We start from the raw sequence: 57,671 nt of genomic DNA, 5'->3' as shown, positions 1-57,671 counted from the left end.
TGATGTTACCTGGCTGGCCGACGCCAACTATGCCAATACCAGCGGCGCCTATACCCCCGGCAAGATGAGTTGGCAAAACGCCGTGGCCTGGGTGGATGGGCTGACTTACGCGGATAGCGTGCGCGGCACCACCTACGACGACTGGCGTTTGCCGACTTTCCAAGACTTGGGCGCGGCGGGCTGCGACTACGGCTACAGCGGCACCGACTGCGGTTTCAACGTCGCCTTAACCAGCTCGGAACTGGCCCATTTGTTCTACGGCGATTTTGGGAATAAGGGCTTTTCTGATTCGCGCGGCTTGCCCCAGCCCGGCTACGGTCTGGTCGACGATCCGGCCACGCCCGACGACGAAAGCCTGTTCAGTAATCTTCAGTCCTTCAGTTATTGGCTGGGCACCAGTTACAGCGGCGACAGCAACAAAGCCTGGTATCTGAGCACCTCGACCGGTATGCAAAACTACATCGGCAAAGGTAGCCAATTTTACGTCCTGGCCGTGCGCGACGGCGATGTCACCGCAGTACCGAACCCGGAAAGCTACATCCTGTTTTTATCCGGCCTGGGCCTGATGGCCGGGCGGATCGGCCGACGTCGCAGCGGCGCCAGTCCGATTGAATCGATCCATTTGCGAGGAAAAATCCTATGAATTGTAAACGCACCTTATTGGCGGTCGCGATGGCTGCCACGATCAACTTGACTGACGCCCAAGCGGCGCTGCTGGACCGCGGCGGCGGCATGCTGTACGACACCGTCCTGAACGTGACCTGGTTGCAGGACGCCAATTACGCCAAGACCAGCGGCTACGACGCCGACGGCAAGATGAATTGGTACGAGGCGATGGCGTGGGCGGAACAACTGGAGTTCGGCGGCTTCGGCGATTGGCGGCTGGCCAGCATCAAACCGGTCAACGGCATTGCCTACAACGAGAACTATTCCGCCGACGGTTCGACCGATTACTCCTGGAACGTCACCAGTCCGAATTCCGAGTTGGGGTATATGTACTTCGTTAACCTGGGGTTAACTGCCTATCAGTTTCCAGATGGTAGCGACAACCCAAATTTCGGGATTTTCCGCGACGGCCGCACCGGCGGCCAAACCGATGTCGGCTTGGTCAAAAATCTGCAATCGGATAATTACTGGTCCGGCAACGAGGTACCTAGCCGTACCGACGAAGCCTGGTTTTTCCCGACCACGATAGGCATGCAACAAACTTGGTACAAAAACAATCTCGCCTCAAGCATGTATGCCTGGGCAGTCCGCGACGGCGACGTTGCGGCGGTACCGCTCCCCGCTGCGGTCTGGCTGTTCGGCGCCGGTTTGGCCGGACTGTTGGGCAGCGGCAGACGGCGCCTGACAGACTGAATAGCACGCTTCAATTAAGAAAATTCAACCAGGAAATCCAATGACGAATCAAAAAATTTGGCTGTATGCCGGTTTGTTTTTAACGCTTGGCGGCTGCGCGGCCTGGGCCGTGACCCAAGACGCGTTGGTGGATCGCACCGCCCACGCCTTGGGACTGGAAAAGAACCAGTTCAAAATCGAGAACCGGGTGGATGACGGCGTCACCACCCGCTATTCGGTGAAGACGGACAGCGGCCAGCAATACAATTGCTACGTCGGCGGCTCGATCTCGGTGCTGGGGCGGATGGTTTCGGAAGCGATCTGCAGCAAAAAAGGCGAGCCGGCCAGAAATCCGTTATTGGGCCAATGACGCGATTTCTGCAATGTGGGCTAGCCGTTCAGGCGGTATCGAACCGGGATCGCCGCGGCGGCGATGCCGTCCCTGCAACTTCGGTTGATCGATTGCATCCCCGGCGATGAAGCTAGCGCTTTCGACCGCGGCCATGCTGCCCTTGTTGGCCGGCCTGCTGAACGGCTGTGGCGGGAACCTTCCCCAGGTGGCGACGACCAATGTCGCCGGCCGCCAAGTGGAATTTGCCTTGAGCCGGCACGATACCTTGCCGGTGGTGTTCGAAACCGGGCTGGGCGGACACTTCACTTGGTGGGAGGAGGTCTATCCGCCAATCGCCGAGTCGGCAACGGCCTTGGTTTACAACCGCGCCGGTATCGGCAACAGCGATGCAGTCGCATCGCCGCGCGACGGCCGCCATGTGGTGCAAGAGCTGCGCGAATTGCTGATTAGCCAGAAACTGGCGCCGCCCTATGTTCTGGTCGGCCATTCGCTGGGCGGTTTGTACCTGCAATGGTATGCCCGTTACTATCCGCAGGAAGTTGCGGCTTTGATTCTGGTGGATTCCACCCATCCAGCGCAACTGAAAGGCCAGGGGGCTGTGGAACATTGGCCGTTTTGGTGGCGTTGGCTGTTCGAAGTATCGTTGTCGGCCGCGGCCGAAGGCGAGTTCGCCGAAATCGATCGGACCGGCGATGAAGTACTCGCGGCGCCGGTATTTGGCGCCGTGCCGGTGATTGTGCTGAGCGCGGCGCAACCGTTGGCCGATACGTCGTCACTGGCCGTCGATAGCAATCGCAAACGAATGGAGCTGGCCCGGCTCTATCCGGGCGCAATTCAAATTTGGGTGGACAGCGGCCACGCCATGCCGCTGGAACGACCGGAGCCTATCATTTCGGCGATTCGCGAGGTGCTGGCCGCGGTACAGCCCAAGTCCGAACCGGTAACGACGCGGTCGGCGCAAACGCCGGCAGGCGCCGACGCTTCGCGCTAAGCTGCTAGCCGGCCTGCGCCAGCAGCCTGGGCAACAACTCCTCGCGTTGGCCGATATCCAGTTTGGTGTAGATTTTGCCGATGTGGTCTTTGACCGTGGTCAGTTTGATGTGCAGGCGTTTGGCAATGTGATCGTACGACAAGCCTTCGGCAACGCATTGCGCGACTTCCTGTTGCATCGGCGACAGCGGCAAGTCCTGCATCGCCCGCAGAATTTTCAAGGCCACCGGTTCCTGGTGTTCGATGGTGACGCCGATCAGTTGGGAGCCTTGGTCCTGGCAATCGAACAGGCGGTAAGCGCGGAACCAAAATCGCCCGTACGGGTTGAGGTGGCAGAACTGCGGCGGCGGTACGTTTTGGCCGCGATAAACGGCGGTGAGATTGGCGCAAAGTTGCGAGAGACGGCTCAACAAACGGTCTTCGCGGCGGCCGTCGACCAACAGGCGGGGTAATCTGGCCATACTTAATAACTGTTCGGCTTCCCGGCTCTGGCTCAGCAGTTCGCCCTTGCTGTTCATGATCATCATGCCGGTACGGCCGTTCTCGCTGTATTGCGGTTCGGCATGGGCGTTATTGCCCAAGGCGTAGACGATGTATTGCTGCACGTGTCCGAGCAGCATTTGTTCCTTGGTGCCGAACGGAGCCTGGTTTTTGCTGCGGTATAAACCCAGCACGCCGACCGGCCGCCCGTTCTGTGCTACCGGCATCCATAACACGTGGTGCATATCGAACGGCCGGTAAACCAAGTTGTACATGTCGCTACGGTAAAATTCGGGGTCGACGGTGCGAGCGTCGGCGATTGCCGGGTGGTCTTTAAACCAGGCAATCGCCCGTTGCTGCCTTTCCTGAGTGTGGAATTGGGCGACGATGGCCGGAATGGTGTCACGCATCCCGGCCAAATCGAAACCGGCGATGTGGTACTGCGGGTAGAGTCTGGCGTCGGTACCCGAAAACGTATTGTGGTGCGATTGAATCAGAGCCGGCAATGCCCGCAAGAACTCGGCAATCACAATCTCCTTACTCAAACCCGAACAGCACAGCCGGCGCAGATAGGCGATTGCGTTAGATTGTTTCATGGCTTATTTCCCCCACTGGTTATTGTTTTGGGCCGGTCGCCAAACGCTGGCGCTTGCCGGCCTTGCAGTTTCGGGAAAAAGTATGCTGGTATTCGGTAGCCCTAGAAAATATGGCTGACAGCCTATGCCTTTCGGGGTAATCGGCTTTTATGTTAGGGCTTTGTCTGTCTCGATCTTAGCGATAGGCGGGCTTGCAATCTCGGGCCTTGCGCGCCGTTTGCGGCCGGCAGCCGGCCGAGCGCGCTAAGAGGCTAGTCCGAAAGAGATAGGCCGTCGTATCGATTGCAGGGCAGCCACTCAGCCATTATCCTGCAGCCAGCGAAAATGCTCTCCCGATCAAGCTCAGCAGGATCAGCCATGAATAACTCGGACCGGAATCTCGAAGCGCAAATTGAAGTGGAACGGCTATGGGTGACGACCCGGCAGGGCAAATATGTGTTTTTTGTGATGCTGCCGTTTACGATCTTGATTGTGGTCGGCTTGTGGCAGACCGCCGCCCATGGCCTGCTGTTGCTTTGGGCTTTGGTTTTGACGGGTATCAACCTGTTTCGCTGGGTTGTCCTGCACTATTACCACGTGCATAAAACGGCGTTGGTCGACAACGTGCCGAAATTCAAACGCCTGATTATGCTGGGTGCCGCGCTCAACGGTTTTTGGTGGGTCATGTGCCAGGTGTTTTTTTTGGACGCCAACGATCCGGTCAACGTGCTGGTGATTACCGTGCCGACGATCACCCAGGTTGTCGGGGTCATGTTGACCTGGTTTACCTATTTTCCGGCAGTGTTGGTCGTCAACATTCCGGCGACGATTGCGATCGACTATTTCCTGTTAAGCGAAGGCGGCGGCAACTACATCGTACCGGCCATCATTTTTTCGGTGCTGCCGATTATCAGCATTCCCAGCTCGCTAAGGCTGGCCGGGATGCTGAACCATGCCCTCCGCCTGAATTTCGAAAATGCCGCCTTACGCCGCGAGTCCGAGGAAAAATCCCTGTTGCTGGAAACGGCGCTGGAAAATATGGGGCAGGGCATCACGATGTCGGATACGGACGATCTGCTGCGCATGTGGAACCGCCAATTTACCGCCTTGCTGGGCGACGGAGCTGGCACTGTGGACAGCCATGCCAGGCTTTCAGAGTTATTGGCGGCCGCCAACCCGCCGATTGCGATCAGCGCGGAAGGCTCGAGCAATTATCGCGGTCCTGACGGCAAGGTCTACGAAATCCGCCAATCCGGGTTGGCGCACGGCGGCCGAGTTGTCACTTACACCGACATCAGCGATTTAATCAAACGCGAACAAGCTTTGGAAAAAGCCAAGCGCGAGGCCGAACAGGCCAATGCTGCCAAAACCCGGTTTCTGGCTTCGGCCAGCCACGATTTGCGTCAGCCGATACACGCACTGGGCCTGTTCTTCGCCGAATTGTCCGACCGGGTGGCGGCGCCGGAAACCCAGGGTTTGCTGGCCCAGATTGACGATTCGATCGCCGCGATCAATTCGATGCTGAATGCTTTACTGGACGTATCGAAATTGGATGCCGGCGTGGTCAAGCCGGCGATCGAGCCGTTCGCGCTGGATGACTTATTCCAACGCCTGCAAAGCGAATTTCAGCCGATCGCCGCGGAAAACCGCAACCAGCTCAAGATTCGCCACGCCCCATTGCTGGTCAACACCGACCCGGCCATGCTGGAGCGGATGTTGCGCAATCTGATCGGGAACGCGTTACGCCATACCGGGCATGGTCGGGTATTGGTCGCTGCCCGCCGGCGTTGCGGCAGTGCCGAAATCCAGGTCATCGATACCGGCCCCGGTATTCCGGACAATCAGCTCGACGAGATCTTCGTCGAATTTCATCAACTGCATAATCCGGCCCGCGACCGCCGGCAAGGGTTGGGGTTGGGCTTGGCTATCGTCAAGCGTCTGGCGAAACTGCTGAACCATAAGATTCGAGTCAAATCCCGCTTGGGCCACGGCTCTTGTTTCTGTTTGACCTTGCCGTTGGTGGCGGAAGCCGCGATCACCTTGCCCGGTCCCGAGCCGCAAAATGCAGTGTCGCCGTTACATTTGCTGGAGGATAGACGGTTGTTGGTGATCGACGACGATGTCGCGGTGCGGGACGGCATGCGCGGCCTGCTGAGCCGTTGGGGCTGCCGCGTGTTTGCCGCGGCCGACCTGTACCAGGCTTTGGCCGAGATCGACGATCATCAATTGCGGCCCGAATTGGCGATCGTCGATTACCGCTTGCCGGGCGATTTGTCGGGGATCGAGGTGGCGCGGGAACTGCGCCGCCGGTTGGCATATCCGCTGCCGATACTGATCGTCACCGGCGATACCGGGCCGGAACGTTTGCGCGAAGCCGATGCCAGCGGTTTTCCGTTACTGCACAAACCGGTGCAACCGGCCAAGCTGCGCAGTACCTTGCAGTATATGCTCAGCAAAACCGGCCGGGACTGAGCTCGGCGGAATCAGAGTCCTGTGGCCAGCGGCAACAGGCCGAGCCGAGCCGCCGCGGTGACGGCTTGGGTGCGATTGCCGGCATCCAGCGCGCGTAAGATCGCTGCGACATGCAGTTTCACGGTGCCTTCGGCCAGATTCAAGCGGCGGGCGATCGATTTATTCGGCAAGCCTTGCGCCATCAGTTCCAGTACCTCGATCTGGCGTGCGGTCAACGGGTGTTGGCCGGCATCGGTCTCGACTTTCAGCGTTGGCGCAACGTCGAGCTTGCCGAGCAGGCGCGGCGGAACGTAAATATCGCCCTGCAACACGATGCGCAAGGCAGTCAACATCTCGTGCCCGCTGCAAGATTTCGGAATGTAGCCGACCGCACCGGATTCCAGGGCGGCGTTGACGTGTTGCGAGCTTTCCGAGCCGGACAAAACCACGATAGGCACGGTCGGCGCCTGCTCCCGCATGCCCGGTAGGGCGCTGAGGCCGTCTTGCCCCGGCAAATCGATGTCGAGCAACACCAAATCCAGATTGCGGCGGTGGCTGAGCAGATTCGAGGCTTCGCCGGTATTGGCCGCTTCGTGGACCAGCACGTTGCCGTCCAGTTGCTTTAACACATGCAACAGCGCTTCCCGAAACAAGGTGTGGTCGTCGACGATTAATATTTGCATGGTTGGGACAAGTCCTGAAAGGTAACTGGTGGCCACCGTCGGCGAGACATTCAGTCGAGGGTTGCGACTTAGGTTAGCCCGATACCGCTCGCGTCGCCAATATTCCGTGAGGGTGCGGCCTAAGCCCTCAGTGCCAGCAACTTCGGCAATACCTCGTCGCGCTGGCGGACGTCGAGTTTGCCGTAGATTTTTCCGACATGGTCCTTAACCGTAGCCGGTTTGATGTGCAGCGATTGGCCGATTTGCTCGAACGAAATGCCTTGCGTCAATAGCATTGCCACTTCCTTTTGCGTCGGCGACAACGCCGAATGCTGTAGCGAGCGCAGCAGTTTCAGCTTCAGCGGCTCGCGGTGTTCGGCGCTGATGCCGATCAGGCTGCCGCTTTCGCCGCTTTGGCTTTCCAGCCAGTAGGCCCGGAACAGAAATTCTCCGGCCGCACCGGTGTGGCGGTAACAGGGCGGGGCGGCGCTGTGGCCGCGGGAAACTGCTTGTAATTTCGCGCAGAGGCGGGCCAGTTCCATCATTAACAAGGCTTTTCCCCGGTCGTGATTGGCGTCGAGCGCCGGGGTACAGGCGGCGTGTAGTAACTTTCTCGCCTCCGGGCTTTGAAATAAGATGTTGCCTTGCGGGTCCATGACGATCACTCCGCAAGTCGCCTCGCGTTCGTAGCGGAACTGGGCGTCGTTGGCCGCTTTTATCGCGTGGGCCAGATAGGGGAGCAATTGGCCGGCCAGTGCTTGATCCTCGCGGCCGAAGGGTTTTTGGGTTCTCGGCCGGTACAGGCGCAGCACGCCATTCGGTTTGCCGTTGTCGATGGTAGGCAGCCACAGTACATGGTGCATGTCGAAGCGGCGGTAGACGACGTTGTAGATATCGCTTTGGTAAAAGCGGTCGTCCAGCAGCAAGGGGTTGGTGATGGCCGGATGGCGTTTCAGCCATGCCGCGGCCCGGCTTAAGCGTTCCGGCGTATAAAACGCCGATACCACCTCGACCATCGTACCGGCCATTTCGCTCATGTCGAAATCGGCAATACAGTAAGTCGGCCTGAGCTGCGCATCGACGCCGGAAAAGACGTTGCTGGTGGAAGGTATCAGGATGGGCAAGGTGCGCAGAAATTCGTTGATCACCAATTCCTTGCTCAGTCCGGAACAGCAAAGTTGGCGCAGATAAGCCATTGCGTGATTTTTTTTCATCGAAACCGCTCCGTTTCGGCCGGGTAGAGTTGTTCGCTAGAGCTTGCGGAGGCCGCCAGCAGCTTAGGCAGTAATTCTTCCCGCTGGTGAATATTGAGTTTGGTGTAGATTTTGCCGATGTGGTCCCTGACGGTGGTCATTTTGATATGCAGGCGTTGGCCAATCTTTTCGAACGGTTCGCCCTGGGCCAATAGCAGCGCCACTTCGCGCTGGGCGGGCGACAGCGGTTGGTCGCGGAGAGCTCTGAGCAGTTTCAGCGTCAAAGGTTGGCGATATTCTACCGTCACGCCGATCAGGCGCTCCGGCTGATCGCCGCAACCGTTCAGCCAATAGGCTTTGAACAGATATTGGCCGGTGGCGGCATGGTGGCTGAATGACGGTGGCGGCGCATCTTCGCCGCGGTAGATGCCGAGCAGATTGCGGCATAGTTCGGCGAGTTTGGCCAGCAGGCGGTCCTGCCCGCGCATGTCGCGCAGTAACCTGGGGTAGCGGGCGAGCTCCAAGAGCCGCGTCGCCTCCGGGCTTTGGAATACGGTCTTGCCTTGAGTGTCCATCACCAACATTCCGGAGCCGCAAGGCGGGCCGAGCTGGAAATTGCTGTCGTTACCGGCACGGAAGGCATGGGCCAGATAGGGCAATAAACTCAGCACCCGGGTCTGGTCGCGGCCGTCGAAGGGTTTCTGATGCTGCGGCCGGTAAAGCCCAAGTACTCCGGCTGCGCCGCCGTCCAACTGGAGCGGCAGCCACAGCACATGATGCATATCGAATCTGCGGTAGATCAGGTGGTAGAGATCGGTGGCATAGAATCCTTGTTCCATCACCCTGGGATCGCCGATGCAGGGATGAGAGGCGAACCAGACGTTGGCGCGTCGTTGGCGCTCGGGCGTATGGTAGGCGGCGATAATTTCCGGAGCCGTGGCCGCCATGTCGGCCAATTCGAATCCGGCTATGTGGTAGACCGGTCTCAATTGGCTGTCGCCGACCGAAAAGGTATTGCTGTTCGACGGCACTACCAGCGGCAAGGTTTTGAGAAATTCGCCGATCGCGAGCTCACGGCTCAAGCCTGAGCAACAGATTTGGCGCAAATAAGCTAAAGCGTGGCTTTGTTTCATACCTGAGCCTTTGGGAGGGCTGGAGCGCCAGCTGGCGGACGGATTCACTATTGGAACATATTCTGCGCAGCCAAACATCCTCTCTATGGAGGGTGTTTGCGACGAAAGTCGGTGGATTTGCTGTGGCTGGCTTTTTTGCCGGCCGATTGCAGTCTATCGCCGAGGGCCTTGGGATGCAGTTAAAAAATTCACTTGGCCAAGTGGGGGAGATGGGCAGAGTCGGCCGCAAAACGTCAAACTGGCGTTTTGCGGCGGCTCCCGCTAGGGCTGTGCCGGCAAACGCCAGCGGTGTTGACTGGTTTGGCTTACTTGCGCAACCGTTTGTAAGCGTTGATCAGGCCGTTGGTGGAGCTGTCGTGGTCGGTCACCGTTTCGTCGTTTTTCAATTGCGGCAAAATGGCCTTGGCTAGCACTTTGCCCAATTCCACACCCATCTGGTCGAAGGAATTGATGTTCCAGATCACGCCCTGGACGAAGATTTTATGTTCGTAAAACGCGATTAGCATGCCCAGCGTGCGCGGCGTCAGTTTTTTGAACAGGAAGGCGTTCGACGGCTTGTTGCCTTCGAATATCTTCGAAGCGATCAAGGCGTCGTCCAGGTTGGGCTCGTGGCTTAAATCGTGGCGCACTTCGGCTTCGGTTTTGCCGCGCATCAGGGCTTCGGCCTGGGCCAGAAAGTTGGAGATCAAGATATCGTGGTGGTCGGGCAGGTCGTAATGGCTCTGCGCCGCCGCCAGAAAATCGCCGGGGATCAGTTTGGTACCTTGGTGGATCAACTGGAAAAAGGCGTGCTGGCCGTTAGTGCCGGGTTGGCCCCAGATGATCGGGCCGGTGTTGTAATCCACTTTTTCGCCCTTGATCGTCGCGCTTTTGCCGTTGCTTTCCATGTCGCCTTGCTGGAAATAGTCGGCGAAGTATTTCAAGGATTGCGCATACGGCAGAATCGCGTAGGTTTCGGCTTCGAAGAAGTTGTTGTACCAGATGCCGAGCAGGCCCATGATCACCGGGATGTTTTGCTCGAACGGCGCGCTACGGAAGTGTTCGTCGGCCAGATGAGCGCCCATTAGCAGTTCTTCGAAATTATCCATGCCGATGTACAGCGCGATCGACATGCCGATCACCGACCATAACGAGTAACGGCCACCGACCCAGTCCCAGAACTCGTACATGTTTTCCAGGTCGATGCCGAATTCCTTGACTTTGGCCTCGTTGGTCGAAATCGCGACAAAGTGTTTGGACATGTGTCCCTGCTCTTGCGCCGCTCTCAGGAACCAGTCGCGGGCTGAGCGGGCGTTGGTCATGGTCTCCTGGGTGGTGAAGGTTTTCGAGGAAATCAAAAACAGCGTGGTTTCCGGGTTCAGCGGTTTTAAGGTTTCGACGATGTCGGTCTGGTCGACATTGGATACGAAATGGGCCTTCAAACCCTCTTTGCCGTAAGGCGCCAAGGCAGTATCGACCATTTTCGGGCCGAGGTCGGAGCCGCCGATGCCGATGTTGACGATGTCGGTGATGGTTTTGCCGGTATAGCCGGTCCAGGCGCCGGAACGGACTTGTTCGGTAAACACTCGCATTCTGGCCAGCACCTGGTTGATTTCAGGCATGACGTCCTGGCCGCGGAAATAAATCGGCTTGTTGCTGCGGTTGCGTAATGCGGTATGCAACACGGCGCGTTTTTCCGTGGTATTAATGATGGAACCGGAAAACATGGCTTCGGTCTTTTCCGAGAGCTGGGCGCGGTTGGCCAATTCGATCAACAGCGGCAGAGTCCGATCGGTGATCAGATTTTTTGAGTAGTCGAATAACAGATCGTTGAAGGTTATCGAAAACTTGTCGAATCGCTTGGGATCTTTGTCGAAGGCATCCTTCATGCAAAATTTGCCGGCAATCTCGCGGTGGTGTTGCTTGACGGCGTTCCATTCGGCAGAGTCTACTAATTTGGACATATGATTTGGTTGTTAATTGACCAGAGAGGTTAATTCGGTGGAAAAGATCGGGCGGAGGCTTTTCGAGGAACGGATCATAACCCCATTATAAGGATTGTCTTTGACTGCTGACAAAAAAAATTAAGCAACGAATAGTGCCCGCCAAGTATGGAACGCCAACCTTTCTTTGCCTAGGGCGATGTGCTAGAGTTAGCCATTGTTTCGATCCAAATCAGGCATTTAGATTCGCCGGCGACGAAAACAGGTTTCATGCATAACCACATGAAAGATAATAAAAATTAAAGCATTTACTAATACAGGAAGGGGATTTATGAAAAGCTCTCGCATGATAAAAAACGGTTTCCTGGGCTTGCTGGGCCTGGTTTTTTCTGCGTCGGTTTGGGCGCACGGCGGTGCGGCCGGTACCGATACCGACCAATGTAAGTTCGAACTGGAAAAAGACCACTGGATCCACTATACGGCTTATCAGCCCAAAGCTTATCCGGCCGAAGAATTTTGCGGCAACATTCCCGACACCGGTTCGCTGACCCAATTGGTCTTCGATTACCAAGACCAACGTTACCGCGGTATGGCCGTCGAATTCGAAGTCACCAAAGAGCCGGAAGGCAAACGCGTATTCTTCCAGGCTGCCGAAAAACACAAATCCGGTACCGTGGTATTGAATCTGCCTGAGGGCGTGCCCGAAGTCGGCAAATACCTGATCCACATCACTCTGTTGCAAGATAGCGGCGAACGTTTGGATGCCCACATGAGCTTCAAAGCGGGTGGCGGCCAACCGACCAGCAAAGGCAGCTATGGCCTGTATGCATTGGTTCTGTTTGCCGGTCTTTACATCTTTTATCTGTCCAATGCCGGTTTCAAACGCAAAGTTGACGGCATGCTCGGTAAAGCCAAAGAATTTTAAATATTGACCCGCCCTTTGTCGGCCGAGCCGGTAGAGGGCGGATGCAGTAGTCCACTAGTAAAACCCGCGGTTTGCGGTAGATTCTTGATTCACCAACGCCTCACAGGTACTCGCGCCATGGTCAAATTTCTTTCACTAGCTTCTTTAGTCTGCGCTCTGTCGGTCTCGACTGTGTCTGCAAAGGAGGTTCAGGATCATAATCAGATGATGAACCACGGCGACGGGCATTTGATGGATATGGACGGCGCGATGGTGATGGGTCAAAACACCGACACCCTGCCGGGCGGTTGTGAAAAAATCGCCGCCACCAAGGAAATCACCGTGCGGGCCGGACACAAGTATTCGGAAAAATTTCCCGGCACCATGTTCGCGTTCGACCAGCAGGAATATCAGTTCGAGCCTTGCACCAAGCTGACCGTGCATTTCATCAACGAAGACGAAATACGCCACCAATGGATGATGCATGGCCTGCCCAAGTATTTATACCCAAAAGGCATGTTCCATCTGGAAGTCAGCGGACCGGGTAAAGTGTCCGGCACCCTGATCTTGCCGCCGGGCGATAAAACCTATTTGGTTCACTGCGATATCGCTCAGCACATGGAAAAAGGCATGAAAGGCCAGTTAAAGGTCGGTAAAGGCGGTGAAGATTTGCCGAGCATTCCGGGCGTCACCGCAAGCATTTTTCCAGACGATTACAGCGGTAAGCCTTACGATCCAAAGGTCGACGCTCCAGTAACTCCAGCGCCGGTTGCGGCGCAACCGGCGGCGGCCAAAGCCGTTTCGGCTCCGGTTCAGCCTGACGATTCAATCGTTTCCGGCGTTACCGTGATTGGCCTGGCCATCGGCTTGATTGCTGCGCCGTGGTTGGCAAAGCGCTTTGCCGGGATGAGTGCTGGGGAAATCGTCGCGACGATTCTGGAGCAAGCGGCGCATCTGGTTGGCTTGGTTGTGCAACTGATCAGTAAACTGGTGAAAATGGTTTCCGGTAAAAACGCTATCGCTCTGCCGGACAAATAAGCCACATGAGCAAAAGCCCCTGAAGCTTTGCGGTTTCAGGGGCTTTTTTATGGGACACGGAAATGCAATTCGAATCCTGGGGCCTGTTGGGCTTGTTCGCCAGCGCGTTTATTTCGTCGACGGTCGCGCCTGGCGGCTCCGAAGCGGTGTTGGCTTACTTGGTCAGCCAGCAGCAAATTCCGCTGGTATCGCTGGTGGCCGTCGCCACAGTAGGCAATACCCTGGGGGCGCTGACCACCTGGTGGCTTGGATTGTGGGCGGCCGGCAAATATCCAGCCGAGACTGTGTTGGCGAGCGAGCGGCAGCGTTCGTTGCGCGCCGTGCGCCGCTGGGGCAGTTGGGCTTTGTTGTTCTCCTGGTTGCCGCTGGTCGGCGACGGCTTGTGTTTCGCGGCGGGATGGTTGCGTTTGTCCTGGTTTTCTTCGCTGCTGGCGATCTTTTTCGGTAAAGTGTTACGTTACCTCGCCGTGGTTTATGCCTTTATTTGATCCGCTATGAGTTTTTTTTCGCTACCCCATTTTCCACCAGTCGATAGCTCAGCCGAGCACCGCCGCCGCGATTACCAAATCGCCGGATTCACTTTTGTGACGACGACGATTTGTTTGACCATGGATGGCTTCGCGCCGCAGTTCATGCAATACGTGTTGGCTGTGTTCGGCTGGCTGTTTTTGTTCGCCTGGCTACGCGGCGAGTGCAAATACGTTCGCACTCAGGTTGCGGTGGCGGTGACGTTTGCGTTAATCGGCGAATATTTTGCGTCGGTCTACATGAAGGGATACATCTACCGCTTCGGCAACGTACCGGCCTATGTGCCGGCCGGCCACGGTTTAGTCTATTTGACTGCCGTCGCTTTGGGTCGCTCCGGCCTGTTCCAGCGCTACGCGCGGCCTATCGCTGTTTTCGTCGTCGCGGCTTGCGGCAGTTGGGCGGCCTGGGGCTTGAGCGGTTACACTCGGCTCGATGTGATCGGCGCGGTACTGTTTATCGTGTTTTTGGGCTACCTGTTCAAAGGCCGTTCGCCGATGGTTTATCTGGGGGCGTTTTTCATTACCTCGTGGTTGGAAATTGTCGGCACCAGCGCCGGGACTTGGGCTTGGGCCGAGATCGATCCCGCCTCGCATCTGCCGCAAGGCAATCCGCCCAGCGGCGTGGCCGCTTGGTATTGTCTGGTCGACGCGGTGGCGATTGCCGGCGCCGGCCCGCTGCTGCAAGTATTAAGTAAAACGGCGCTGGTGCTGCAACGGCAACGGGCTTGATCAATCCGGGCGGGCGGTTTTTCCGGGCAGCGTTCTGACTGCGTGCAAACTGACGCGGTCGCCGATTCGGATCACGCCGCCGGCTACGATTGCCGCAGTCATGCCGCCGTGGCCGCGCAAGGCGTTGTAACTGCCGGCACCTAATTCTGCCGCCATTTTCGAGCACGGGTCGCAAGGTCCGGTGATTCGAATCCTGACTTCGTCGCCGATAACCCATTCCAGTTGCGTATCCGGAAACGGCGAGCGCATGCCGACCAGATTCAAGCCGGAGATTAGCAAATTACGCCGTAGCCGGAGCGGGTCCAGGTAGTCGAGTCCGCACCAACCGGCGACTAGCGGCAGATGTTCGGCTTGAAATAGCGTGATCTCGCGTTTCGACGATTGTCGTCCGGATTGTTTGGTGGCCGAGCGGCGGTCGCCGAGCAAGCCGCGGCCGGGTTCGGCGACGGCCTCTCTGACCGAAACCGCCGGTTCGCCGCGCGCCGGACGCAGGATGATGGCTTCGATCCGGCCAGGCGTGGCAAAGCTTTGGCAGATTTGCCGCAGATCCATGGTTCGGCTAACCGAATGCCGCAAAATAGCGATTGCTTCGGGCAAGCAAGTCTTTCATTTCGAAGGCGACTGGTTTTTGTAGCGCCAGGTCAAATACCCCATCAGCGCGCCCCAGACCAGCATGTAAATACCGTGCAAAATGATCTCGAAGTTGAGCCGATAGGCTTCGACGTAATAATCGTACAGATAGTCGAGAACGACCGCGGCCAGAGTCAACTGGACAGCGTGTTTGAATGTCAATTGTTTGAAGTAAAAACAAACGACGCCGAGTACGAAAAAACCCACCAAAAATCGAGTGCCGGCGTGGATGCTCCACTCCACACTAGGAATTGCCGACTTCAGCATCGCCATGTTCATTAGGTAGAGCAGAGCGAGACCGGTGGTAAATGTGAACAGCAATAGTTTCATGGTGGTTCCCCTGTGTGCGTTTTAGTTATTTTAATGTTGCCGGCAGCAACCTTTGGGACGGTCACACCGCCATCCGCCGCTTGTCGGCCGTATTCGCCGGGTTGGCAGAGGGCGAGAAAAAATTGCTCCATGCAGTAGGGTGACCCTGTTCGGCGCGCTTGGTTCGATGTGGCGTGCCGAATTGTAAGGCTGAAATTCGGTTTTCGCCGAACCCGCTCAGCTCTGAACCGGCCACATTCCTTGGCGATAGTCGCTTCGCAGTTGCCGGGACTAGGGTCGGGGCGACCGGTTCCTCGCCGTCGCGAGCCGATCTGCTTCCAGCCTACTTGCAACGCCGGCCGAAGCGGAAGCGCAAATCGCATATTTATTGACTGGGATCAAATTCGCCGGCAATCCCGATTTAGACAGCGCGGCGGGAGGCATACGATCCGTGGTAAAGCCGGAGAATCCACCCGGCTAAGACTCCCGGCAACGTAACGTACTATCGAGGAGGTTGTTATGCCAGTCACCCGAGTCATTGTTACGGACAGCAGCAGAGCGCGTTTTTTCAACTTAACCAGTCGCATCGAGCCGATGCTCGAATTGGACGGTTTGACCCATGCCGAAGGCGAAGGCCGGATGCCCGGCCAGGACGAGGTCAGCGACCGTCAGGGCGGCATTGCCGGCGGACACGGCGAAGGCGACCATACCTTCGAGGCTCCTACCGATTTGAAACACCACGAAGCCGAGGTTTTCGCCAGGCAAATCGCCGACAGGTTGGAACAAGGGCGGGTCGGGCGCGAGTTCGACAAGTTGGTTCTGGTCGCGCCGCCTGAATTTTAGGTGCGCTTCGCCACGTACTCAACGGCCATTTGCAAAGTCTGGTGGATCATTCGCTGGATAAAAATCTGGTTGCCGCCGATGAAGCGGCTATCCGCGAGCATATCTTGTAAAGTGTCGCCGATCCTTCATTCAGCGCACGGCCGCGTTCAGCCGCGGCCTTTGCTTTCGCTAAATACTTGCAAATCCACCGAAAATCTAGCCGGGTAAAGTTTTACAGGTAAAATATCCGCTCGTATAAACGCAAGCCTTTCCAACACAAAACATGGACAAAACCTATTCCCCGCACGCTATCGAACAACGCTGGTATCAACTCTGGGAAGAGAGTGGTTATTTCGCCGCCAACCGCGAAGGCCCATCTTACTGCATCATGATTCCGCCGCCCAACGTCACCGGCAGCCTGCACATGGGACATGCGTTTCAGGACACTATCATGGATGCCTTGACCCGCTATCACCGCATGAAAGGCCATAACGCCTTGTGGCAACCCGGCACCGACCACGCCGGCATCGCCACCCAGATGGTGGTCGAGCGCATCATCAATGCCGACGGCAAAACCCGCCACGATTACGGCCGCGACGCCTTCATCGAAAAAGTCTGGGAATGGAAAGAACAATCCGGCGGCACCATCACCCGCCAGTTGCGCCGCATGGGTTCGTCGCTGGATTGGGACAAGGAACGCTTCACGATGGACGACGGCATGTCTGCTGCGGTGCAGGAAGTATTCATCAAATTGTACGAAGAGGGCCTGATTTACCGCGGCAAACGTTTGGTGAACTGGGACCCGGTGTTGCACACTGCGGTGTCCGACCTGGAAGTGTTGTCGGAAGAAGAAAACGGCTCGATGTGGCACATGCGCTATCCGCTGTCCAATGGCACCGGCCACTTGATCGTCGCGACCACCCGCCCGGAAACGATGCTCGGCGACGCGGCGGTGGCGGTGCATCCGGATGACGAACGCTACAAACACCTGATCGGCGAACTGGTCGAACTGCCGTTGACCGGCCGCTTGATTCCGATCATCGCCGACGACTACGTCGATCCGGAATTCGGCACCGGCTGCGTCAAGATCACCCCGGCCCACGATTTCAACGACTACGAAGTCTGGTCGCGCCACAAACACAGCAACGTCATTGCCGACCAACCTCATAACGGCTTGATCAATATCTTCACCGTCGATGCCGCCGTGCGTGGCAATGACGACGGCTTCAGCTTGATCCCGGAAGCTTACATTGGCCTGGACCGCTTCGAAGCCCGCAAACGCATCGTCGCCGATCTGGACGCCCAAGGCTTGCTGGAAAAAATCGCCGATCACAAATTGATGGTGCCGCGCGGCGACCGCACCGGCGCGGTGATCGAACCGTTCCTGACCAACCAGTGGTACGTCAAAATCGCGCCGTTGGCGAAACCGGCCATCGAAGCCGTCGAAACCGGCGCCATCAAATTCGTGCCGGACAACTGGAAAAATACCTATTTCGAATGGATGCGCAACATCCAGGACTGGTGCATCTCCCGGCAAATCTGGTGGGGCCACCGCATTCCGGCTTGGTACGACGATAAGGGCAATACCTACGTCGGCCATTCCGAATCTGAAATTCGCGCCAAGCACGGCTTGGCCGCCGATTATCCGCTGCAACAGGATGAAGACGTGCTGGACACCTGGTTCTCGTCGGCGCTGTGGCCGTTTTCGACCCTGGGCTGGCCGGACCAAACCCCTGAATTGGCCGCGCATTACCCGACCAGCGTGCTGGTCACCGGTTTCGACATCATTTTCTTCTGGGTGGCCAGAATGATCATGATGGGCCTGAAATTCATGGGCGACGTGCCGTTCAAGGAAGTCTACATTCACGGCTTGGTGCGAGACGCCGAAGGCCAGAAGATGTCCAAATCCAAAGGCAACGTGCTCGATCCGATCGACATCATCGACGGCATCGAGCTGGATGCGTTGGTGGAAAAACGCGTGTCCGGCATGATGCAGCCGCATTTGGCCAAGAAAATCGAGCAAGCCACCCGCAAGCAGTTTCCGGACGGTATCCCGTCCTACGGTACCGATGCGCTGCGCTTTACTTTCGCCTCGCTGGCTTCGACCGGCCGCGACATCCGCTTCGATTTGCAGCGTACCGAGGGCTACCGCAACTTCTGCAACAAATTGTGGAACGCGGCGCGCTATGTGTTGATGAACACCGAAGGCCAGGACAACGGCGTCGATTGCGCCGAGTGCCGCTACAGCCCGGCCGACCAGTGGATTTTGTCCCGACTGAACCGCACCATCGCCGACACCCTTAGCGCCATCGACAGCTACCGCTTCGACTTGGCGGCACAGGCGATTTACGAATTTACCTGGAACGAGTACTGCGACTGGTATCTGGAGCTGGCGAAAATCTCGCTGCAAAGCGACGATGCACTGCTGCAACGCGGCACCCGCCAAACCTTGTTGCGAGTCCTGGAAACCGTGCTGCGCCTGGCGCATCCGATCATGCCGTTCATCACCGAGGAAATCTGGCAACGGGTCGGGCCATTGGCCGGCGTCACAGCGGCGACCATCATGTTGCAGCCCTATCCGGACAGCGATGCCGCCGCCATCGACACCGCTGCCGAAACCCAGGTGCAATGGGCGATGGATTTCATCCTCGGTATCCGCCGCATCCGCGGCGAGATGAACATCGCGCCGGGCAAGCCGTTGAATGTGTTGTTGCAAAACGGCTCGGCGACCGACCAAACCAATCTTAAAGAATTGGAAAGCTATCTTTTAAAGCTTGGCCGACTGGAAGGCATCGTTTGGTTGAACGCCGGCGACAACGCGCCGGAATCGGCGATTGCGCTGGTCGGCGACATGAAAATCCTGATTCCGATGGCCGGCCTGATCGACAAAGGCGCCGAACTGGCAAGGCTGGACAAGGAAATTCAGCGCATCGAAAAAGAATTGCCGCGCATCGAAGGCAAACTCGGCAACGCCGCGTTTGTCGACAAGGCGCCGCCTGAAGTCATTGCCAAGGAGCGCGAGAAACTGGCCGGTTTGCAATCCTCGTTGACCAATCTGAAGGAACAGTACGCCAAAATCAAAGCCTTGTAAGCCGATGGGCGGACCACAAAAAGCGCCGGCAAACCTGGAAGACTGGACGGAGCTGTTGCGCGGCCAGGAAATGCCGATTTTCTCCAACACCGCGCACAATATTTATGCGGCGTTGGATGATCGCAAGAAAGGGGCAATGGAGTTGGCGACGGTGATTCTGCAAGATCCCAACCTGACTGCCAAGGTGCTGAAAGTCGGCAGCAGCCCGTACTACAATCCGTCCAAGCAGAAGATGAGCACCGTGTCGCGGGCTATTGTCGTGTTGGGTGCCGAAATCATCCGCGAATTGACGCTGGCATGTTCGTTCTTCGAAGCGATTTTGTCGACCAGCGATAAAAATCGGGCCAACCGGGAGATCGCCAAGGCTCTGCATGCGGCGGTCCAGGCCAAGAATCTTGCGGTCGCCGTGGGCGATATTTCGCCGGAGGAGGTGTTTGTTGCGGCCCTGCTGCACAATCTTGGCCACGTCGCGTTTTGGTGTTCCAGCGATCCGCATTCCAAGCAGGCGCACGCGAAACTCGAAAAATGCGGTTTGAGCGGCGCGGAAGCCGAGAAAAAAATCCTCGGCTTTTCGTTGCGAGATCTCGGCAAAAAGCTCAGCAAGTCCTGGAGCCTGGGCGGATTGATCGAAGAAGCGATCGCCAAACCCGATTCTGCGGACAAACGGGTGCAGATGGTCAAGTTGGGTCACGATATCTGCCAAGCGTTGCAGGCCGGCCCCGATTCGCCGCTAATGACCGCTTGTCTGACTAAGTTCAGCGAGCTCACCCGGCTGCCGCTGCCGGAAATACGTGCCAGAATCGAGAAAAATACCCAAGAGGCGGCGCTGATCGCCCGCCAATTCGGTGCGGACGATGCGTCGCGCTTTATCAAAGTCGATGCGGTGGCCGACGAAGCGTCGGCCGAAGAACCGTTCGACAAGAAGCAATTGCAGTTTCAGATCCTGCAGGATATCAGCAGCCATATCAGCGGCCAAATCAACCTGAACCAGTTATTCGAGATGGTGCTGGAAGGCATTCATCGCGGGGTGGAAATGGATAGGACCTTATTCATGCTGCTAAGTCCGGATAAACAGGCGCTGAACGAAAAATTTTCCTTGGGTTGGCGCAAACCGGTTCCGGAACAGAAGCTGCGGATTCTGAATTCGGAAAATTCCACCAATTTGTTTTTCAACGCCCTGCGCCAAACCGAAGGCGCCTGGCAATTTCCGGAGCAGCATCCCGGCCTTTATACCCCCCAAATCGTGCAGCATATCGGCCGCCACGAATGTTTTGTCTTTCCGATTCGGGCCGAGAACAAGATGGTCGGTCTGATCTATTGCGACCACTCCATTCATGGGCTACCTTTAACCCGCGAAGATTTTATCGCCGCCAACCATTTCGCCAAGCAAGCTCATATCGGCTTGACTCTCTACTGTATGAAGGGCCATTAATCCATGACCGATCCCGAGCTGTCGAATCTCCAAGTGTTTCTGGTGGAGCCGTCCCACACCCAACAGCTCATCATCATCCAATATTTACAGGGTTTCGGGATCAGCGACATCATTTGCGTCGCCAGCGGCCGGGAGTTGTTTCAGGGTTTGCAGCATAGCCGGCCCGATTTGGTGGTCAGTGCGATGTATTTGCCGGACATGACCGGTGTGGAATTGGTTCACGCCTTGCGCGAGGACAGTGCCTCCTACGAAATGGCCTTTTTGTTGATTTCCAGCGAGACCAATATCAAATACCTGGAGCCGATACGCCAAGCCGGTGCGATTGCGATTCTGCCCAAGCCGTTCGGTCGAGAAGCCTTGCGTACGGCCTTGCAGTCCACGCTCGAATACGTGCATCCGGAAAAGCTCGGGCTGGAGCATATCGATATCGAAGACTTGCGGGTGCTGCTGGTCGACGACAGCGATTTTTCTTTGAAATATCTGACCAAGGTGTTTAACAACATCGGCGTTGACCAATTGACCGTTGCCCATGACGGCAAACAAGGCTTACAGCTTTTCAGCCAGCACTATTTCGATCTGATTGTCACGGATTACAACATGCCGGAAATGGACGGCTTGCAATTGGTCGAACATATCCGTAACCATCCGGAGCGAGGCTCCACGCCGGTCCTGATGGTGACCAGCGAACAGAACCAAAGCCGGCTGGCCGCTATCGAAAAATCGGATGTGTCTGCCATTCTCGACAAGCCGTTCGAACCGGCGTCGATCAAGCGGTTGTTGATTAATCTGCTGAATTGACCCTGTCCCGCAGGCGTGCGGATATTTCACGACGCACACGGCAAAAGCGGCATTAGCGTACCCCCAAAAACCGGAAATTCAGCTAGATTTAGTAATGTTATTTCCTGAACGGTGCGCCCATGAAACCCGGAATTACTCCCAACAATCATGAAAAAAAACTGGGCGACGAGGATTTTATCGTCTCCAAAACCGACGCTGCCGGGCGAATTACCTACGCCAACCGGATTTTCATGGAGATTGCCGGCTATCCGGAACACGAACTGCTAGGCATACAGCACAACATCATTCGCCATCCCGACATGCCGCGCGGTGTATTCCGATTTATGTGGAATACCTTGAAAGCCGGCGACGAGTTTTTCGGATTCGCTAAAAACCTGTGTGCCGACGGCGGTTATTATTGGGTGTTCGCCAACATCACGCCCGACTACGACCGTAACGGCAAGTTGCAAGGCTACTATTCGGTGCGGCGCAATCCGCCGCGCTCGGCGTTGGAGGTGCTGATTCCGATTTACCGGGAAATGCTCGCCATCGAAAAGCGCAGCTCCGCCAAGGATGCCCCGGACTTATCCCTGGCGTACCTTCTGGATCAGGTCAAGCAAACCGGGGCTAAGCATTACAACAGTTTAGTGCTCAACCTGTACAAGCCCAACGGAGTTTAAGCGATGAGTTCCAATGCCAACATTCCGTTTTTAAGAACCAAGCTGAATTATGCGGTAGCGGCGATACTGGTCTCGGCGCTGGGTGCCTTGGTTTACTCCGTGATCATGTTCGGTTTTTCCTGGATCATGTTGCTGCTGTTATTGCCGTTGCCGCTGGTGGCTCTGATCGCCTGGCAGACCGGCAGACAAAGTCTGCTGGTGTTGGAGCGGATGGAGCAAGTGCTGAAGCATACCAATGACGGAGAGCTCTACCATCGGGTCACCAAAACCCGCGGCATGGGCGAAATCGGCAAGGTGGCCTGGGAGTTGAACGAGACACTGGACATCATGGAATGTTATTTCAAGGAAATCAGTACCTGTTTCAGTCATGCCTCGCAAGGTAACCATGAACGCTATGCTCTGGTCGACGGTTTGCCGGGTTTGCTGAAGCAGTCGGCCAAAAACATGAATGCGGCGATCAAGTTGATGGACGAAAACGACCAGCTAATGATCAAAAACCGCTTGTCGGCCGGCTTGCACGCGCTGAATACCTCCAATTTGCTGACTAATCTGAAAGGCAACCAAAACGATCTGATCAATATCACCGAGCAGATGCAAAAGGTGGAGAGCATCGCCACCGAAACCGGACGCAACGCCGACGATAGTTTGGCCACTGTAGAAACGATCAGCCACTCGTTGGCCGATATCAACTCCAACGTGCATTCGGTGTCCGACGTGATCGGAGCCTTGATCAGCGACAGTAAAAAAATTACCGAATCCTTATCGATGATCACCGGGATTGCCGACCAAACCAACCTGTTGGCATTGAACGCGTCGATCGAAGCGGCCCGGGCCGGGGAACACGGTCGTGGCTTTGCGGTGGTGGCGGACGAGGTGAAAAACTTGTCCGAGCATACCAAGGACGCGGCAATGGAAGTCTCGAAGACGCTGAGGGCCTTTAACTCGCGCGTCGAACAAATGCATGGAGAAGCCGAAACTTCAGCGGCCATTTCGCAGGAGATCATGGCCCAAGTCAGCTCGTTCCGGCAACAGTTTTCCAACCTGTCGCAATCCGCCAAAGCTTCGCTGGGCTTTATCGCCTACGCCAAGGACAAATCCTTCGGTTTGCTGACCAAGTTGGACCATATCATCTACAAGCAGAACGGCTATATTTCGATAGAAACGCCTAGCGATTGTCCGCAACGTCAGGCCATTATGGTCGACAACCATAATTGCCGATTGGGCAAGTGGTATTACGAAGGACTGGGCTACGAATCTTTTCGGCATACCGCGGCTTACGCCAAACTGAACCAACCGCATGCCGACGTCCACACCACAACCCAGCGCGCATACCAAATCTCACGCGGCAAGTGGCAGGAAGATCAAGCCATGCTGAACGAAATCATCCATCAGATGCAGTTGGCCGAAAACGCCAGCGCCGACGTTATGCTGATGATCGACGCCATGGTCGAAGAAAAGCATAAAGGTAGCTGATGTCATGCCGGTCAGGTTTTGGCTGATTTGCGCCAAATCTCTCCCGCCGCGAAACAGGCCCAGCCCCAACGCAACCATTTCAACATAGCCGCCGCCAGCCACAGCGCCCAAGCCAGCATCAGGCCGCGGAACGCTGCCAGCGGCAGGCTGAGTACCGTGGCGCTGGGCAACTGCGGGTCGTTGCGGTCCTGGTACCAATTCAGTTGGTAAGCCGTCGAATGGTTACCGGCGATTTGCATCTCCGGGCTACCGAGCAGGCCTTGTTCCACCGCCCAGGCCAATACCAGCAAAGCCAATACGCTGCCGCTTGCCAGGCCGATTTGTAACAGGTTGAAGCGGTGTACTCCGGCAGGCGGCTGTCTGGCGCGCCATTGCAACGCAAACAGCCAGCCGGCGATGAAAATGCCGGCGGCAACGTGCAATTGGCTCAGGCCGGTCAGCAGTAAAAACCATTCCCAGTGCTTCAGCGGCGTGGCTCCTGTTTTGCTCAGACCGAAGCCGATCAGAGCCAGTACCAACAACAAGCCCCAGATTAACGCAGCCGGGCCGAACGAGGGGCCTGCGGTCCACAGCAGCCAGCGGTTTTGCGGCATGATCAACCGAATGCGGCTATTGACGCTGGCGCTGCCGAGATTGGCACTGGGCGTGGAGGTCGTGAAACCGAGCGGCAGCGGGGTCTGCCACTTTAACACCGCTTGCTGGTGACCGGGCCGCAACGGCAGGCTGACACTGGTGCCTTGCTGGCGTATCGGCTGGTTGACGCCGTCGATCGCCACTTCCTGCAGTTGGGCGGTGTCCGGCAAAATGATCGTGTGTCGGCCGCCTTTCGAACTGCGGATAGCCAGCGTGAGTTCGGCAGTCTGATTACGTGCGCCGGGCTGGACCAACAATTCGCTGCTGTCTATCGTCAGCGTGGCCCCGGCGACCGCCGCCGGGCGTTCTACTTTCAACGACACGCGCTCGCCGGGCCAGGGATGCCACTCCGGCAGCCAGGGGCCTTGCGGATTTTCCCGGTAAATCGGAGCCGGGCCGTCGCTATGCAGGCGCCAAACCGGGCTTACCTCGACCTGCCAGACTTCGTGCCATTGGCCGCCGGCATCGGCCAGCAAGTCGATTTGGCCCGATTTTTCCAACACCGACTCCCATTCTGCGCTGCCTTCGCTGGCGGCAATATTCACCAATACCTTGCCGTCCTTGACCCGGACTAGCGGTGTGGTTACCGCCTCGCCTTTTAGCAACGGTAGTTCGAACATGATCGGATTGCCGGATTCGGCCAGTGATTCGACTCGGGTGTTGATGCGCCAATCCAGGCCCAGGTGCAGAGTGCGGCTGACGCGGACGAACGCCGGCAGCGCCGTTTGCGGCAGGACTTTACCGGCCGGTGTTTCGGTTTGCAGCCGGCTGAATTCCAGTTGCGGACCGACTTTGCCGTCTTCGTAGCCGCCGTCGATACGCCAGCCGTCGGCGGCGAGGCTGACATGTTGCGGGATCAGCGGCAACGGCAGTGTGAACTTGACCGGTTCCCGGTACCGGCCTTGCATCGCCACACTGTGTACGCCGCGCGGCAACGCCAGCCAGACGTCGCCGGAGGCATTGCGGAACAGGGCCTGCCCCGGTGTGCCGTCGACCTCAACCGTTTCCGGCAGCCATTGGTCGGCCTGTGCCGGCAGCGGCACCGCCAGCGCTTGCTGGGCGTGGATTTGCAATTGCAGGCGCAGCAGGTCCGGTTTGGCTTGCACTTGCATTTCCGCGATCTGAGCACAGTCGGGCAAGCAAGCGGGAGCTTGCAGCAGCCGGGCTTTCAGCTCGGCCAGCAATTGCGGATCGGGCAAATCCGCATATGCCGGTCGGCTCGGCATAGCCAGCAGCGGCGCCAGCACCACACAGGCAGCAGTGGGCGCCATCCGGCGCCAGCAGCCACCAATCGAGACGTCGGTCAGCCTTAGAAGCAGCGCCAGGGTTATCCCGGCCTGCAAAAAATGCAGCAACATCATGGCCCAAGGCGGCAGGTACCACAGCTGCACTTGCTGTTGGCTATCCACCCCGCCGTTCCAGGCCAGATGGACGCTACGCCAATGCCAGTTCGGCAGACCGGGGCCGGTTTGCAGATTGGCGTCGGGATCGGTCCGCTCCAGGTCGGCGGAGCTGCTGGCTCCGCCGCTGGCTTCGGATTTCGTCGAGTAACTGCGTTTGAATACTCTTGCCTCGGGCAGCGCGTCAGCCAGTTCTGCCGGCGCCGCATCGCTTTGCAACGCTTCGGGTGCGGCGGGCGCGCTGGTGTAGGCGGCGCTCGGCTCGGTCTGTTCCGGCTGCTCCAGTTGCGGATAAGTGCCGATCCGGATTTGATCCACTACGAATGGAACCGCCAACGCAACCAGCGTCAGCCAACATAAATTGCGGCAAGCGGCCAACCAGTGCCGGGCTTTGCCTTCCGGCAATACCCGCAGCAAGGCCAGCGTTGCCAGAGTCAGCAGCCAAATCAGGCGCGGTGCATCGGGTTCGTGCCAGATCAGACTCAAGCCGAGCAGGGCCGCGCCGCCCCATGGCCAAGACCACAGGCGTCCGGCCGCCAGGCCGCCGAGCAACACCAGAAACAAATCCAGCAAGGTCCAGCGGTTCAGCCAGGTGTCCGGGGCGTTGTCGACCCCGGTCACCGCCAGTAAGCGCCAGCCGGGCGGTGTTTTCAGTTCAGCCCGGACCTGCTGAAAGCGTTGCTGCCAGCCGCTGGCGGACAAACTCGAGATATCGGTCTCGATCCGGCTGTCGGCATTCAGTTGCAGATTGCCGCTACGAATTTCCACGCCTTGGCTATGGTCGGGCAATTGAGTGACCAGCTGGTTTTGACCGTTCAGTTGTACTTGGCCGAGATGTAACTCCGGCTCCGCGTTCAGCCGCCAGTCGCGGCGCATGCTGCCGCTAATCCGGTCGTTGACCGTGTAACCGGTGCCGGAAAAATCCAGCCACAGGGTGCGGGTCAGGGCTAGCTGGTTGGGTTCGGGTTCGGGATCGCCGCGGCGGATCACGTTGAAAATCATGCTGTCGCCTTGGTGCAAACGGTAGGTCGGCAAATGCCGCCAGTCGTCAGGCAGGTTGGTCTGGCTGCCGTCGATCGCCGCAGGTTGGGTGATTTTGGTCAACCGCAGGGAGGGTAAGGCTTGAAACGTCCATAATTCTTCCTGCGGCCAGCCGGCATCGTCGATTGCCAGCTCCAGTTGCGTCAAATACTGCGGATGGCGGCTGTGGATATCGATGATCCAGTGACCGGGGCGGACTTGGGCGAATAAGCGGCCGTTTCCGTCCAGCCGGGCCGGCAGCGGGCTGTTGACATTGATCGGAATAAAGCCCGGTAACAAGGCATGGCCAAATTCAAGCTCGCGCGCGGCGCCGGAGACTTCCAGGTCCAGCCGGGTGATCATTTGCAGCGGGGATTCGTCGATAACTTGGCGAAAAACGTGCAGTTCCAGGCGGTTCTCCCGATTGCCGGCGTCGGCTGCGGCCCGCTCCGCCAGCCAGACCGCACCCTGTTCGATCCGCGGATAATCCACCGGCCGGCCGTCGATACTAAGCCGAAGTAAGCCGGAGGCCTCCGGGATGGCCAGTTGTTCCGGAAGCTGGTCCCAAACGAATTGGCCGCTGATCCGGTAATGTCCTGCCGGTAATTCCAGGGCCGGCCTGCCATCCTTGATCGCGACCGGAGCGGCTTGTTGGTCTACCGTCACGGCTTGCGGCCAGTGGCGTTCGTCGCCGGGTAGCGTGATCCAACTTTTGCGGTAAAGTGTCCACTCGGACTCGAAATTGCCGCGGTTGGGTTGCAGGTTTAGCACGAATCGACCGGGCCAGGCGCATTGCTTGTTTTGGAGGTCGTTGAACCAGAACGGGCAGCCGTGTTGCGGTTGGTCGTGCAGCACCCAGCCGATCCAGGGTTTTAAGGGTTCCGGGGTATCCTGAAGTTCCCAAGCGTTAGCCGGCTGCCGCATGCCTTGCCAGGCCAAAAGAATAACCAACCATATCCAGCGCTCCATCTTGTCCTCCCCGGAATCAACCCGGTTTCAGTGAATTGGAAAACCCCTGTTATCGAGGTCTTTTTGTAAACAATCCCGATCTTAAGCTGTGTTTATTCGCTAATTGCAATAGAATAAGTCGCGTACCCCGTCTAAAACGCTCGTTATTACCGGAGAAATTTGACATGACTGATCAAAAAGTGACGTTAAAACACTATGGCCAGGAACAGGCCGTCGAATTGCCGGTTACTGCTGGCACCATGGGGCCGTCGGTCATCGACATTCGCTCGCTGTACGCGCAAACCGGTTGTTTCACTTACGACCCCGGTTTTACTTCCACTGCCAGTTGTACCTCGAAAATCACCTTTATCGACGGCGACGCCGGTGTGTTGCTGTACCGCGGCTATCCTATCGAACAATTGGCCGAGAAATGCGACTTTCTGGAAGTCTGTTACCTGTTATTGAACGGCGATCTGCCCAACGGCGCGGAAATGAAGGGCTTCGTCACGACCATCAGTCAGCATGTCATGGTCCACGAGCAGTTGATCAAATTCTATAGCGGATTCCGCCGCGATGCCCACCCGATGGCGGTATTGGTCGGCGTCGTCGGTGCGCTGTCGGCGTTCTACCACGACGTGATGGATATTACCTGCAAAGAAGATCGTTACATGTCCGCGATTCGGTTGATCGCAAAAATGCCGACCATGGTGGCGATGTGCTACAAATACAGCATCGGCATGCCGTTCATTTATCCGAAGCGCAAACTGGGCTACGCCGAAAACTTCATGCGCATGATGCACGGCGATCCGGGCGAGGATTATCTGGCCAATCCGGTACTGATGCGGGCGCTGGACCGGATTCTGATCCTGCATGCCGATCACGAGCAAAATGCTTCGACCTCGACGGTACGTCTGGCCGGTTCCAGCGGCGCCAATCCTTACGCCTGCGTCGCCGCCGGTATCGCCTGTCTGTGGGGTGCAGCGCATGGCGGTGCCAACGAAGCGGTATTGAATATGCTGGAAGAAATCGGCGACGTGTCGCGAATCGGCGAATATGTGGCCAAGGCCAAGGATAAAAACGATCCGTTCCGGTTGATGGGCTTCGGTCACCGGGTATACAAAAACTACGATCCGCGCGCCAAGCTGATGCGGCAAACCTGCCATGAAGTGCTGGACGAGCTGAATCTGAACGACGACCGTTTGTTCAAGCTGGCGATGGAATTGGAGCGGATTGCGCTGGAAGATCCGTATTTCGTTGAGAAAAAACTGTATCCGAACGTGGATTTCTATTCCGGTATCGTGTTGCGGGCTCTGGGGATTCCGACCGAAATGTTCACCGCGATTTTTGCGTTGGCGCGCTCGGTGGGCTGGATCGCGCAATGGGACGAAATGATCTCCGATCCGGAACTGAAAATCGGCCGGCCGCGCCAGTTGTACAAAGGCGTGACCACCCGCGATGTGAAACCGATCTCCGCCCGTTAAGCCCTTTGGCAACACGGCGTTCGCGCGAGGCGGATCGCCGTGTTGCCAAAAAATGCCGCCGCGGCAGCGGTAGTTTTAGTATCCTAGCCGACCCACTTGTTCCGGTCGCCCATCATGACGCAATACCCTCTTTACGCTACTGCGCCCAAGGCGCTGGAAGGCATCCTCGCTAACGAAATCCGCAGCCTCGGCGGCCAAAACGTCAAGGAAAAACTGGCCGGGGTGGCCTTCGACGGCGATTTGGCGCTGGCCTACCGAGTGTGTTTGTGGTCCAGGGTCGCCAACCGGATCTTTCTGCCGCTGAGCAGTTTCGAGGTCAAATCCCAGCAGGACTTGTACGACGGCGTCAAACGCATCAATTGGTTCGAGCATATGAAGCCGGACGACAGTCTGGCGGTGTCGTTCAGCAGCAAGAACAGTCCTGCTATCAACAACACCCATTTCGGCGCACAAAAGGTCAAGGACGCCATCGTCGACCAGATGCGCGCCAAATTCAACAAACGGCCCAGTGTCGAGACCGAACGGCCCTCGCTGCGGGTCAATGTTTATCTGCACAACGACTTGGCCCAGCTCAGCCTGGATTTGTCCGGCGAGAGTTTGCACAAGCGCGGTTTTCGCGACGTCAGCATTGCCGCGCCGATCAAGGAAAACCTGGCAGCGGCGATTTTGCTGCGCGCCGGCTGGCCGAAGATTGCCGAACAAGGCGGCACGTTGCTGGATCCGATGTGTGGTTCCGGGACGATGCTGCTGGAAGGCGCCTTGATTGCCGCCGATATCGCGCCGGGTTTGCAGCGCGATTATTTTGGTTTTCTGGGCTGGAAGAAACACGATGCCGAGTTGTGGCAAGGCTTGCTCGACGAAGCACGGCAACGCCGCGAGGCCGGGCTGGCAAAACTGCCTACCATCGTCGGTTTCGACCAGGACCGGCGTACCGTCGCCACTGCGGTTCAGCACGTCGAAAACGCCGGCTTGTCCGGCAAGATTCATATCGAAAAACGCGACATCGGCGATGCGGCCGCGGCGGAAAGCTGGCCCAAAGGTTTGATCGCCTGTAATCCGCCCTACGGCGAACGCTTGGGCGACGAAGCGGAAACCGCCGCGCTTTACCGCCGCTTCGGCGAGGTGTTGAAACAGCGCTTCGCCGGCTGGCAGGCGGCGATGATTATCAGCGACCCGGAGTTGGGCTTTAGGCTGGGCATCCGCTCGCAGAAGCCGATCACGTTGTTCAACGGGGCGCTGGAATGCAAGTTGTTGCGTTTTAACATTGAGGAAAGAGCGTTCTTCGAGCCCAAGGCCAAGTCGCAACAGGAGCGCGCCGAATCCATCTGGCGCCGCGCCCAAGCCGAACAGGTCGATCCGCAAGCGGACATGTTCGGCAACCGTTTGCGCAAGAATCTGAAAAAGCTGGCGAAATGGGCCAAGCAGAATAACGTGCATTGCTATCGCTTGTACGATGCCGATTTGCCGGAATACGCCGTGGCGGTGGATGTGTACCAGGGCGAACAAATCTGGGTCAACGTCCAGGAATACGAATCGCCGAAAACCATCGATCCAGCCAAGGCCAACCAGCGTCTGGCTGGGGCGATGGCCGAGATTCCCAAGGTGCTGGAAATCCCGGCCAACCAGGTGTTTTTGAAAATCCGCCGTAAGCAAAAAGCGACCGACCAATACGAAAAGCAAGGCGATTCCGGCCGCTTCCTTGTGGTCCAGGAAGGCGGTTGCCAATTCTGGGTCAACTTCGAGGATTATCTGGATACCGGCCTGTTTCTGGATCACCGGCCGATGCGTTTGCGGATTCAACAGGAAGCCAAGGGCAAACGGTTTTTGAATCTGTTCGCCTACACCGGTAGCGCCACGGTGCATGCGGCGGTTGGTGGTGCGGTGGCGTCGGTCACGGTCGATATGTCCAACACCTATCTGGACTGGGCCAAGCGTAATTTCGAATTGAACGGCATCCGCGGCGACCATAAACTGGTGCGGGCGGATTGCCCAAAATGGCTGGCCGAGCAAGCGGCGTTAAAAAACCGGCCGCAATTCGACCTGATTTTTCTCGATCCGCCGACCTTTTCCAACTCCAAGAAAATGGACGAGGCCTTCGATATCCAAAGCGATCATGTCGCGTTGCTGAAAAACGCCGCGGCCTTACTGGCGCCCAGCGGGGTTTTGTATTTCTCGACCAACTTCCGCCGTTTCAAATTGGACCGCGAGGCTTTGGCCGGTCTGCACTTCGAAGATATAACTGCGGCCACGATCCCGGACGATTTCGCCCGCGACCAAAAAATTCATTATTGCTGGAGGATCAGCCGATGACGGATTGTGTGCATATCATCGTTAAAGGCCGGGTGCAGGGCGTCTATTTTCGGGCCTATACCCAGAAGCAGGCGGTAAAGCTCAATCTATCCGGCTTCGTTCGCAACTTGGCTGACGGTTCCGTGGAAATTGTCGCCAGCGGTCATTCGGAAGAATTGCAAAAATTGGTGGCCTGGTGCCATCGAGGGCCGCTGTTGGCCAAAGTCGGAGAGGTGACGGTGACGCAGCATCACAGCGATGAACATTTTGCGGGTTTCGAAATTCGTTGAGCTTGGTGACGGTATCGGTCGGCTGTTTTTCAAAAGCTATGGCTCAAGATCAATGCGAGCGATGCCAACAGAAAAATCGCCGCCAGCGCGGCCTGACGAATGTTAGGCGGTTCGGCACTGAGGCCGGTCGCCAAGGCGGCGAACGACAACAAAGCCGTCGGATACGCCAACAGGTCTGAAATGCCGAATGCCTCGCGGCCAGTGTCAGCCTCCGCCGCGGCGTAGTAGGTAAAGCAGCCAATGCTGGGTATAGCGGCAATCAGGCCGACGATTGCTAGCAGGCGTATGGATCGTTTCATGCGGGCTACTCGTCCGATTTGTCAGGTTAAAGATAGAGCGATCTTCGTTTTTTCCAAGCGCTGGCAGATGGTTTGTCGACCTCGGTTAGGCTTCGCATAGGGCATTTCGGTCATTTTGACGGACTAGGCTCACATTCGAGATATGCGGTTGGAGACTGGGCTTGCGGATTTTGACGTAACGGCTAAGCTTGGCGGGCCAAATCACTTGGAAAGTTCGCTGTGGCAAGCGGTCGAGTTGTTGTGGCTTACATGGATTGAGATGGTGAATCTGCCAATACGGCCAATTATGGCGTTAGATCATTTGCTCGGCGGAATTCGCCGATTCTTCGAGGATACCGGAGAGCATGAAACATTTGGAACCGATAAAGCCGTCACGCAATGAGCAGGAGTCGAGGCGGGTCAGAAGCGGCCAAGCTTCGCCGCTTAAGTTACTTTTGATCAGTGCCTTGCTGGTTGCCGGGCTGGGTTACGCTATTGATGATGCATGGATTTCCGGTGCTGTCGATAAGGTTTCCAGTACCCACCAAGCCGAATTGGAGACCACGTTCGCCAAGATCCAATCAGTCGAGTTAGTGCCGGTGTCAGATAGCGATACGGAAGCCGCTTTGGCTACGATGCGACTCCCGCCTGAACAGCGGCAACAATTGATGTCGGAATTGTCCAAGCGCGTTGATTTGGCTCCAGACGCTAATCCGGCGGCAAGCGGATTGAGGTTGGTGTGGGTCACGTTGTGGGATTTTGCTGCCGCAGATGGCGATGTGGTCAACGTGGCTTCGGCCGGCTATCAGAGCGATGTGGTTTTACAAAAAAAACCAACCCGGATCGCGGTGCCGCTTGACGGGACTAAGTCTGTGAAAATAACCGGAGTTCATGACGGTGGCGGAGGTATCACGCTTGGCGTTGAGAGCGGAGGTAACCCGCTTGCGCTGCCGCTGTTAAAACCGGGCGTCAGTTTGGTTTTACCGGCCTCTTGATTGGGCGGTTGACGGATGATTAGTGCCTTTGGCCGTTGGATGCCTGTGCTGTTTGCGGTGACCGCGTTCGTCAGTTTGTTTCAGTTTGCTGAGGATCACTGGCCGAAGGCGCCAGTCGTGCCAAGCATCATTTCCGGATTGCGTAGCAACATCGCCTATATAGCCGGCTTTGCTCTAGTCGGATGGCTGTTGTTAGCGCTAGGATGGCTCTACGAGCGCTCCCGGCTTCCCACTTTTTTACACAAGGGGCTACTTATGGATATTCTCGACCGCCTGACCAATAGACAGGCTATAGAAGACGGGTTGGCCGAAGCGGAGAATGCTACATTTATCGACGCCGAAAGTCTCTCCAAGGCGATGAAACAGCGGGTAGTCGGGCAGGACGGCGTTTGCGACGACATATCTGCCCAAATTAGGCGGCGCTTGGCCTTATCTCAGCGCGGCAAGCCTGTCGGCGTATTTTTGTTCGCCGGGCCACCGGGTACCGGCAAAACCTATCTGGCCAAAGTGCTGGCCGACGAACTTGAACGTCCGTTGCTGCATTTTGACATGACGCAATTTGCATCCGGTAGTTATTCTTTGTCGCAATTGTTCGGTATGACCAAGGGATATGTCGGTTCCGACAGTTATGGAAAGTTGACGGCCGGTCTGCGGGACACGCCGGATGCGGTGGTGCTGTTGGACGAAATCGAGAAAGCGCATCCGGATGTGCTGAAAGCCTTTTTGACCGCTTGGAATGATGGATTTGTAACGGAGCGCTCCGATAGCCGCCACATTGCCACGACCTCGGCGATTTTTGTTTTGACTAGTAATGCAGCGACTGACCGCCTGACGGAATTGGCCGAGACTTTCGCTGGCGAGCCAGACATGATGAGGTCGAGCGCGGTCGAAGCGCTCCGCGAGAGTCTATTTGCCCCCGAAGTTTTGAATCGGCTGGATCGAATATTCGTGTTTCGAGCGCTGCAAGGTTTGGATGTTGCCAGAGTCGCTGCTTTGGAAATCGAGGACATGATTCGTAGTTACGGCTTGGAAGTCGTCAATCAAGGTATCGACCCCCAAATTATCCTGACGTTAATGGCGCGTTTCAAGAAGCTCGGGAAGAGTAGTTCCTCTAGGGATCTGGTGCGTGTCATTGAAGAGCGTTTGGCGGATTCACTGATAGAAGCGAAGAAATGTGGCGTTAAAGCCATCGAATTGAGTTTTGACGGTGAGCAACGAGTTGTGGCTCGAGCGCGAGGTTAAAGTTTCAAAGTGAACTCGATGGAGCGCGAAGGGTTATGGGTTCGATCGGCAACGTGGCGCTGGACTGTGGTTTTGACCTGCCTGTCTTCCGCGTTGGTGGTGTGGTTGGGACCTTGGCAGCAGATGATTACATCCAGACCCAGTGCTGCCAGTTACCGAGCGAGTGCGGCGAATTCGGTGCAGCAGGTGGCGGCCAACACCACACAAGTTCAGCTATCAACCGGATCAGCCGGACACGACGAGTCCTTTGACGTCAGCCTGGCACCTCAGGCTAATGTTTTGCCGCCCGGTACCGAATTGCATGTCGTCGGTGTGTATAGTGGGGGCGCTGCCGATGGACCTAAATCCCAGCCGTGGTGGGCAAAGTGTCCCAACCGAAAGGATTCTCAAGCGATGCTGAATTGTCATCAGCAATATGCCGTACAGCACACTCAGAATATCGTGACCGTGACAGTCCCATCTTCCCCGATACCCAAAGTACTCGCGCTGATGTCTTACGAGCCGGTTAAATGGGTATTGGTTGGAGCAAAGGCCGGGAACGTCCGGCGAATTATTCTCGGTGGGTATCACGGTCAGGATTTTCAGGGGGTCACCGAGGATATCCCGGTGGACGTTTATACCTATGATTCCTCTCCTTGCGTGAACTGTTCACGCCATTCCGATCACTTTTACGCTTATCGCAAGGACTCTGCGGAATACTCGCAAGCGCTGGATAAGCTTCGCAGCATAACGGGCCTTAGTCCGGTCTCGTTCCAGGGACTTCCCAAAAGCGACCGTTTTACCATTGTATCTTCGCCCGCGGTGAGCGTGGCGTCCGCAGGTAAAACTGAAAACCGGGCTGATTCCGTTTCCGGGCGTCGCTTTATTGATGAGGTTGTGATCGGCGATGTGGCGATACCGCTGCCGGAGGGAGACTGGCAGGGGTTGGCACACATCCAGAATCCGTCCAGTCGGGGCAGCGATGAATTGGCGGTGTTGGCCAAAATTGAGCAAGACAAATTACAGGAAATGGTTGTACTACGCTTACAGTTTGTCGTTGATGGTAAAGGTTTCGCTCGGCACTCGGCTTGCGATGCTGCCGGCGCACAAGCCGCTAAAACGGCGGAAAACCAGGATTTCGGCAAGCAGATGTGTTTTTGGGTCGGACACGATACCGCACCGTGGGGGCAGCCGATTTTTAATTTGGCCGCAAACAGGCTAGTCGCTAAAAACGTCGCATTGCCGGATGTCTTGATCAACAGTGTGTTTCATCGTGCGGACAAGAACTCGGCGCTGACTGTTGTTTATGCTAACAACCCCGAGATAAGGGGATTGTCCAGTCCCAAAACTACCTGGGAAGCTAGTTCATGGCACCCGAAGTTTATACAGCGATTTCCAGATAAATTGACTTATATGCAAGACCGAATGCAATGGGCTGCAACTTGGTTCCAGATTTTTAGAGCGAAACTCCCTGCCTCCGCTGGCTGATTTCCGGTCACTACACTCATTCCAGTTTTAGTTTGTTGTCGGTAGTTTTACAGGCACAGTGCCGGAACCACGCAATCGGCGACGCTAGGATAACTTCCCCCCACCTTTCCCGGAGAATCGGATTACAATAGCCGCCATTTATTCTCAACTCAGGGTGCGGGTGGTTCCCGCCCGAATCGGCAGGAGCTATTTTGGCTGACAGAATCATTCGAATCGCCACCCGGCAAAGTCCGCTGGCTTTGTGGCAGGCCGAGCACGTCGCCGAGCGCTTGCGTCAGGCTTTTCCGGGCTTGCAGACCGAACTGGTGAAGATGGTGACTCGCGGCGACAAAATCCTGGATGCGCCGTTGGCGAAAGTCGGCGGCAAGGGTTTGTTCGTCAAGGAACTGGAACAGGGCATGCTGGAAGGGGCGGCCGATATTGCCGTGCACTCGATGAAAGACGTGCCGGTCGAATTTCCGGATGGCTTGCATCTGGCGGTGATTCTGGAACGCGAAGATCCTACCGACGCCTTCGTCTCCAACCGTTACCGGGCTTTGGCCGAGCTGCCGGCGGATGCCCGAATCGGCACCTCTAGTTTGCGTCGTCAATGCCAAATTAAGGAAAAATTCCCGAATGCCGAAATTTTGAGCCTGCGCGGTAATGTCAATACCCGCCTGGCCAAGCTCGATGCCGGCGAATACGACGCGATTATTCTGGCCTCGGCCGGACTGAAACGGTTGGATTTGGCGGAACGCATCACCGCCCGCTTGCTGCCGGAGGAGTCCTTGCCGGCCATGGGCCAAGGCGCGATCGGCATCGAATGCCGGATCGACGATGCCGAGATTCATCAGTACCTAAAGGTATTGCACGACGAAGAGACCAGCATCCGCGTCGGCGCGGAACGGGCTATGAACGCCAGACTAAATGGCGGTTGCCAGGTGCCGATCGCCGGTTTTGCCGAAGTCAAAGGCCAGCGCTTGTTCATGCGTGGTTTAGTCGGTAGTCCCGACGGTTCCGTTTTGTACCGTGCCGAGGCAGAGAGCAGTTTGGCGCAGGCTGAGGCATTGGGCCGGGCGGTAGCGGACGATTTATTGGCGCAAGGGGCCGATCAGATACTCCGCGAGCTTTACCAGTGATGCCCGGTTTGAACGGCGCGCGCGTTTTAGTAACCCGGCCTGCCGGTCAAGCCGAGCATTTGTGCGAATTAATCGAAAGCCGTGGCGGGATTCCGGTGCGGTTTCCGACCTTGCTGATCGTTGCGCATCAGCCTGAGGCACAAGCTCTGGCTGATGCCGCAGCCAGCGATTGGCTGATTTTTACCAGTAGTAACGCTGTGGATTTTGCTATACCGGCGTTCGGTGGCAAAATGCCGGGTTGGCGTGGAGCCAGACTGGGGGCTGTCGGCGCCGCAACCGCGGAAGCGTTGCGGCAGGCTGGCTGCGAGGTGGCGTGTGTGCCGGCCAGCGAATTCAGTAGCGACGGTTTGCTAGCCGAGCCGGCACTGCTGCAGGTTGCTGGCTTGCGCTGCACTATTGTGCGCGGCTGCGGCGGCCGGGAAAAATTGGCGGATGGGCTACGTGGCCGCGGTGCCGAAGTGAAGTATTTGGAAGTCTACAGCCGGAGCCGGCCGGAGGCTGATGCCGCTGGATTGCGGGCCGATCTGCAAGGAAACCGGCTGGCAGCGGTGACGGTGACCAGCGTTGAGGCGCTGCAAAATTTGTTGGCAATGCTGGACAGCGAGTCGGTTGAACGATTGCGGCAAATCGGATTGGTGGTGGTGAGCGAGCGTATCGGCCAAACTGCGCTACAGCTAGGATTTAAACGGGTGGCAGTCAGCTCGCAAGCGACGGATGCGGCGATATTAGAGACCTTGACGACGTTATTGAACGGGGAAAACAGTGGCGGAAGTAATTGAAGAAAAACAAGAAGCTCCAGCTCAGGTGGTAGTGGTTAAGAAGTCGCACGCCGGTCTTTGGATAGGCATACTTTCCATCGCCCTGGTTGTGGCGGTGGCGGCGGCGGGTTTTTATTATTTGCAGCAATTACGAGCCAGCCAAGACACCGAGAATAGTCAGGACAATCAGAAAATCATCGAACTGGACCGGGAGTTGAACGGCTTGCGCGATCAGTTGGCCGGGGTGCAATCCCAGATCGCCAACGTCAATGCCGAAATGACCGGCAAGGACAACCATTTCAACCAAACCTTGGCCGAATTCTCCCAGTTGCACGAAGAGCGTTTGACTACAGCCCGCAAGGAATTGGAGAACTCGATATTGGTGGTGCAGCGCCAATTGGGTAAAACACGCGGCGATTGGCTGCTGGCGGATGCCGAATACTTGTTGACAGTCGCGAATCAGCGGTTGCAGCTGGTCGGCGACGTCAATACCACGCGTCAGGCGCTGGAAGCGGCCGACCAACGGCTGCGCGAAAGTGGAGATGCGGCGGTATTCAAGGTCAGAGAGCAGATTGCCAAAGAACTGTCGTTGTTGAACAGTGCCATCGTACCGGATATCGTCGGCCTTTACGCGCAAATCCAACAATTGCAGGATTCGGTAGAAAGCTTGGCGGTGTTTCTGCCACATGCCGGCAAAGCCTTGGAAAAACCGGAAGCGGCCAATCAGGATTTGTCCGAACACGGTCATGAAATCCTGCAACAGGTTGCCAAGCAATTGGAGGGCTATGTGGTATTGCGCCATACCGACCAGCCGGTCAATGCCGTGCTGACCCCGGAAGAAGCTCACTTTATCAAACAGCAATTGAAAGTTCGGTTGGAAATGATCCAGATTGCCTTGGTGCAACAGAATGATGCCTTGTTTTCCAGCAGCGTTGCCGACGCCAAACAATGGCTGAAGAAGAATTTTGCCGAAAACCAACAGACCGATAACTTTGCCGTTGAGCTGGATAAACTGGCCGGGGTTCAGATTCGTAGCCAGTACCCGGACGTCAGCGGTTCTCTAAAGCTACTGAAGGACATCAGCAAGCTGCGGATCGAGACCGATAAGGCCGTGTTCAACAATCCGCCGGCGCCGGCCGAAGCCGCAACGGCCGGCCAGTAATCAGCGGTGGCGCCATGAAGAATCTTGTTTATTTCCTCGGCTCGCTGCTTTGTGCGGTTGTTGCGGCGTATTGGCTGCACAGCTGGTTGGCCGAGTATAACGATCCGGGCTATGTCTTGATCGGTTTCGGCCATTGGTCGTTGGAAACCTCGCTGACGGTATTTGCCGTGGCGTCGGTGATCGGTTTTTTTGCGTTGTATAACTTCTTCCGGTTACTGGGCGTATTGCTCAGACTGCCGGGGCAGCTATCCAAACGCCGGCGCAACATCAAATTCAACCGTTCCCAGGAAGCGTTGATCGCCGGTCTGTTCGATGCCGCCGACGGCAACTGGGAGCGGGCCGAGAAAATTCTGGTCAAGCACGCCGCGAATAGCGGCGCGCCGCTGCTGCACTATTTGACCGCGGCGAGGGCGGCGCAATCGCGGGGGGCGCTGGACAAACGTGACGAGTATCTGCAAAAAGCCGCGGCGCAATCGTCCGATACCAGTATCACGGTTGGCTTGACTCAAGCGGAGTTGCACCTTTCCGAACAACAATTCGAGCAGGCGTTGGAGACTTTGGGCAAATTGCATTCAATCAACCCCGGCCATGCCAGGGTGTTGAAAATGATGCATCAGGCTTACCAGCACCTGGGCGATTGGGAAGGCCTGAGCAAGCTGTTACCCTCCTTGCAGCAACATAAAGTGCTGATGGAAGCCGACGTCAAGTTGCTGGAAACCGAGACCTTCAGCCGGTTGTTGAAACAAGCGGCCGAGCAGAACGACGCCCAAGCCGTTCAAGCTTGTTGGGAGACCGTGCCGGACCATATCAAAATCCTGCCGGGTATTGCCAATATTTACTTTGCGGCAATGATCGGTGCCGGCGCTGGCGAAAGCGTCGAGCCGGCGATGCTGAAACAGTTGGGCCGGCGCTGGGATGATACCTTGCTGGTGTTGTTGGCTAACGTCGAAACCTCCGACTCCGCCAAGCAATTGCAGTCGATAGAACAATGGTTGGCAGTGCATCCGGCCAATGCCGTGTTGCTGCGCGTGCTCGGCAAACTGGCTTTGAAAGTGCAACAAATGGAAAAAGCCGAACAGTACTTGTTGAAAAGCCTGAATATCGAACCGTCGGTCGCTGCTTACCAATTACTCGGCGAAGTGCAGTTCAGCCGCGGCGAAAAAGACCTGGCTTGCGAGAGTTTCAAGCGCGGTTTGGTATTGGCTTCCGATGAGGTGGTCGGCAATATCGAAGCCGTTACCGGCTAGGCTTTGCCGAATGGCCGAGATCGGGATTCGTTTACCGGCTTAACAAAGCTCCGGTTGGCCGGTGTTAACCGGCAGCGGAATTCGGGTTTGGGTGGGTTACCAGCCTGTTTCGGCCCCCGGCTTTGGCCTGGTAAAGCGCTTTGTCCGCCCTGTCCAGCAAGTGGGCCGGCTCAGTTTGGTGGTCGATATGGGTTAGGCCGATGCTGACAGTGACTTGGCCGGCAACCGGAAATTGCTGACGCTCGATTGCGGTGCGGAACCGCTCGAAGGTCGACACGGCGTCGGCCTGATTGACCAGATTCAATATCACGACAAATTCCTCGCCGCCGAAACGGAACAAAAAATCGTTGTAGCGGAAATGTCTTTCCATCGCCTGGCTGAACATCAGCAATACTTCGTCGCCGTATAAATGGCCGTGAGTGTCGTTTATCCGTTTGAAATGATCGATATCCAGCATGGCAATCCAGGAGCTCTTCTCCAAGTAGCAATCCTTGATCGGATGCGAGCGGAAATAATCGCAGACCTGTAACATGCGGGCGTCGAACGACTGGCGGTTAGGCAATTTGGTCAATGGGTCGCGTTCCTTGCGGTCGTGTAGCGCCACCAGATTTCGGTAAATCGAGATTAGATCGGTAAGCAGTGCCAAGGCCGGTGGATCGAACGTTCCCTTCAGTAGTAAGGCCCGGTCGGGTCCGCCCAGCTCGCGTACCGGAGCGACGATTTGGGTGAACAGCCCAGCTGCATTGGGTTTGCTAGGCGTCAGATCGGCACTGCTGTTAAATTCCTTAAGCAGGTCGATGTCCTCTTCCTGCGGCTGCTCGGCAAAATCCAACGGAAAGCGCCGCACCAGTTGCTCGCTGGTACACCGGGCTTCGCCGGTTTTTAGGTTGCGTTCGCCGTAGACTTCGTAGGCAGCTGCCTGGTCGATCCAGGGCAAATCTTCCAATAAATGCAGGAAGCGGTAAGTCAGGCCTTGGTAGTCGGGTTGTTCGCTCAACGCGATCGCCCAATGCGAAATTTGCCGGTAGTCGGGATGTAGGTTCAATTGCGCGAGCCTTTGGTCGGCAGAGTTATAAGTACCCGCATATTCTGCTTGAATCGCAGGTGGTTTCGAAAGACATTTTTTAATAACGTTCGATGCGTGTGGCGTGGTGGGCGCTGGCGAGGCCCCGGCGGAGATTCGGCTGCTCCAGGGTGGAACGTTATACGCAGCGTATTGCCATGCAGGAGATGTCGTCGTGGGCTTCGCGAATTGCCAAATGGCGTTCCAGCGCCGCTTTGACGGCATCGATGCGTTGGCCGGCCGGAGTGGCCGCCAAGGTATCGAGCAAGCCGCCTTGACCGAAACATGCGTGGTCTGGATCTTGGGCGTCGGTCAGGCCGTCGGAATAGACAAATAACTCGCAAGCGGATTCCCATTGCCAAAGTTCGCAGCGGTCATCGAATTCCTCGTCGGCCAGGATGCCGGCAAAGGTATGGCGAGATTTAAAGGAATGCATCGCTGTGCCGGCAGAGTCGAGGACCAATGCGCTCGGCAAGCCGCCATTCCACAGTTCTATCGATTTCCGCGTGCTGTCTATCATGCCGATAGCCAGCGCCACAAAGCGATCCGGCGGTATCTGCGTGAATAGTAAGCGGTTTATTTCCCTGACGATAACGGGAATTGCCAAGCCTTTTCGGGTCATGGCCTGAAATGCCTGATTGACTATGACGGTCGGAATCGCCGCCGCCAAGCCGTGGCCGGTTGAATCGGCCAGCATGAAATATATTTGCTGTTGGCTGACGCGGCGGGCGCAAATCAAATCGCCGCTGAAGCGGTTGGCCGGTTTCAGCCAAAATTGCAGATGGTCGTCTTTCAGATCGTTTTGCCTGATCAAGCGGGCAAAAATGCTTTGCAGGAACAATTGCTCGGTTTCGTTCCGGTCGTGGTACATCTTCAATTGCGCCGTGTCGGCGGCAATGACGCGTTGCATATCCAAAAAACGCTGCACCGAGTTGAGCTTGGCTTGCAGGATGGCTTGATTGAACGGTTTCGGTAAATAGTCGTCAGCCCCCGCTTCCAGACCGGCGACGACGTCTTCGGTTTCGGTCAGTGCGCTGATGACGAAAATCGGCGTCCATTTGCTGCTATTCAGTGCGCGGATGGCTTTGATTGCCTGGATGCCGTCGAGTGTCGGCATTATGATGTCCATCAGTACCAGATCGGGATCGGTGGCGGCGAACTGGTCGACGGCTTCCTGACCGTTTGCCGCCAAGATAACCCGATGCTGCATCCGGGTCAGCAATTTCTCCAGCAGTATTCTGTTTTCCGGCAGGTCGTCGGCGACCAATATTTTCATTACGGCGACTACAGTTAATTACTGAAAGCCTGCAGTCTACATTAACTGAACAGCGAATCCCACATTGCGTCGACTTTTTTTATGACCTCCGGCCGCATCACAATCGGCCGCCCCCATTCGCGTGTGGTTTCGCCGGGCCATTTGTTGGTAGCGTCGAAGCCGACTTTGGAGCCCAGGCCGGATACCGGCGAGGCAAAGTCCAGGTAATCGATCGGCGTGTTTTCCAAGATCGTCAAGTCGCGAGCCGGGTCCATCCGGGTGGTGATGGCCCAGATCACGTCCTGCCAGTTGCGCACGTCCACGTCGTCGTCGACCACGATGACGAATTTGGTGTACATGAACTGGCGCAAGTAGGACCAAGTACCGAGCATCACCCGCTTGGCGTGGCCGGCATATTGTTTCTTCATGCTGATGACCGCCATCCGGTAGGAACAGCCTTCCGGCGGCAGGTAGAAATCGACGATTTCCGGAAACTGCTTCTGCAGAATCGGCACGAACACTTCGTTCAAGGCCACGCCCAAAATCGCCGGCTCGTCGGGCGGCCGGCCGGTGTAGGTGCTGTGGTAAATCGGCACCTGGCGCTGGGTGATGCGTTCGATCGTGAACACCGGGAATTCGTCGACTTCGTTGTAATAGCCGGTGTGGTCGCCATAGGGACCTTCCGGCGCGGTTTCGTTTGGGTAGATAAAGCCTTCCAGGACGATTTCGGCGCTGGCCGGTACTTGCAGATCGTTGCTCAGGCATTTGGTCACCTCGGTCTTGCTGCCGCGCAGCAGGCCGGCGAAGGCGTATTCCGACAAAGGGTCGGGTACCGGGGTGACCGCCGCCAGGATTGTCGCCGGGTCTGCGCCTAAGGCGACCGCGACCGGAAACGGTTCGCCGGGACGTTGTTGTTGCCATTCCCGAAAATCAAGCGCGCCGCCGCGATGGGCCAGCCAGCGCATGATGACTTTGTTTTTGCCGATGACTTGCTGGCGGTAGATGCCGAGGTTTTGCCGCTCTTTATTGGGGCCGCGAGTAATCACCAGCGGCCAGGTAATCAGGGGGGCGGCGTCTTCCGGCCAGCAGGTCTGAATCGGGTAATCGGTCAGATCGATTTCGTCGCCGATCCTGATCACTTCCTGACAGGGCGGATTATTGACGACTTTCGGCGCCATGTTCAGTACTTGTTTGAACACCGGCAGCTTTTCCAGTGCGTCCTTCACGCCTTTGGGCGGTTCCGGTTCCTTCAGGTAAGCCAATACTTCGCCGATCGCCCGTAACTCGGAGATATCCTTGGCACCCATTCCCATCGCCACCCGCTTGGTCGTGCCGAACAGATTGCCGAGTACGGCAATATTCGAGCCTTTCGGGTTTTCGAATAACAATGCCGGGCCGCCTTGTTTCAGCACCCGGTCGCAAATGACGGTCATTTCCAGAACCGGATCGATTTCGTGTTTGATGCGCTTCAGTTCGCCCTGTTTTTCCAGTTGCTGGATGAAGTCGCGTAGGTCTCTATATTTCATACCAAAGTAGATGATTGGATGTCCGATGGAAAGGTTGGTCCGCTGGCATCGCATTCGCCCGCAAAGTTTAACGGAATCCGGAATGCCGGGTTTAGTTCGTAGGCTCGCCGGTCTAATTGTTCAAGCGGGTACCGAAAACGTAATCGAACCAAGGCCAGGTTACGCACCAATTGCCGTTACCTGCCTGCAGATGGTGCTGGTAGTGCCAGGGTAAGTGCCGCTTTGCCCAATCGGGATCGAGATGGGCGCGGCGGTGTTTGTAGTAATACAGCGCCAGCGACGCATACAGTGCCAGCACGAAGAACGGCAGGTCGAGCGCCAAAGGCAGATGCAGCGTTACGATAAGCGCCAATACGGCCATTTCTTTGGTCTGCGCGTTCCAGGTCCAGCGTAAGCTGCTATAGCCTGGATCGCGCATACCTTGTTCCGCGCAAATCCTGTGGTGCTGGTGCCAGTGGTAAGCCCAAATGCTGTCGGGATTCTTGCCCAGGCCATGCAGCAGGTACTTATGCATTAGCCATTCGCCGAGATTCGCGTAGAGCAGGGCGGCCAGTATTTGCAATGCTGCCATCCGAATTCGACCGTCAAATCACCGGCACGATCAGGACGAACAGAAAAGCGATGACGGTCCACAACACGATTTTGGTTCGCAACGGCGTTTTGCGCCATAACGCGGCCAATTCCTGTTTCATCGCCTGCTTGCGGTCGGTTGCGGCGCGGATGCGTTTGATTGCTCCTGCCAGGGTGTCGCGTTCCAGGCGCTGCTGTTCCTCGAACAGCAACTCGTCCAGCTGCGAATAAAACACGTCGCAGTTCGGGCATTTGAATTCCTCGCCGATTCGGGCCTGACCGCACTGAGGGCAATGTTTCATGGTTGCTCCTGAGAGTAAAAAATCCGGCCGTTTGGCAACTCGGCCAAACAGCCGATATGGCCGTTAGGCGGCAATGCCGTTGTGGCGCAATAACGCATCGATATTCGGTTCCCGGCCGCGGAAGTTTTTGAACAAGGTCATCGCGTCGGCGCTGCCGCCCTGCTCAAGGATATTGTGCAAGAATGCCTCGCCGGTCGCCTGGTCGAAGATGCCGTTTTCTTCGAACAGCGAGAAGGCATCGGCCGACAGCACTTCCGCCCATTTGTAACTGTAATAGCCCGCCGCGTAGCCGCCGGCGAAGATATGGGAAAAGCTGTGGGCGAAGCGGTTGAACTCGGGCGGCTTGACCACCGCGACCTGCTCGCGCACTTGCTGTAAAGTCGGATAGATCCGGCCGCCCTTGGCTGGATCGAAATGTTGGTGGATTTTGAAGTCGAACAAGCTGAATTCCAGTTGCCGCACCATCATCATGCCGGCCTGGAAATTTTTGGCGGCCAGCATTTTGGCATATAGCGTGTCCGGTAACGGTGCGTCGGTTTGGTAGTGGCCGGAAATCAAGCCCAGCGCTTCTCGATCCCAACACCAGTTTTCCAGGAATTGACTGGGCAACTCAACGGCGTCCCATTCCACGCCGTTGATGCCGGAAACGCCCAGGTAATCGATCTGAGTCAGCATGTGGTGTAAGCCGTGGCCGAATTCGTGGAACAGGGTTTCCACTTCGTCGTGGGTCAGCAGGGCGGGATCGTTGCCGGTCGGCGGCGTGAAATTGCAAGTCAGATACGCTACCGGGGTTTGCAAATGGCCGTCTGCGGATTTCTTGCGGCAGACGCAATCGTCCATCCAGGCGCCGCCGCGCTTTTTGGCACGGGCATATAAATCAAGGAAGAAGCGGCCGCGCAGTTGGCCGTTGCGGTCGAGAATTTGGTAAAAGCGGACGTCGGGATGCCAGGTGTCGAAGTCTTTGAGCTCGGAAATTTGGAGGCCGAACAGTCGCTCTACAATCGCAAACAGGCCCGGCACCACTTTGCTGTCGGGGAAATAAGCTTTTACTTCTTCTTGCGACAACTGATAGTAATGTTGGCGCATTTTTTCCGAGTAATAACCGATATCCCAGGCTTGCAAATCTTGCAGGCCGTGTTGTTGCGCGGCGTATTCTTTCAGTTCCGCCAGATCGCGGCGGGCTTGGCGCCAGGATTTGTCCGCCAGATCTTCCAGAAATTGAACGACATCCTCGGTGGACTTGGCCATTTTGGTGGCGAGCGAATACTCGGCGTAGTTGTCGAAGCCCAGCAATTGGGCTTTTTCGTGGCGCAAGGCCAGGATCTGCTCCATGATTTCCGAGTTGTCCCAGCGCCCGGCGTGCGGACCTTGGTCCGAGGCACGGGTACAGAAGGCTTCGTAATGTTCGCGGCGTAAATCGCGGTTATCGGCGTAGGTCATGATCGCCAGATAGGACGGGAATTGCAGGTTGATCAGCCAGCCGTCCTTGCCCTCGGCGTCGGCCGCCTGCTTGGCTTGCGCCAACGCGGATTCCGGTAGCCCGGCCAGATCGTCGACATGGGTGATTTGTTTGTGCCAGGCGTTGGTAGCATCCAGCAGATTTTCCTCGAACTGGCTGGCAAGTTTGGACAATTGCTGGCTGATTTCCTTGAAGCGGGCCTGTTTGTCCGCCGGCAAATCGACGCCTGACAGATGAAAGTCGCGTAATGCATTGTCGATAATCTTTTGTTGGGCGCGATCCAGCGCAGCGAATTCGGTGCTGTCGCGGACGGCTTTATACGCCTGTTGCAGCGCCTTGTTCTGGCCCACTTCGGTCGAATATGCGCTCAATTTGCCCAGGCAGGCGTTGTAAGCGTCGCGCATGGCTTCGCTGTTGACTACCGAATTCATGTGGCTGACCGGCGACCAGGCTTTATTCAGCCGGTCTTCGGCAGTTTCGATCGGGTCGATCAGGTTGTGCCAAGAGTAGGCCTCGCCGCCTGCGAGTTGTTTTTCGATCGTGGCTCTAGCCTCGGCCAGCAATTGGTCTATGGCCGGTTCGACGTGTTCGGGCAGTATTTTGGAAAATTGGGGCAATTCGGTCTGTACGAGTAACGGGTTGGTCATGTCGGTGCCAATTTAGATGAAAAAATGAAAAACGATGTCAGCACGGCAGCCGCGTCGCTCGACCCACGGTGTGGGTGTCGTGCGATATCGCCTACGCAAAATCCTGATGCAATTTGCTTAGGTTGAGCCTGCTAGCGTCGGGATTTGCGTCGAACTCCGGGGAGCCTTTGCACTGCGCTTGCGCCGTAAGCCAGGATCAGTGACGCCGATTGTGTTGATTCCGTTCGGCTGCGGCACAAGCAGTTTTCCGCACGATGCGGATATTGCCACTATATTCCGGAAATTCGAACGATTTGTACAGGAGCAAACGGTTGGGGAGCGGCGTAAGTTGGAAAGCGTCCGGCTTGTCAAGTAAGGATGCGGGGGCTTGAAGCTGCCCGCGTCTGGGGAGCTTAGGCGTTGTTGCACCGGCTGGTATCAGGTCCGGAAGAAATTCAGCGCCTCCGCTATTTGCTGTTTGGCATCTTGCAGCGCTTTCAGGGACATGTCGGGCGTCAGCGCATTGTCGCCCAGTTTGTGGAAGGCCGGTAAAGTGTTCAGCGGCGGCAAGTTTTGGCTTAGCGGGCCGCCGAGCCGGCTGTGGAATTTTGCCAGCAAGACGATATCGTTCACTTGCAGCGGCTTGGCGTCGTCGAAATACCAGTTATCGGTGTTTAATGGAATCTGTTGCAGACTGTCCGGAAAGTGCCATTTCTTGAGGATAAACGTACCAACCACCCCCTGCAAATGATCGATAGCGGCTCGCAGTTCGGTTTCGTTGTATTCAGCTGGGTCCAGCGTTTCCGCTAGCGTTACGATCGGGAGGGCGCCGATGTTATGAGTCAAGCCGGCCAGCAAGGCTTCGTCGGCATTGATTTTGCCGCTGAGCCCGGCCAGGGTGTAACTGAGGCTGGCAACCTGGATGCTTTGTTTCCAAAGCGACTGTGCCAACTGGTTCAAGAGTTTGTTTCGGCTCTTGAACAGTTGGTGCAGACTGATGCTGGTCGCCAGATTTTGTGTGGTCTTGAAGCCGAGCCGGTTGACGGCGTCGTGGCTGCTGGTGATCGGCCGGTTGCTGCGATAGATTGGGCTGTTGGCGACCTGGATCAGTTTCGAGGAAATCACCGGATCCAAATTCAGGATTTTGACTGCATCGCCGATGCTGATGTCTTTTTGCAACGCGCTACGCAGCCTCAGTGCTACGTCGGGCAGGCTGGGGACGTGCAGGTTGTCGGCCTTGAAAGCTTGGCAGAAGCGTTGGAACAACACCGTATTGCGCAAGGCTTGTGGGACTTGTTCCAGATTCAGCGCGGTCTGGTCGGCCAGTTTGCTGCTGCGTTGCAAGGCGGACAGCGGCAGGTAGACGGCTTGCAACGCAGATTTGGCGATGGCGTTGAAGTTCTGTTCGCCGGAGGTCGCCAGCGGATAGCAAGCTTTGAAGGTGCCGGCTTCCACCATGTATCCAGCACCGTTGGCGGCTTCCATAAATACTTGGCCGCTGTAAAGGTATGCCACTTCCTCCGTCTGCTCGCCACGGTTGAACAGCAAGTCCCCCGGATTGAAATTACGCAATCTGATGGGCAAGGTTTTCAGCTCCGTGACCGGTAATTCGCCTACCGGGATCAGCTGTTGCAAAAACTGGAGCGGCAATTGCGCTGTCGTTGCTTCGCGAGTTTTCTCCGCTCGCTGGCTCGGTTCGGCGGTTTTTTTAAATAGCTTTAAGAACATGCGGTCAGGTCGAGAAAATACTCAGGGCTTCGTGAATTTTGGCTTTGGCGTCGTGTAGGATCGCCAGTGTGTTTTCCGGAGACAACGAGAAATTTTTCAGTTTGCTGGCGGCCGGAATGGCAGTGATCGCCGGCAGCTCGGAAGACGCGGTTTTGCCTATCTGCGCATGCAGGCGCGACAACACTACGATATCGGTCAGCGTCAGTTTTTCATGGCTGTTTTGGTACCAATTGCTGCTGGACAGAGCAACGTCGAGGAATTCTTCCGCAAAATCCCATTCTTTTAAGACCACGGCGCCGACCGGCCCCTTGATGACCGGGATGGCTTGTTCGATCTCGCTTTCGTTGTGGTATTCGTTAGGCAGATTGGCGACGAAGTTCAGGAACGGGATCACGCCGATGTCGCAAACCAAGCCCGCCAACAGCGCGTTCTCCGGATTTTGTTCGCGGGTATGGCTGGCCAGCACGTGGCAAAGGCCCGACAAATACAGGCTTTGTTTCCATAAGTTTTCCAAATGGCTTTTGATCAGTGGCGATTTGCTTTTGAAAATTTGCCTCATGCTCAACGCGGTGACCAAATTGCGGGTGGCGTTCAAGCCGATGCGAATCACGGCTTCTTTACAGTTTTTGGCGCGCACCGAGGTCAAGTACAGCGGGCAGTTGGCAACTTCGATCAATTTGGCGGAGATCGCGGGATCGAGTTGGATGATCTTGACCGCTTCGTCGATATTGACATCTTTTTGGATGGCCTTGCGCAGATTGATGGCGACTTCCGGCAGGGACGGTATTTCGATTTCGTGGTCGGAATTCTGGAAGTGTTCGGCGAACAACGCCAGCAGCCGGTTGTCATGCAACTCTTCGGGTATTTCCAGTTTGCCGTGGTCCTGCCGACTGGGCGTCAACATGATTTTCAACGATACCCGCAGGATGTCGACGTCGGTTTTGGCGGTCGCGGTGGCGGTGTGCTTGGTGCCGCTACAGATCGGAAACTTGGCTTGGGCGCTGCCGGCCACGATTTCGTAACTCTTGCCGTTGTGGTCGGCCAGCGTGACGGTGCCCTGCAACAGGTAAATCGCGCAGGTGGCCTGTTCGTTGACGTTATAAAGGATACTACCCGCGCTCAGGCTTTCCACGTGGTTGTCGGTGGAAAAGGTTTGCAGGATTTCGTCGCTGAGATTCCGGATCGGAAATAGCTGTTTCAACGTCTCCGGTGTAATGGGTTGTCCGGCGTGTTGCTTGTGCAGCTTGGCCTGGGCTTTTTCGAAAAAAGATCTGATTCCACTCATGCTGTTCCAATAACCGTATAGAAGTCGTTTTGCGGGTGATTGTCGCCGTTTGTCGGCGTGTTTGTCATTTGTCCGGGTTCAGTTGGTCTCTCGGCGTTCTTGGTCGAGCAAGCCGATCACCGGTGCGGTGGCAGGGCGGACTCCTCGCCAAATATAGAACGCCTCGGCGGCTTGTTCCACCAACATGCCTAAACCGTCGACACTTTTTGCCGCGCCATTGGCCAAGCCCCAGCGGACGAAGGCGGTCGGCCGGTTGGCGTAGGCCAAGTCGTAGCAGGTGCCGTTTTCGGCGAGCAGGCCGGCGGGAAGCGGCGGGAGTTCGTCGCTAAGGCTGGCCGCGGTGGCGTTGATGATCAGATCGAAACAGCGGCCGGCCAGGGCGTCGTAACCGCAGGCGTCCACCGCGCCGAGAAAATTGAAGTCGTCGGCGATGGTATGAGCTCTGGCCGGCGTGCGATTGGCGATCACCAGGCTGGCCGGCTTTTGCTTCAGCAACGGGGCGACAATGCCGCGGCAGGCGCCGCCTGCACCGAGGATCAGAATGGCGGTTCCCGGCAGATTGAGCTGCAGGTTCGCGGTCAGGTCGTTCAACAGGCCGGTGCCGTCGGTATTCTCGCCCAAAATGCTGCCGTCGGCGGTCAACGCCAGGGTATTTACCGCCTTGGCCGCTTCGGCGGCCTCGCTGAGTCGGTCTGCATAACGCCACGCCAGTTCCTTCAATGGCACCGTGCAGTTCAGGCCTTTGCCGCCGGCGCTAAAAAAAGCATCTGCCGCGGCTGTAAAGTTGTCCGCGGGGACGTCCTGTGCCGAGTACGCCAGATTTTGCCCGGTTTGCTCGGCAAACAGTTTGTGTATTCTGGGCGATTTACTGTGGTTGATCGGATGGCCGAATACCGCGTATTGATCGGATAGGCTCGAGTCGGGGATGTTGGCGACGCTGTTGAGGTTATCGTTCATGCCGGAGATCATCCTCGGCTGAGCCACTGGGCGGCGGCTTTGGCGTAATAGGTCAGGATGGCGTCGCAGCCGGCGCGTTTGAAGGCCAGCAGCGATTCCAGCACGACTTGCCGTTCGTCCAGCCAGCCGTTGGCGCTGGCAGCCTTCAGCATGGCGTATTCGCCGCTGACCTGATAGGCGAAGGTCGGTACGCCAAAGTGGTCTTTGGCGCGGCGGATGATGTCCAGATAAGGCATGCCGGGTTTGACCATGATCATGTCGGCGCCTTCCTGCAGATCCAGCGCGATTTCGCGCAGGGCTTCGTCCGAATTGGCCGGGTCCATCTGGTAGCTGTATTTGTTGCCGCCGGCCAAGTTACCGGCCGAGCCGACCGCGTCACGGAACGGACCGTAAAAACTGGAGGCGTATTTGGCCGAATAAGCCAGAATCCGGGTGTTGGTAAAACCGTGGTTCTCCAAAGTATTACGAATCGCGCCGATCCGGCCGTCCATCATGTCCGATGGCGCGACAATGTCGGCGCCGGCTTCGGCGTGGGATAAGGCCTGCTTGCATAGCACGGCCACAGTTTCGTCGTTGACTACGTAGCCGTGTTCATTCAGCAGGCCGTCTTGGCCGTGCGATGTGAACGGGTCCAAGGCGATATCGGTGATTACGCCGAGTTCCGGCAGCTCAGCTTTCAGCGCTCTTACGCAGCGTTGCGCCAGGCCGTCCGGGTTGAATGCTTCCTCTGCCGCCAAGGACTTCTGGGCCGGATCAATCACGGGAAACAAGGCTATCGCGGGTATGCCCAGCTCCAACAAGGTTTCCGCTTCCTTGAGTAACAAGTCTATCGACAACCGGTTGACACCGGGCATTGAGGCGACGGATTGCTGCTGGTTTTGGCCTTCGATGACAAACAGCGGGCAAATCAAGTCGTCACAGCTTAGGCGGTTCTCCTGCATCAGCCGGCGGGAAAAAGTCTGAAAGCGCATGCGCCGCATCCGGGTGGCTGGGAAAAAGTCTTTAGGGTGTGGCATCTGATCCATAGTAATATAATAGGGCATTGGTCGATCCAAGGAGGGTGGACCGAAGTCTTTCGCTTGACCGGCTCAGGCCTTTATTCTAGCAGTGTATCGAATCGGGGCACTCTAATTTAGCCGGCAATTCCTTTTGAGATGATTTTATGAGTATCCGAACTTATATGCGTTTTATGTCTGTGTTGGTTTTTAGCGTATTTGCAGTCTTGTCTACGATCGCGCCGGTAGCGGCCGCCGACCTAAGCGAACCGCAAATGGCGATTGAAGACGCTTCCAATAAGCTCAAGCAACGTCTGCAGGACCCGAATTTTCCGCACGATTTCCAAAAAATCAATGCCTTCGTTCAAGAGGTGATTTATCCGCATGTGGATTTCGATCTGATTTCGTCGCTGGTGCTGGGTAAGCTGTGGAAGGACGCTTCCCCCTCTGAGAAGGAAAGTTTTAAAAAGGAATTTCAAACTTTGTTGATCAGAACCTATTCCAGAGCGTTTTTCGAGTTTAAGGACTGGTCGATCCGGTTTTTGCCGGTGACGCCGGAAGAGGACGAGCGCAAAGTCTTGATCAAAACCGAAGTATTGCAGCCGGGGCTGCAGCCGATAGCGGTCAATTACCGGATGTTGAACGTTAAAGGCCAGTGGAAAGCTTACGACATCATGATCGAAGGCGTCAGTTTAGTGACCAACTATCGGACCAGTTTCAAAAACGAAGTCGAGCGTACCGGTTCGTTGCAGGAAGTGATCAATCAGTTGGCGAAACGCAATACTGAAGCGCTAAACGCCAAAAACAACTCCTAAGTGTTCTCCTCGGATTCCGGCCGCGCCTGCAGGTGGGGCCGGAATCCAGCTTCCTGTTCATGTCATCCCTCAAAGATTCTCTTTACGCCAATCCGCTTGGCGAAGTCGGCGCATTTAAATTCGACGAAGCCGTGGTCAAGGTGTTTCCGGACATGATTCAGCGTTCGGTGCCCGGCTATCCGGCGATTATCTCGGCCATCGGCCTGTTGGCCGGCCGCTTTGCCAGGGATGACAGCGTTTGCTTCGACTTGGGCTGTTCTCTGGGGGCGGCGAGTCTGGCTATGCGGCGGCAAATCACCGCGAAGAATTGTCGTGTCGTGGCCGTCGATTGTTCCGAAGCAATGGTCGAGCAGTGTCGGAAAAATCTAGCGGACTCTGCGGTCGCGGGGGTGGATGTGGTGTGTGCCGACATTCGCGACATCCCGATCGAGAACGCGTCGGTCGTGGTGTTGAATTTTACGCTGCAATTTATTCCGTTGGCGGACCGGGAGGCTTTCTTGGCCAAGCTCTATGGTGGATTGTTGCCCGGCGGAATTTTGATTTTGTCGGAAAAATTGGCGTTTGACGATACTCGGCAACAGGAATTGCAGACCGAGATGCACCACTTGTTCAAAAAGGCACAGGGCTACAGCGAGCTGGAAATCAGCCAAAAGCGCAGTGCGCTGGAAAACGTGCTGATTCCGGAAACGTTTGCAGTGCATCGGCAGCGCTTGGTTTCGCTAGGCTTTTCCAGTGTCGAGGTCTGGTTCCAGTATTTCAACTTCGCATCGATGATTGCGTTGAAATGCTAGGTTACGACGATTTGTACGCCTCACTACGGGAGGCGGGTGACCGGGTCTGGGGTGAGAGTTTGCCCGGACAATTGGCCGCGGCGTTTAGCGATGCCGCGCACGGCGATTTGCCGCGTTGGCGCCAGGTGGTTGATGATTTGCCGCGTTACCCGGCCTCCAGTATCGATTTGGCGAATGCGGTGCGGATCGGTGTCGATTCGGATATTTCCGATGTTGCCAGACAGCAATTGCGCGAACAGCTGATGAAGTTGCATCCTTGGCGGAAAGGGCCTTACCGGATATTTGGCATCGATATCGATACCGAATGGCGTTCCGATTGGAAATGGGAGCGGCTGAAAAATGGGATCGCTCCGCTGTCAAACCGGGCAGTGCTCGACGTCGGCTGCGGTAATGGTTACCACTGTTGGCGAATGCTGGGAGCGGGGGCGCGGTTGGTGGTTGGCATCGATCCTACCATGCTCAGCGTGATGCAGTTTCAGGCGATACGTAAGCTCCACGGGCTGGCGCCGATTTACGTCTTGCCGCTGGGGATCGAAGACGTGCCGGCCAATTTGGGATGGTTCGATACTGTGTTTTCGATGGGGGTGTTGTACCACAGGCGCTCGCCGATCGATCATTTGTTGGAATTGAAAGGTTGTTTGCGGCCGGGCGGCGAGTTGGTTCTGGAAACGCTGGTGGTCGAGGGTGACGAGCGCCAGGTTTTGCTGCCGGCCGGCCGTTACGCGCAAATGCGCAACGTCTGGTTTTTGCCCAGTTGTCAGGCGCTGGAGTTATGGATGCAGCGTTGCGGTTATAAGGATATTCAGTTGTTGCATGTCGGCAAAACCACGGTCGAGGAGCAGCGCAGTACGGAATGGATGCGGTTTCATTCCTTGGCCGATTTTCTCGATCCGGGTTCTCCCAAGTTGACCAGCGAAGGTTTGCCGGCGCCGATGCGGGCGATTCTGAAGGCTAGCGTTTAGATATAGGTTGGCAATTCTAAATTATTGTAATTCTCAAGTAACATTCTAGAATTGCCTAGCTTGAAAAATGCGCCGACATGGGTTCGGTTTTTTCAGGCAGTCAACCATTAAAACGGGAGTCCAAATATGAAAAAATTAATTACCATTTTGATGTTATGTTCCTTCTCTGTGTTTGCCGAGCCGATTGACATCAATCGAGCGGATGCCGAGACCATCGCTAAGGAGTTAACCGGAATCGGGCCGAAGAAAGCGGAAGCGATTTTGCAGTACCGAAAGGAGCATGGGGATTTTAAGACGCCAAAGGATCTGGAAAATGTCCCTGGTATCGGTGCAAAAACGGTTCAGCAAAACGAGAAGAACATAATATTCGGCGATTCAGCGGCAGCGGAAAAGCCAGCGAAACCGGAAAAGCCGGCAGAACCGAAAAAAGCCAAATAGGCGCCTGATTTCAGGCTCTTGATTGAATTGTGTTGCGGCTGGTGTCGCAACCGATTGCTCCGCCCCCTGGAGGTCGATCGGCTGTTTTATAGGGGGGCGGGCTTTAGCCGAAAGTGCCGCCGTTCCAGCCCCAAAATTCCGCCGGACAATTACTGAACTCGATATAAATCCGATCCGGCTTGATCTCCAGTTTATTTGACAGGAGCTGGCACAGCTCTGCGGCTAAGTTTTGTGCTTGGTTTTTGGTCAAGCCGATACTTTTGCATTCCAAGTAGGCCAGGGGCTGGTCGTTGCCGGCGAAAAGCATAGAGCCCTCGCTGGCCAATTGAACCATCACGTAGCGTTCGGGTTTACCGGTCTCGGTTGCGACAAGTTTGGATAATTCGCCGAGTAATTCCTTGGCTTGCTCGACATTTACTGGGGAGTTGGTGTTGAGTTTCAGGTAAGGCATGCGTTCTCCTTCACGAGTTTATGCATTGATGTCGTGCCATCGTTCGACGATCCGGTATTCTACGCCCGAAGGGGTTTGGAGGGATTCCGTCAGGCAAAATCCGTTCGATTGCCACAAGACAGGGGTTATATTCACTTCGGGTTTGCAGCGGGCTTTTTTGGTTAACGTGGCATGTGGCTTGTAAGGCCGGCAGTCGGTAATAATGCCGCTTCGGTCTGCAATTCCGGCCAGCTCGGTGTGGAATCGCAGGAAGTTTGGATCGAAACCGCTGGCTGTCAGGCACAAGACTTTCGGTTTTTCCCAGAAATCCAGTCGGTCTAATACAAGCTCGGTTGGAATATCTTTGAGTTTGGCCGCTTCCTGCGTCACCTCTGCCTGCTGCTTGGCGTTGACCTTGCCCAAAAATAGCAAGGTAATGTGCAGATTGTGTGTTGCAACCGGTTTGCCGCAACCAGCCAGTTGTTTGCAAACGGCGGCGCATGCCGAACGCGTGGCCGGAGTGGGCCATAGTGCAAAAAACAGGCGTCTCAATCAGCTATCCTCCTGTGTCGGAAGTGCAGTGTCGAAGTGTGCGGTTTGTTGCCGAGTTTTGCAATTCCGGTTTGGCAATAACGCGATCGATTGCGGTGTAGTTCCGAGGTGCGGGGTGGGAAGGGTTTTTAGTGGCATGCGATCTGTCCGTTACGCAAATGTAGCATTTCGATTGCGTCGTCAGCCTATGTGGCGCTTGCGGTTGCTAAGGATTGACATACCTGCTGTTTCTATCTTACAGTTACAGATGCATCACACGTACGTGACAAGCCTAGCGGGTTGTGGCAATTTGCAAGAATCGGCTATTACTAAAAATTAAAAACTTTCGGAGCACATCACATGGCAAGACCATTAATTCAAATGGCGTTGGACTCACTGGATTTCAACCAAACTGTGGCATTGGCTGACCAAGTCGCCCCTTATGTCGATATCTTTGAAATCGGTACCCCTTGCATCAAATATAACGGCGTCAACTTGGTGAAAGAGTTGAGAAACCGTTACCCAGACAAATTGTTGTTGGTCGACCTGAAAACCATGGACGCCGGCGAATACGAAGCAGGCGCTTTCTACGCAGCCGGCGCAGATATCTGCACCGTATTGGGCGTATCCGGTTTGGCTACCATCGGTGGCGTAATCAAAGCGGCAAAAAAATACGCTGCTGAAGTACAAGTTGACCTCATCAACGTGCCAAGCAAATCCGAGTGCGCACGCGAATCAGCCAAACTGGGCGCGCAAATCATGGGCGTTCACACCGGTCTGGACGCGCAAGCGGCTGGTCAAACCCCATTCACCGACTTGAATGAAGTCGCTTCTTTGGGTTTGAACGTTCGCGTTTCTGTTGCCGGCGGTATTAAACCTGCAACCATCGACCAAACCGTTAAAGCCGGTGCCAATATCATCGTCGTCGGTGCGGCTATTTACGGTGCGCCATCACCTGCCGAAGCGGCTCGTGAAATCCGTGAATTGGTTGACGCGGCGGCGGTGTAAGCCATGCATCAAGAGTTAATCATAAACAAAATTTCCAGCATTCTGGAAGCCACCCCCGATTCGCACGACAAAGCTTTGGTCGATATGCTGGATCAAGCCAAGAGAATCTTCGTCTCTGGTGCCGGTCGCTCGAAGCTCGTTGGTAATTTCTTCGCCATGCGCTTGATGCACGGCGGTTATGACGTCAGTGTTGTTGGGGAAATTGTAACGCCGAGCATTAAAAACGGTGATTTGTTAATCATCATTTCCGGTTCTGGCGAAACAGAGCAATTGATCGCGTTTACCAAAAAAGCGAAAGAAGTCGGCGCTAAAATCGTATTGATTTCAGCCAAGGACGACTCGACTATTGGCGATATGGCGGATATTACGCTGCAAATCGGCCGTTCCGAGCAATACGGCAAAGTTAAAGGCATGCCTATGGGTACTGTGTTTGAATTGTCCACCTTGCTGTTTTTGGAAGCTACCATCTCTCACGTAATTCACGAGAAAGGTATTCCCGAAGAGGAAATGAGATCAAGACACGCCAATTTGGAATAATTGCGTATAGCCTACGGTCTGGCGCAGCCTGCCGTAGGCCCAACAGATAACAAGTGGGCGTCAAGGTGATACCGATTCCAGCAGTCTAAGAGCAAGAGTGTGGTATTGGTCTTCCTTGAAATTTACCAAGCCTCAGCCAGAGCGGCGTTTGACACCACAAACGTGCACTTAAAATAACAAGTTAAAGGAGACCAACATGCCTTCGCGTCGAGACTTAGCGAACGCCATCCGCGCACTTAGCATGGACGCGGTACAAAAAGCCAATTCAGGACACCCTGGAGCCCCGATGGGGATGGCCGATATCGCCGAAGTACTGTGGAACGATTTTCTGAACCACAACCCCAATAACCCGAAATGGGCCAACCGCGACCGCTTCGTGTTGTCCAACGGTCACGGCTCCATGCTGATTTACTCGTTGTTGCACCTGTCGGGCTACAACCTGCCGATCGACGAACTGAAACAGTTCCGTCAACTGCATTCCAAAACCCCGGGCCACCCTGAATACGGCTACACCGACGGCGTCGAAACCACCACCGGTCCGCTGGGCCAAGGCATCA

Annotated in this window: 51 protein-coding genes and 2 pseudogenes (1 of these 53 running past the window's edge); 32 read left to right on the top strand and 21 right to left on the bottom strand. The window is 56.3% G+C overall.

All coding sequences use genetic code 11. The features are described from left to right. From C2U68_RS00575 to C2U68_RS00560, 4 genes are all read left to right on the top strand, one after another. On the top strand, window positions 1-643 hold the 3' portion of the coding sequence (locus tag C2U68_RS00575; protein ID WP_186289455.1) for a DUF1566 domain-containing protein. 113 nt of this gene lie to the left of the window's left edge; the window shows 643 of its 756 coding nt (coding positions 114-756); the start codon falls outside the window, past its left edge; its stop codon occupies window positions 641-643. Then, on the top strand, window positions 640-1,359 hold the full coding sequence (locus tag C2U68_RS00570) for a DUF1566 domain-containing protein (protein ID WP_140910558.1): 720 nt from the start codon (window positions 640-642) through the stop codon (window positions 1,357-1,359). Before C2U68_RS00575 ends, C2U68_RS00570 begins: the two co-directional genes overlap by 4 nt. Window positions 1,360-1,399: 40 nt before the next feature. Continuing rightward, complete coding sequence (locus C2U68_RS00565) at window positions 1,400-1,708, top strand: hypothetical protein (protein WP_140910557.1); 309 nt, start codon at window positions 1,400-1,402, stop codon at window positions 1,706-1,708. A gap of 106 nt (window positions 1,709-1,814) precedes the next feature. Then, the gene (locus C2U68_RS00560) at window positions 1,815-2,681 is read left to right on the top strand and encodes an alpha/beta fold hydrolase (protein ID WP_260839147.1); all 867 of its coding nucleotides are present in this window, start codon (window positions 1,815-1,817) and stop codon (window positions 2,679-2,681) included. Between the two features lie 4 nt (window positions 2,682-2,685). On the opposite strand, the gene C2U68_RS00555 is transcribed toward C2U68_RS00560, so the two are convergent. Beyond that, a complete protein-coding gene (locus C2U68_RS00555) occupies window positions 2,686-3,756 on the bottom strand; it encodes a helix-turn-helix transcriptional regulator (RefSeq protein ID WP_140910556.1) in 1,071 nt (356 codons plus the stop codon). A 357-nt stretch (window positions 3,757-4,113) separates the two neighbouring features. Here C2U68_RS00555 and C2U68_RS00550 point away from each other — a divergent pair, with 357 nt between their 5' ends. Next, window positions 4,114-6,207, top strand: coding sequence for an ATP-binding protein (locus C2U68_RS00550; protein ID WP_140910555.1), 2,094 nt, complete (start codon window positions 4,114-4,116; stop codon window positions 6,205-6,207). Window positions 6,208-6,218: 11 nt separating this feature from the next. Here C2U68_RS00550 and C2U68_RS00545 read toward each other — a convergent pair whose 3' ends face one another. From C2U68_RS00545 to pgi, 4 genes are all read right to left on the bottom strand, one after another. Then, window positions 6,219-6,869, bottom strand: a complete 651-nt coding sequence (locus tag C2U68_RS00545; protein ID WP_140910554.1) for a response regulator — start codon at window positions 6,867-6,869, stop codon at window positions 6,219-6,221. Window positions 6,870-6,988: 119 nt separating this feature from the next. Further along, the gene (locus C2U68_RS00540) at window positions 6,989-8,062 is read right to left on the bottom strand and encodes a LuxR C-terminal-related transcriptional regulator (RefSeq protein WP_140910553.1); all 1,074 of its coding nucleotides are present in this window, start codon (window positions 8,060-8,062) and stop codon (window positions 6,989-6,991) included. Continuing rightward, window positions 8,059-9,174, bottom strand: coding sequence for a helix-turn-helix transcriptional regulator (locus tag C2U68_RS00535; RefSeq protein ID WP_186289454.1), 1,116 nt, complete (start codon window positions 9,172-9,174; stop codon window positions 8,059-8,061). The genes C2U68_RS00540 and C2U68_RS00535 overlap by 4 nt, the downstream gene beginning before the upstream one ends. Before the next feature lie 305 nt (window positions 9,175-9,479). Beyond that, window positions 9,480-11,117: a glucose-6-phosphate isomerase gene (gene pgi / locus C2U68_RS00530; RefSeq protein WP_140910551.1), complete on the bottom strand. Its 1,638-nt coding sequence runs from the start codon at window positions 11,115-11,117 to the stop codon at window positions 9,480-9,482. A gap of 310 nt (window positions 11,118-11,427) precedes the next feature. On the opposite strand from pgi, the gene C2U68_RS00525 reads away from it, so the two are divergent. From C2U68_RS00525 to C2U68_RS00510, 4 genes are all read left to right on the top strand, one after another. After that, window positions 11,428-12,021 (top strand): hypothetical protein, encoded by a 594-nt coding sequence (locus C2U68_RS00525; protein ID WP_140910550.1) that lies wholly within the window; start codon window positions 11,428-11,430, stop codon window positions 12,019-12,021. Window positions 12,022-12,138: 117 nt separating this feature from the next. Continuing rightward, window positions 12,139-13,038 (top strand): copper oxidase, encoded by a 900-nt coding sequence (locus C2U68_RS00520; RefSeq protein WP_140910549.1) that lies wholly within the window; start codon window positions 12,139-12,141, stop codon window positions 13,036-13,038. A gap of 62 nt (window positions 13,039-13,100) precedes the next feature. Beyond that, window positions 13,101-13,526 (top strand): YqaA family protein, encoded by a 426-nt coding sequence (locus C2U68_RS00515; protein WP_140910548.1) that lies wholly within the window; start codon window positions 13,101-13,103, stop codon window positions 13,524-13,526. Window positions 13,527-13,532: 6 nt separating this feature from the next. Then, window positions 13,533-14,294 (top strand): hypothetical protein, encoded by a 762-nt coding sequence (locus C2U68_RS00510; RefSeq protein ID WP_140910547.1) that lies wholly within the window; start codon window positions 13,533-13,535, stop codon window positions 14,292-14,294. On the opposite strand, the gene C2U68_RS00505 is transcribed toward C2U68_RS00510, so the two are convergent. Further along, a complete protein-coding gene (locus C2U68_RS00505; protein WP_140910546.1) occupies window positions 14,295-14,846 on the bottom strand; it encodes an MOSC domain-containing protein in 552 nt (183 codons plus the stop codon). A 54-nt stretch (window positions 14,847-14,900) separates the two neighbouring features. After that, complete coding sequence (locus C2U68_RS00500) at window positions 14,901-15,254, bottom strand: hypothetical protein (protein WP_140910545.1); 354 nt, start codon at window positions 15,252-15,254, stop codon at window positions 14,901-14,903. A gap of 498 nt (window positions 15,255-15,752) precedes the next feature. Here C2U68_RS00500 and C2U68_RS00495 point away from each other — a divergent pair. The 6 genes and pseudogenes from C2U68_RS00495 to C2U68_RS00465 all read left to right on the top strand — a co-directional run bounded on the left by C2U68_RS00495 (window position 15,753) and on the right by C2U68_RS00465 (window position 23,508). Beyond that, window positions 15,753-16,186: pseudogene (locus tag C2U68_RS00495) on the top strand (host attachment protein). Between the two features lie 152 nt (window positions 16,187-16,338). After that, window positions 16,339-19,146 carry a valine--tRNA ligase gene (locus C2U68_RS00485; RefSeq protein ID WP_140910543.1) on the top strand — a complete coding sequence of 936 codons (2,808 nt, stop codon included), beginning with the start codon at window positions 16,339-16,341 and terminating at the stop codon, window positions 19,144-19,146. A 4-nt stretch (window positions 19,147-19,150) separates the two neighbouring features. Beyond that, the gene (locus C2U68_RS00480; protein ID WP_140910542.1) at window positions 19,151-20,578 is read left to right on the top strand and encodes an HDOD domain-containing protein; all 1,428 of its coding nucleotides are present in this window, start codon (window positions 19,151-19,153) and stop codon (window positions 20,576-20,578) included. 3 nt (window positions 20,579-20,581) lie between these two features. Continuing rightward, window positions 20,582-21,376, top strand: a complete 795-nt coding sequence (locus C2U68_RS00475; protein WP_140910541.1) for a response regulator — start codon at window positions 20,582-20,584, stop codon at window positions 21,374-21,376. A gap of 119 nt (window positions 21,377-21,495) precedes the next feature. Next, a complete protein-coding gene (locus C2U68_RS00470) occupies window positions 21,496-22,035 on the top strand; it encodes a PAS domain-containing protein (RefSeq protein WP_140910540.1) in 540 nt (179 codons plus the stop codon). A gap of 3 nt (window positions 22,036-22,038) precedes the next feature. After that, the gene (locus C2U68_RS00465; RefSeq protein WP_140910539.1) at window positions 22,039-23,508 is read left to right on the top strand and encodes a methyl-accepting chemotaxis protein; all 1,470 of its coding nucleotides are present in this window, start codon (window positions 22,039-22,041) and stop codon (window positions 23,506-23,508) included. 11 nt (window positions 23,509-23,519) lie between these two features. Here the strand turns inward: C2U68_RS00465 and C2U68_RS00460 are convergent, their stop codons facing one another. After that, window positions 23,520-27,530: a hypothetical protein gene (locus C2U68_RS00460; protein ID WP_140910538.1), complete on the bottom strand. Its 4,011-nt coding sequence runs from the start codon at window positions 27,528-27,530 to the stop codon at window positions 23,520-23,522. A gap of 164 nt (window positions 27,531-27,694) precedes the next feature. On the opposite strand from C2U68_RS00460, the gene gltA reads away from it, so the two are divergent. The 3 genes from gltA (at window position 27,695) to yccX (ending at window position 31,569) form a co-directional block, all read left to right on the top strand. After that, window positions 27,695-28,990, top strand: coding sequence for a citrate synthase (gene gltA / locus C2U68_RS00455; RefSeq protein WP_140910537.1), 1,296 nt, complete (start codon window positions 27,695-27,697; stop codon window positions 28,988-28,990). Between the two features lie 114 nt (window positions 28,991-29,104). Beyond that, entirely contained in the window at window positions 29,105-31,300 is a 2,196-nt protein-coding gene (gene rlmKL / locus C2U68_RS00450; RefSeq protein WP_140910536.1) for a bifunctional 23S rRNA (guanine(2069)-N(7))-methyltransferase RlmK/23S rRNA (guanine(2445)-N(2))-methyltransferase RlmL, read from the top strand. After that, window positions 31,297-31,569 carry an acylphosphatase gene (gene yccX, locus C2U68_RS00445; protein ID WP_140910535.1) on the top strand — a complete coding sequence of 91 codons (273 nt, stop codon included), beginning with the start codon at window positions 31,297-31,299 and terminating at the stop codon, window positions 31,567-31,569. Before rlmKL ends, yccX begins: the two co-directional genes overlap by 4 nt. A 29-nt stretch (window positions 31,570-31,598) precedes the next feature. Here yccX and C2U68_RS00440 read toward each other — a convergent pair whose 3' ends face one another. Continuing rightward, window positions 31,599-31,868: a hypothetical protein gene (locus C2U68_RS00440; RefSeq protein WP_140910534.1), complete on the bottom strand. Its 270-nt coding sequence runs from the start codon at window positions 31,866-31,868 to the stop codon at window positions 31,599-31,601. A 344-nt stretch (window positions 31,869-32,212) separates the two neighbouring features. Here C2U68_RS00440 and C2U68_RS00435 point away from each other — a divergent pair, with 344 nt between their 5' ends. The 7 genes from C2U68_RS00435 (at window position 32,213) to C2U68_RS00405 (ending at window position 39,836) form a co-directional block, all read left to right on the top strand. Continuing rightward, the gene (locus C2U68_RS00435) at window positions 32,213-32,842 is read left to right on the top strand and encodes a hypothetical protein (RefSeq protein WP_140910533.1); all 630 of its coding nucleotides are present in this window, start codon (window positions 32,213-32,215) and stop codon (window positions 32,840-32,842) included. 15 nt (window positions 32,843-32,857) lie between these two features. Then, window positions 32,858-34,084 carry an AAA family ATPase gene (locus tag C2U68_RS00430; protein ID WP_222101853.1) on the top strand — a complete coding sequence of 409 codons (1,227 nt, stop codon included), beginning with the start codon at window positions 32,858-32,860 and terminating at the stop codon, window positions 34,082-34,084. Window positions 34,085-34,156: 72 nt separating this feature from the next. Beyond that, window positions 34,157-35,551: a hypothetical protein gene (locus C2U68_RS00425; RefSeq protein ID WP_140910532.1), complete on the top strand. Its 1,395-nt coding sequence runs from the start codon at window positions 34,157-34,159 to the stop codon at window positions 35,549-35,551. A gap of 191 nt (window positions 35,552-35,742) precedes the next feature. Continuing rightward, window positions 35,743-36,669: a hydroxymethylbilane synthase gene (gene hemC, locus C2U68_RS00420; RefSeq protein ID WP_140910531.1), complete on the top strand. Its 927-nt coding sequence runs from the start codon at window positions 35,743-35,745 to the stop codon at window positions 36,667-36,669. Then, window positions 36,669-37,448 (top strand): uroporphyrinogen-III synthase, encoded by a 780-nt coding sequence (locus tag C2U68_RS00415; RefSeq protein ID WP_260839146.1) that lies wholly within the window; start codon window positions 36,669-36,671, stop codon window positions 37,446-37,448. The genes hemC and C2U68_RS00415 overlap by 1 nt, the downstream gene beginning before the upstream one ends. Next, window positions 37,432-38,589, top strand: coding sequence for a uroporphyrinogen-III C-methyltransferase (locus C2U68_RS00410; RefSeq protein ID WP_140910529.1), 1,158 nt, complete (start codon window positions 37,432-37,434; stop codon window positions 38,587-38,589). The genes C2U68_RS00415 and C2U68_RS00410 overlap by 17 nt, the downstream gene beginning before the upstream one ends. Window positions 38,590-38,603: 14 nt before the next feature. Further along, entirely contained in the window at window positions 38,604-39,836 is a 1,233-nt protein-coding gene (locus tag C2U68_RS00405) for a heme biosynthesis HemY N-terminal domain-containing protein (protein WP_140910528.1), read from the top strand. Window positions 39,837-39,900: 64 nt separating this feature from the next. Here C2U68_RS00405 and C2U68_RS00400 read toward each other — a convergent pair whose 3' ends face one another. The 10 genes from C2U68_RS00400 to hemB all read right to left on the bottom strand — a co-directional run bounded on the left by C2U68_RS00400 (window position 39,901) and on the right by hemB (window position 51,623). Continuing rightward, entirely contained in the window at window positions 39,901-40,881 is a 981-nt protein-coding gene (locus C2U68_RS00400; protein ID WP_140910527.1) for a GGDEF domain-containing protein, read from the bottom strand. Between the two features lie 157 nt (window positions 40,882-41,038). Then, a complete protein-coding gene (locus C2U68_RS00395) occupies window positions 41,039-42,175 on the bottom strand; it encodes a PP2C family protein-serine/threonine phosphatase (RefSeq protein WP_140910526.1) in 1,137 nt (378 codons plus the stop codon). 41 nt (window positions 42,176-42,216) lie between these two features. After that, on the bottom strand, window positions 42,217-43,680 hold the full coding sequence (gene ubiD, locus C2U68_RS00390; RefSeq protein WP_140910525.1) for a 4-hydroxy-3-polyprenylbenzoate decarboxylase: 1,464 nt from the start codon (window positions 43,678-43,680) through the stop codon (window positions 42,217-42,219). A 112-nt stretch (window positions 43,681-43,792) separates the two neighbouring features. After that, window positions 43,793-44,251 (bottom strand): sterol desaturase family protein, encoded by a 459-nt coding sequence (locus C2U68_RS00385; RefSeq protein WP_140910524.1) that lies wholly within the window; start codon window positions 44,249-44,251, stop codon window positions 43,793-43,795. A gap of 13 nt (window positions 44,252-44,264) precedes the next feature. Continuing rightward, a complete protein-coding gene (locus tag C2U68_RS00380) occupies window positions 44,265-44,552 on the bottom strand; it encodes a hypothetical protein (protein WP_140910523.1) in 288 nt (95 codons plus the stop codon). A gap of 63 nt (window positions 44,553-44,615) precedes the next feature. Continuing rightward, window positions 44,616-46,658: an oligopeptidase A gene (gene prlC, locus C2U68_RS00375; RefSeq protein WP_140910522.1), complete on the bottom strand. Its 2,043-nt coding sequence runs from the start codon at window positions 46,656-46,658 to the stop codon at window positions 44,616-44,618. 417 nt (window positions 46,659-47,075) lie between these two features. Beyond that, window positions 47,076-48,365, bottom strand: a complete 1,290-nt coding sequence (locus tag C2U68_RS00370) for an HDOD domain-containing protein (protein WP_140910521.1) — start codon at window positions 48,363-48,365, stop codon at window positions 47,076-47,078. Window positions 48,366-48,369: 4 nt separating this feature from the next. Continuing rightward, entirely contained in the window at window positions 48,370-49,650 is a 1,281-nt protein-coding gene (locus tag C2U68_RS00365; protein WP_140910520.1) for an HDOD domain-containing protein, read from the bottom strand. A gap of 78 nt (window positions 49,651-49,728) precedes the next feature. Next, a complete protein-coding gene (gene aroE, locus C2U68_RS00360; RefSeq protein WP_140910519.1) occupies window positions 49,729-50,607 on the bottom strand; it encodes a shikimate dehydrogenase in 879 nt (292 codons plus the stop codon). An 8-nt stretch (window positions 50,608-50,615) separates the two neighbouring features. Then, on the bottom strand, window positions 50,616-51,623 hold the full coding sequence (gene hemB / locus C2U68_RS00355) for a porphobilinogen synthase (RefSeq protein WP_140910562.1): 1,008 nt from the start codon (window positions 51,621-51,623) through the stop codon (window positions 50,616-50,618). A 164-nt stretch (window positions 51,624-51,787) separates the two neighbouring features. On the opposite strand from hemB, the gene C2U68_RS00350 reads away from it, so the two are divergent. The 4 genes from C2U68_RS00350 to C2U68_RS00335 all read left to right on the top strand — a co-directional run bounded on the left by C2U68_RS00350 (window position 51,788) and on the right by C2U68_RS00335 (window position 54,608). After that, window positions 51,788-52,417: a phospholipid-binding protein MlaC gene (locus tag C2U68_RS00350; protein WP_140910518.1), complete on the top strand. Its 630-nt coding sequence runs from the start codon at window positions 51,788-51,790 to the stop codon at window positions 52,415-52,417. A 59-nt stretch (window positions 52,418-52,476) separates the two neighbouring features. Then, a complete protein-coding gene (gene cmoA, locus C2U68_RS00345) occupies window positions 52,477-53,208 on the top strand; it encodes a carboxy-S-adenosyl-L-methionine synthase CmoA (RefSeq protein WP_140910517.1) in 732 nt (243 codons plus the stop codon). After that, window positions 53,202-54,170 carry a tRNA 5-methoxyuridine(34)/uridine 5-oxyacetic acid(34) synthase CmoB gene (cmoB, locus tag C2U68_RS00340; protein ID WP_140910516.1) on the top strand — a complete coding sequence of 323 codons (969 nt, stop codon included), beginning with the start codon at window positions 53,202-53,204 and terminating at the stop codon, window positions 54,168-54,170. The genes cmoA and cmoB overlap by 7 nt, the downstream gene beginning before the upstream one ends. Before the next feature lie 126 nt (window positions 54,171-54,296). Further along, a complete protein-coding gene (locus tag C2U68_RS00335) occupies window positions 54,297-54,608 on the top strand; it encodes a ComEA family DNA-binding protein (RefSeq protein ID WP_140910515.1) in 312 nt (103 codons plus the stop codon). 103 nt (window positions 54,609-54,711) lie between these two features. On the opposite strand, the gene C2U68_RS00330 is transcribed toward C2U68_RS00335, so the two are convergent. Both C2U68_RS00330 and thpR read right to left on the bottom strand, forming a co-directional pair. Further along, on the bottom strand, window positions 54,712-55,059 hold the full coding sequence (locus tag C2U68_RS00330; protein ID WP_140910514.1) for a phenylpyruvate tautomerase MIF-related protein: 348 nt from the start codon (window positions 55,057-55,059) through the stop codon (window positions 54,712-54,714). Window positions 55,060-55,077: 18 nt separating this feature from the next. After that, complete coding sequence (thpR, locus tag C2U68_RS00325; protein ID WP_140910513.1) at window positions 55,078-55,590, bottom strand: RNA 2',3'-cyclic phosphodiesterase; 513 nt, start codon at window positions 55,588-55,590, stop codon at window positions 55,078-55,080. A gap of 339 nt (window positions 55,591-55,929) precedes the next feature. On the opposite strand from thpR, the gene hxlA reads away from it, so the two are divergent. The 3 genes and pseudogenes from hxlA to C2U68_RS00315 all read left to right on the top strand — a co-directional run. Beyond that, window positions 55,930-56,577 (top strand): 3-hexulose-6-phosphate synthase, encoded by a 648-nt coding sequence (gene hxlA, locus C2U68_RS21465; protein WP_260839145.1) that lies wholly within the window; start codon window positions 55,930-55,932, stop codon window positions 56,575-56,577. Between the two features lie 3 nt (window positions 56,578-56,580). Continuing rightward, on the top strand, window positions 56,581-57,114 hold the full coding sequence (gene hxlB, locus C2U68_RS21460) for a 6-phospho-3-hexuloisomerase (protein WP_054763862.1): 534 nt from the start codon (window positions 56,581-56,583) through the stop codon (window positions 57,112-57,114). 196 nt (window positions 57,115-57,310) lie between these two features. After that, window positions 57,311-57,671, top strand: a pseudogene (locus C2U68_RS00315) (transketolase); the annotation flags it as partial.

The sequence above is a fragment of the Methylomonas koyamae genome, from assembly GCF_006483455.1.
In the GTDB taxonomy this organism is placed as follows: domain Bacteria; phylum Pseudomonadota; class Gammaproteobacteria; order Methylococcales; family Methylomonadaceae; genus Methylomonas; species Methylomonas koyamae_B.
Note: the sequence above shows the minus strand (reverse complement) of the source record. Positions and strands in the feature narration are given on the sequence as shown.

Coding starts and splice junctions, on each gene's coding strand:
- C2U68_RS00570 (WP_140910558.1), top strand. CDS start 640: ATGAATTGTAAACGCACCTTATTGGCGGTCGCGATGGCTGCCACGATC.
- C2U68_RS00565 (WP_140910557.1), top strand. CDS start 1,400: ATGACGAATCAAAAAATTTGGCTGTATGCCGGTTTGTTTTTAACGCTT.
- C2U68_RS00560 (WP_260839147.1), top strand. CDS start 1,815: ATGAAGCTAGCGCTTTCGACCGCGGCCATGCTGCCCTTGTTGGCCGGC.
- C2U68_RS00555 (WP_140910556.1), bottom strand. CDS start 3,756: ATGAAACAATCTAACGCAATCGCCTATCTGCGCCGGCTGTGCTGTTCG.
- C2U68_RS00550 (WP_140910555.1), top strand. CDS start 4,114: ATGAATAACTCGGACCGGAATCTCGAAGCGCAAATTGAAGTGGAACGG.
- C2U68_RS00545 (WP_140910554.1), bottom strand. CDS start 6,869: ATGCAAATATTAATCGTCGACGACCACACCTTGTTTCGGGAAGCGCTG.
- C2U68_RS00540 (WP_140910553.1), bottom strand. CDS start 8,062: ATGAAAAAAAATCACGCAATGGCTTATCTGCGCCAACTTTGCTGTTCC.
- C2U68_RS00535 (WP_186289454.1), bottom strand. CDS start 9,174: ATGAAACAAAGCCACGCTTTAGCTTATTTGCGCCAAATCTGTTGCTCA.
- pgi (WP_140910551.1), bottom strand. CDS start 11,117: ATGTCCAAATTAGTAGACTCTGCCGAATGGAACGCCGTCAAGCAACAC.
- C2U68_RS00525 (WP_140910550.1), top strand. CDS start 11,428: ATGAAAAGCTCTCGCATGATAAAAAACGGTTTCCTGGGCTTGCTGGGC.
- C2U68_RS00520 (WP_140910549.1), top strand. CDS start 12,139: ATGGTCAAATTTCTTTCACTAGCTTCTTTAGTCTGCGCTCTGTCGGTC.
- C2U68_RS00515 (WP_140910548.1), top strand. CDS start 13,101: ATGCAATTCGAATCCTGGGGCCTGTTGGGCTTGTTCGCCAGCGCGTTT.
- C2U68_RS00510 (WP_140910547.1), top strand. CDS start 13,533: ATGAGTTTTTTTTCGCTACCCCATTTTCCACCAGTCGATAGCTCAGCC.
- C2U68_RS00505 (WP_140910546.1), bottom strand. CDS start 14,846: ATGGATCTGCGGCAAATCTGCCAAAGCTTTGCCACGCCTGGCCGGATC.
- C2U68_RS00500 (WP_140910545.1), bottom strand. CDS start 15,254: ATGAAACTATTGCTGTTCACATTTACCACCGGTCTCGCTCTGCTCTAC.
- C2U68_RS00485 (WP_140910543.1), top strand. CDS start 16,339: ATGGACAAAACCTATTCCCCGCACGCTATCGAACAACGCTGGTATCAA.
- C2U68_RS00480 (WP_140910542.1), top strand. CDS start 19,151: ATGGGCGGACCACAAAAAGCGCCGGCAAACCTGGAAGACTGGACGGAG.
- C2U68_RS00475 (WP_140910541.1), top strand. CDS start 20,582: ATGACCGATCCCGAGCTGTCGAATCTCCAAGTGTTTCTGGTGGAGCCG.
- C2U68_RS00470 (WP_140910540.1), top strand. CDS start 21,496: ATGAAACCCGGAATTACTCCCAACAATCATGAAAAAAAACTGGGCGAC.
- C2U68_RS00465 (WP_140910539.1), top strand. CDS start 22,039: ATGAGTTCCAATGCCAACATTCCGTTTTTAAGAACCAAGCTGAATTAT.
- C2U68_RS00460 (WP_140910538.1), bottom strand. CDS start 27,530: ATGGAGCGCTGGATATGGTTGGTTATTCTTTTGGCCTGGCAAGGCATG.
- gltA (WP_140910537.1), top strand. CDS start 27,695: ATGACTGATCAAAAAGTGACGTTAAAACACTATGGCCAGGAACAGGCC.
- rlmKL (WP_140910536.1), top strand. CDS start 29,105: ATGACGCAATACCCTCTTTACGCTACTGCGCCCAAGGCGCTGGAAGGC.
- yccX (WP_140910535.1), top strand. CDS start 31,297: ATGACGGATTGTGTGCATATCATCGTTAAAGGCCGGGTGCAGGGCGTC.
- C2U68_RS00440 (WP_140910534.1), bottom strand. CDS start 31,868: ATGAAACGATCCATACGCCTGCTAGCAATCGTCGGCCTGATTGCCGCT.
- C2U68_RS00435 (WP_140910533.1), top strand. CDS start 32,213: ATGAAACATTTGGAACCGATAAAGCCGTCACGCAATGAGCAGGAGTCG.
- C2U68_RS00430 (WP_222101853.1), top strand. CDS start 32,858: ATGATTAGTGCCTTTGGCCGTTGGATGCCTGTGCTGTTTGCGGTGACC.
- C2U68_RS00415 (WP_260839146.1), top strand. CDS start 36,669: ATGCCCGGTTTGAACGGCGCGCGCGTTTTAGTAACCCGGCCTGCCGGT.
- C2U68_RS00405 (WP_140910528.1), top strand. CDS start 38,604: ATGAAGAATCTTGTTTATTTCCTCGGCTCGCTGCTTTGTGCGGTTGTT.
- C2U68_RS00395 (WP_140910526.1), bottom strand. CDS start 42,175: ATGAAAATATTGGTCGCCGACGACCTGCCGGAAAACAGAATACTGCTG.
- ubiD (WP_140910525.1), bottom strand. CDS start 43,680: ATGAAATATAGAGACCTACGCGACTTCATCCAGCAACTGGAAAAACAG.
- C2U68_RS00385 (WP_140910524.1), bottom strand. CDS start 44,251: ATGGCAGCATTGCAAATACTGGCCGCCCTGCTCTACGCGAATCTCGGC.
- C2U68_RS00380 (WP_140910523.1), bottom strand. CDS start 44,552: ATGAAACATTGCCCTCAGTGCGGTCAGGCCCGAATCGGCGAGGAATTC.
- prlC (WP_140910522.1), bottom strand. CDS start 46,658: ATGACCAACCCGTTACTCGTACAGACCGAATTGCCCCAATTTTCCAAA.
- C2U68_RS00370 (WP_140910521.1), bottom strand. CDS start 48,365: ATGTTCTTAAAGCTATTTAAAAAAACCGCCGAACCGAGCCAGCGAGCG.
- C2U68_RS00365 (WP_140910520.1), bottom strand. CDS start 49,650: ATGAGTGGAATCAGATCTTTTTTCGAAAAAGCCCAGGCCAAGCTGCAC.
- aroE (WP_140910519.1), bottom strand. CDS start 50,607: ATGAACGATAACCTCAACAGCGTCGCCAACATCCCCGACTCGAGCCTA.
- hemB (WP_140910562.1), bottom strand. CDS start 51,623: ATGCCACACCCTAAAGACTTTTTCCCAGCCACCCGGATGCGGCGCATG.
- C2U68_RS00350 (WP_140910518.1), top strand. CDS start 51,788: ATGCGTTTTATGTCTGTGTTGGTTTTTAGCGTATTTGCAGTCTTGTCT.
- cmoA (WP_140910517.1), top strand. CDS start 52,477: ATGTCATCCCTCAAAGATTCTCTTTACGCCAATCCGCTTGGCGAAGTC.
- cmoB (WP_140910516.1), top strand. CDS start 53,202: ATGCTAGGTTACGACGATTTGTACGCCTCACTACGGGAGGCGGGTGAC.
- C2U68_RS00335 (WP_140910515.1), top strand. CDS start 54,297: ATGAAAAAATTAATTACCATTTTGATGTTATGTTCCTTCTCTGTGTTT.
- C2U68_RS00330 (WP_140910514.1), bottom strand. CDS start 55,059: ATGCCTTACCTGAAACTCAACACCAACTCCCCAGTAAATGTCGAGCAA.
- hxlA (WP_260839145.1), top strand. CDS start 55,930: ATGGCAAGACCATTAATTCAAATGGCGTTGGACTCACTGGATTTCAAC.
- hxlB (WP_054763862.1), top strand. CDS start 56,581: ATGCATCAAGAGTTAATCATAAACAAAATTTCCAGCATTCTGGAAGCC.